At 71.8% G+C, this 40,946-nt stretch carries 42 protein-coding genes, 4 tRNA genes and 1 pseudogene; 19 read left to right on the top strand and 28 right to left on the bottom strand.

Features of this window, described 5'->3' with window-relative positions; translation table 11 throughout:
- Positions 1 to 105 precede the first annotated feature (105 nt).
- Complete coding sequence (locus ACTWQA_RS51410; protein WP_443166121.1) at positions 106 to 306, top strand: ferredoxin; 201 nt, start codon at positions 106 to 108, stop codon at positions 304 to 306.
- 20 nt (positions 307 to 326) lie between these two features.
- Here ACTWQA_RS51410 and nfi read toward each other — a convergent pair whose 3' ends face one another.
- Positions 327 to 989: a deoxyribonuclease V gene (gene nfi / locus ACTWQA_RS51405; protein WP_443166120.1), complete on the bottom strand. Its 663-nt coding sequence runs from the start codon at positions 987 to 989 to the stop codon at positions 327 to 329.
- Positions 990 to 1,048: 59 nt separating this feature from the next.
- On the opposite strand from nfi, the gene ACTWQA_RS51400 reads away from it, so the two are divergent.
- Both ACTWQA_RS51400 and ACTWQA_RS51395 read left to right on the top strand, forming a co-directional pair.
- Entirely contained in the window at positions 1,049 to 1,675 is a 627-nt protein-coding gene (locus tag ACTWQA_RS51400) for a sulfite exporter TauE/SafE family protein (protein ID WP_443166119.1), read from the top strand.
- A complete protein-coding gene (locus ACTWQA_RS51395; RefSeq protein ID WP_443166118.1) occupies positions 1,672 to 1,821 on the top strand; it encodes a hypothetical protein in 150 nt (49 codons plus the stop codon). Before ACTWQA_RS51400 ends, ACTWQA_RS51395 begins: the two co-directional genes overlap by 4 nt.
- On the opposite strand, the gene ACTWQA_RS51390 is transcribed toward ACTWQA_RS51395, so the two are convergent.
- From ACTWQA_RS51390 to ACTWQA_RS51370, 5 genes are read right to left on the bottom strand one after another with little or no spacing between them, the layout of a single operon-like run.
- Entirely contained in the window at positions 1,790 to 2,545 is a 756-nt protein-coding gene (locus tag ACTWQA_RS51390) for a type 1 glutamine amidotransferase (RefSeq protein ID WP_443166117.1), read from the bottom strand. The two genes, ACTWQA_RS51395 and ACTWQA_RS51390, sit on opposite strands and share 32 nt — an antisense overlap.
- 42 nt (positions 2,546 to 2,587) lie before the next feature.
- Positions 2,588 to 3,415 carry a bifunctional 5,10-methylenetetrahydrofolate dehydrogenase/5,10-methenyltetrahydrofolate cyclohydrolase gene (locus tag ACTWQA_RS51385; RefSeq protein WP_443166116.1) on the bottom strand — a complete coding sequence of 276 codons (828 nt, stop codon included), beginning with the start codon at positions 3,413 to 3,415 and terminating at the stop codon, positions 2,588 to 2,590.
- A complete protein-coding gene (locus tag ACTWQA_RS51380; protein ID WP_443166115.1) occupies positions 3,412 to 4,017 on the bottom strand; it encodes a cyclodeaminase/cyclohydrolase family protein in 606 nt (201 codons plus the stop codon). The genes ACTWQA_RS51385 and ACTWQA_RS51380 overlap by 4 nt, the downstream gene beginning before the upstream one ends.
- 28 nt (positions 4,018 to 4,045) lie before the next feature.
- On the bottom strand, positions 4,046 to 4,558 hold the full coding sequence (locus ACTWQA_RS51375; RefSeq protein WP_443166114.1) for a hypothetical protein: 513 nt from the start codon (positions 4,556 to 4,558) through the stop codon (positions 4,046 to 4,048).
- 49 nt (positions 4,559 to 4,607) lie between these two features.
- Positions 4,608 to 6,053 carry a M1 family metallopeptidase gene (locus ACTWQA_RS51370; RefSeq protein WP_443166113.1) on the bottom strand — a complete coding sequence of 482 codons (1,446 nt, stop codon included), beginning with the start codon at positions 6,051 to 6,053 and terminating at the stop codon, positions 4,608 to 4,610.
- A gap of 129 nt (positions 6,054 to 6,182) precedes the next feature.
- Between ACTWQA_RS51370 and ACTWQA_RS51365 the strand changes: the two genes are divergently transcribed.
- Entirely contained in the window at positions 6,183 to 7,094 is a 912-nt protein-coding gene (locus ACTWQA_RS51365; protein ID WP_443166112.1) for an SMP-30/gluconolactonase/LRE family protein, read from the top strand.
- Between the two features lie 65 nt (positions 7,095 to 7,159).
- On the opposite strand, the gene ACTWQA_RS51360 is transcribed toward ACTWQA_RS51365, so the two are convergent.
- The 11 genes from ACTWQA_RS51360 to ACTWQA_RS51310 all read right to left on the bottom strand — a co-directional run bounded on the left by ACTWQA_RS51360 (position 7,160) and on the right by ACTWQA_RS51310 (position 18,883).
- Positions 7,160 to 7,840 carry an FMN reductase gene (locus ACTWQA_RS51360; RefSeq protein ID WP_443166111.1) on the bottom strand — a complete coding sequence of 227 codons (681 nt, stop codon included), beginning with the start codon at positions 7,838 to 7,840 and terminating at the stop codon, positions 7,160 to 7,162.
- Between the two features lie 13 nt (positions 7,841 to 7,853).
- On the bottom strand, positions 7,854 to 8,969 hold the full coding sequence (locus ACTWQA_RS51355; RefSeq protein WP_443166110.1) for an LLM class flavin-dependent oxidoreductase: 1,116 nt from the start codon (positions 8,967 to 8,969) through the stop codon (positions 7,854 to 7,856).
- Between the two features lie 97 nt (positions 8,970 to 9,066).
- Complete coding sequence (locus ACTWQA_RS51350) at positions 9,067 to 9,717, bottom strand: NAD(P)H-binding protein (RefSeq protein ID WP_443166109.1); 651 nt, start codon at positions 9,715 to 9,717, stop codon at positions 9,067 to 9,069.
- A gap of 51 nt (positions 9,718 to 9,768) precedes the next feature.
- The gene (gene rodA, locus ACTWQA_RS51345; RefSeq protein WP_443166108.1) at positions 9,769 to 10,908 is read right to left on the bottom strand and encodes a rod shape-determining protein RodA; all 1,140 of its coding nucleotides are present in this window, start codon (positions 10,906 to 10,908) and stop codon (positions 9,769 to 9,771) included.
- Entirely contained in the window at positions 10,905 to 12,758 is a 1,854-nt protein-coding gene (gene mrdA, locus ACTWQA_RS51340) for a penicillin-binding protein 2 (RefSeq protein ID WP_443166107.1), read from the bottom strand. The genes rodA and mrdA overlap by 4 nt, the downstream gene beginning before the upstream one ends.
- Complete coding sequence (locus ACTWQA_RS51335) at positions 12,751 to 13,257, bottom strand: rod shape-determining protein MreD (protein ID WP_443166106.1); 507 nt, start codon at positions 13,255 to 13,257, stop codon at positions 12,751 to 12,753. Before ACTWQA_RS51335 ends, mrdA begins: the two co-directional genes overlap by 8 nt.
- Before the next feature lie 47 nt (positions 13,258 to 13,304).
- On the bottom strand, positions 13,305 to 14,042 hold the full coding sequence (mreC, locus tag ACTWQA_RS51330) for a rod shape-determining protein MreC (protein ID WP_443166105.1): 738 nt from the start codon (positions 14,040 to 14,042) through the stop codon (positions 13,305 to 13,307).
- A complete protein-coding gene (locus ACTWQA_RS51325; RefSeq protein WP_443166104.1) occupies positions 14,039 to 15,262 on the bottom strand; it encodes a rod shape-determining protein in 1,224 nt (407 codons plus the stop codon). Before ACTWQA_RS51325 ends, mreC begins: the two co-directional genes overlap by 4 nt.
- A 132-nt stretch (positions 15,263 to 15,394) precedes the next feature.
- Complete coding sequence (locus ACTWQA_RS51320) at positions 15,395 to 15,826, bottom strand: nuclear transport factor 2 family protein (protein WP_443166103.1); 432 nt, start codon at positions 15,824 to 15,826, stop codon at positions 15,395 to 15,397.
- A 15-nt stretch (positions 15,827 to 15,841) separates the two neighbouring features.
- Positions 15,842 to 18,382, bottom strand: coding sequence for a hypothetical protein (locus ACTWQA_RS51315; protein WP_443166102.1), 2,541 nt, complete (start codon positions 18,380 to 18,382; stop codon positions 15,842 to 15,844).
- A gap of 60 nt (positions 18,383 to 18,442) precedes the next feature.
- Positions 18,443 to 18,883 carry a hypothetical protein gene (locus ACTWQA_RS51310; RefSeq protein ID WP_443166101.1) on the bottom strand — a complete coding sequence of 147 codons (441 nt, stop codon included), beginning with the start codon at positions 18,881 to 18,883 and terminating at the stop codon, positions 18,443 to 18,445.
- Positions 18,884 to 19,016: 133 nt separating this feature from the next.
- Between ACTWQA_RS51310 and ACTWQA_RS51305 the strand changes: the two genes are divergently transcribed.
- Both ACTWQA_RS51305 and ACTWQA_RS51300 read left to right on the top strand, forming a co-directional pair.
- Positions 19,017 to 21,011, top strand: coding sequence for a sensor histidine kinase (locus ACTWQA_RS51305; protein ID WP_443166100.1), 1,995 nt, complete (start codon positions 19,017 to 19,019; stop codon positions 21,009 to 21,011).
- Positions 21,011 to 21,703, top strand: a complete 693-nt coding sequence (locus ACTWQA_RS51300) for a response regulator (RefSeq protein WP_443166099.1) — start codon at positions 21,011 to 21,013, stop codon at positions 21,701 to 21,703. Before ACTWQA_RS51305 ends, ACTWQA_RS51300 begins: the two co-directional genes overlap by 1 nt.
- Positions 21,704 to 21,735: 32 nt before the next feature.
- Here ACTWQA_RS51300 and ACTWQA_RS51295 read toward each other — a convergent pair.
- The 5 genes from ACTWQA_RS51295 to ACTWQA_RS51275 all read right to left on the bottom strand — a co-directional run bounded on the left by ACTWQA_RS51295 (position 21,736) and on the right by ACTWQA_RS51275 (position 23,988).
- A tRNA-Val gene (locus tag ACTWQA_RS51295) sits at positions 21,736 to 21,807 on the bottom strand.
- 5 nt (positions 21,808 to 21,812) lie between these two features.
- A tRNA-Cys gene (locus ACTWQA_RS51290) sits at positions 21,813 to 21,883 on the bottom strand.
- 15 nt (positions 21,884 to 21,898) lie between these two features.
- Positions 21,899 to 21,970 (bottom strand) — tRNA-Gly (locus tag ACTWQA_RS51285).
- Between the two features lie 77 nt (positions 21,971 to 22,047).
- A complete protein-coding gene (locus ACTWQA_RS51280) occupies positions 22,048 to 22,773 on the bottom strand; it encodes an SDR family NAD(P)-dependent oxidoreductase (RefSeq protein WP_443166098.1) in 726 nt (241 codons plus the stop codon).
- 15 nt (positions 22,774 to 22,788) lie between these two features.
- Positions 22,789 to 23,988 (bottom strand): hypothetical protein, encoded by a 1,200-nt coding sequence (locus ACTWQA_RS51275; protein ID WP_443166097.1) that lies wholly within the window; start codon positions 23,986 to 23,988, stop codon positions 22,789 to 22,791.
- 102 nt (positions 23,989 to 24,090) lie between these two features.
- Between ACTWQA_RS51275 and ACTWQA_RS51270 the strand changes: the two genes are divergently transcribed.
- The 3 genes from ACTWQA_RS51270 to hutH are packed head-to-tail and all read left to right on the top strand — an operon-like array spanning position 24,091 to position 26,969.
- Entirely contained in the window at positions 24,091 to 24,642 is a 552-nt protein-coding gene (locus ACTWQA_RS51270) for a hemerythrin domain-containing protein (RefSeq protein WP_305921608.1), read from the top strand.
- A gap of 49 nt (positions 24,643 to 24,691) precedes the next feature.
- Positions 24,692 to 25,399, top strand: coding sequence for an ArsR/SmtB family transcription factor (locus ACTWQA_RS51265; protein ID WP_443166096.1), 708 nt, complete (start codon positions 24,692 to 24,694; stop codon positions 25,397 to 25,399).
- Positions 25,400 to 25,418: 19 nt separating this feature from the next.
- Positions 25,419 to 26,969: a histidine ammonia-lyase gene (gene hutH / locus ACTWQA_RS51260; protein ID WP_443166095.1), complete on the top strand. Its 1,551-nt coding sequence runs from the start codon at positions 25,419 to 25,421 to the stop codon at positions 26,967 to 26,969.
- Here hutH and ACTWQA_RS51255 read toward each other — a convergent pair.
- A complete protein-coding gene (locus tag ACTWQA_RS51255; RefSeq protein ID WP_443166094.1) occupies positions 26,950 to 28,134 on the bottom strand; it encodes a Rid family hydrolase in 1,185 nt (394 codons plus the stop codon). The two genes, hutH and ACTWQA_RS51255, sit on opposite strands and share 20 nt — an antisense overlap.
- Positions 28,135 to 28,191: 57 nt before the next feature.
- On the opposite strand from ACTWQA_RS51255, the gene ACTWQA_RS51250 reads away from it, so the two are divergent.
- From ACTWQA_RS51250 to ACTWQA_RS51235, 4 genes are all read left to right on the top strand, one after another.
- On the top strand, positions 28,192 to 29,142 hold the full coding sequence (locus ACTWQA_RS51250) for a LysR family transcriptional regulator (protein ID WP_443166093.1): 951 nt from the start codon (positions 28,192 to 28,194) through the stop codon (positions 29,140 to 29,142).
- On the top strand, positions 29,076 to 30,095 hold the full coding sequence (locus ACTWQA_RS51245; RefSeq protein WP_443166092.1) for a chorismate-binding protein: 1,020 nt from the start codon (positions 29,076 to 29,078) through the stop codon (positions 30,093 to 30,095). The genes ACTWQA_RS51250 and ACTWQA_RS51245 overlap by 67 nt, the downstream gene beginning before the upstream one ends.
- The gene (locus tag ACTWQA_RS51240; protein WP_443166091.1) at positions 30,092 to 30,922 is read left to right on the top strand and encodes an aminotransferase class IV; all 831 of its coding nucleotides are present in this window, start codon (positions 30,092 to 30,094) and stop codon (positions 30,920 to 30,922) included. The genes ACTWQA_RS51245 and ACTWQA_RS51240 overlap by 4 nt, the downstream gene beginning before the upstream one ends.
- Positions 30,923 to 31,065: 143 nt before the next feature.
- Entirely contained in the window at positions 31,066 to 31,578 is a 513-nt protein-coding gene (locus ACTWQA_RS51235) for a hypothetical protein (RefSeq protein WP_327580641.1), read from the top strand.
- Positions 31,579 to 31,583: 5 nt separating this feature from the next.
- On the opposite strand, the gene ACTWQA_RS51230 is transcribed toward ACTWQA_RS51235, so the two are convergent.
- Positions 31,584 to 32,933 (bottom strand): LVIVD repeat-containing protein, encoded by a 1,350-nt coding sequence (locus ACTWQA_RS51230; RefSeq protein WP_443166123.1) that lies wholly within the window; start codon positions 32,931 to 32,933, stop codon positions 31,584 to 31,586.
- A 125-nt stretch (positions 32,934 to 33,058) separates the two neighbouring features.
- Here ACTWQA_RS51230 and ACTWQA_RS51225 point away from each other — a divergent pair, with 125 nt between their 5' ends.
- Entirely contained in the window at positions 33,059 to 33,673 is a 615-nt protein-coding gene (locus tag ACTWQA_RS51225; protein ID WP_443166090.1) for a DUF305 domain-containing protein, read from the top strand.
- A 133-nt stretch (positions 33,674 to 33,806) separates the two neighbouring features.
- On the opposite strand, the gene ACTWQA_RS51220 is transcribed toward ACTWQA_RS51225, so the two are convergent.
- A complete protein-coding gene (locus ACTWQA_RS51220; protein WP_020547189.1) occupies positions 33,807 to 34,223 on the bottom strand; it encodes an SsgA family sporulation/cell division regulator in 417 nt (138 codons plus the stop codon).
- Between the two features lie 473 nt (positions 34,224 to 34,696).
- Between ACTWQA_RS51220 and ACTWQA_RS51215 the strand changes: the two genes are divergently transcribed.
- Positions 34,697 to 34,768 (top strand) — tRNA-Val (locus ACTWQA_RS51215).
- Positions 34,769 to 35,067: 299 nt separating this feature from the next.
- Here ACTWQA_RS51215 and ACTWQA_RS51210 read toward each other — a convergent pair.
- Positions 35,068 to 35,565, bottom strand: coding sequence for a DinB family protein (locus tag ACTWQA_RS51210; RefSeq protein WP_443166089.1), 498 nt, complete (start codon positions 35,563 to 35,565; stop codon positions 35,068 to 35,070).
- Positions 35,477 to 35,968, bottom strand: a complete 492-nt coding sequence (locus tag ACTWQA_RS51205; protein WP_443166122.1) for a class I SAM-dependent methyltransferase — start codon at positions 35,966 to 35,968, stop codon at positions 35,477 to 35,479. The genes ACTWQA_RS51210 and ACTWQA_RS51205 overlap by 89 nt, the downstream gene beginning before the upstream one ends.
- Positions 35,969 to 36,131: 163 nt before the next feature.
- On the opposite strand from ACTWQA_RS51205, the pseudogene ACTWQA_RS51200 reads away from it, so the two are divergent.
- Positions 36,132 to 36,377 (top strand): annotated as a pseudogene (locus tag ACTWQA_RS51200) (helix-turn-helix domain-containing protein); the annotation flags it as partial.
- A gap of 289 nt (positions 36,378 to 36,666) precedes the next feature.
- On the top strand, positions 36,667 to 36,939 hold the full coding sequence (locus ACTWQA_RS51195; RefSeq protein WP_443166124.1) for a hypothetical protein: 273 nt from the start codon (positions 36,667 to 36,669) through the stop codon (positions 36,937 to 36,939).
- 7 nt (positions 36,940 to 36,946) lie between these two features.
- On the opposite strand, the gene ACTWQA_RS51190 is transcribed toward ACTWQA_RS51195, so the two are convergent.
- Positions 36,947 to 37,636, bottom strand: coding sequence for a sulfotransferase family protein (locus tag ACTWQA_RS51190; RefSeq protein WP_443166088.1), 690 nt, complete (start codon positions 37,634 to 37,636; stop codon positions 36,947 to 36,949).
- A gap of 104 nt (positions 37,637 to 37,740) precedes the next feature.
- Between ACTWQA_RS51190 and ACTWQA_RS51185 the strand changes: the two genes are divergently transcribed.
- Together ACTWQA_RS51185 and ACTWQA_RS51180 are read left to right on the top strand one after the other, a co-directional pair.
- A complete protein-coding gene (locus ACTWQA_RS51185) occupies positions 37,741 to 39,237 on the top strand; it encodes a class I adenylate-forming enzyme family protein (protein WP_443166087.1) in 1,497 nt (498 codons plus the stop codon).
- Positions 39,238 to 39,308: 71 nt separating this feature from the next.
- A complete protein-coding gene (locus tag ACTWQA_RS51180; RefSeq protein ID WP_443166086.1) occupies positions 39,309 to 40,889 on the top strand; it encodes an NAD(P)-binding domain-containing protein in 1,581 nt (526 codons plus the stop codon).
- The last annotated feature ends 57 nt before the right edge of the window (positions 40,890 to 40,946 follow it).

The raw sequence follows: 40,946 nt of genomic DNA, 5'->3' as shown, positions 1-40,946 counted from the left end.
GTGCCCGTGGAGGACCTGGAACGCGTCGAGGGGCTGGCCGTCGGCGGCCTGCGCACCGTGCCGGTCCGTTGGTGACCGCCTGATCGACACCCGGAGGGAATCATCATGAAAGTCATCGTCGACGAGGTCAAATGCTGCGGCGCCGGCCAGTGCGTGCTGATCGCGCCGGAGGTGTTCGACCAGCGCGAGGACGACGGCATCGTCATCCTGCTCGAGGCCGAGCCCGGCGCTGACCAGCACCCCTTGGTCCGCGAGGCCGCCGCCGTCTGCCCCGCCGCCGCCATCGAGCTCAGCGAAGAAGCGTGAGCCGAGGGCCGATCCAGGCGTCAGCCCGGGTGCCTGGCCAGGTGGTCGGCGCGCCGGATCGGCTCGGGGAGCCGGTAGCGCGGGGCGAGGCGGAGGACCTGGTCCGTGGCCGTGTCCAGGGCGATGCGGTGTCCTTGGGAGACGTACACCGGCTTGACGCCGCGTTGCGTGCGCAGCGCCCGCCCCACCGTGGCTCCCTCGTGCACGATCGGCGTCCACGCCCCGCGCTGCGGCCCCGGTGGCTCGTGCGTGCCGACGAACGGCGTCTTGCCCACACCCAGCGCCGGTAGCCCCGTCAGCACGCCGACGTGGCAGGCCAGGCCGAACCCGCGCGGGTGCGCCAGCCCGTATCCGTCGCAGACCAGCAGGTCCGGCGTCACCGTGAGCTGCTCGAGCGCCTCGACCAGCGCGGGCAGCTCGCGGAAGGCGAACAGGCCGGGCACGTACGGGAACGCCGCCTTCCCGTGGACGACCACCTGCTCCACCACGGCCAGGTCGGCGGCGTCCAGGACGACCACCGCGGCCGTCAGGCTGTCGCCCGGGCCGTGGTAGTGCACGTCCAGGCCCGCCACCAGGGTGAAGGTGTCCGGCCCGGTGAGCTCGACGTGCCCGCGGAGCCGGTCCTGAAGGGCCTGCGCCTCGGCGACCGTGGAGGGCCATGGGTGAAGCTGCTCAACCTGCACCCGACCCACCGTAGTGCCCCGCCCGCAGGGACAAATCGGACAACACATAGCATGTCCCCGTGATCTTCGGCGAAGCTCTCGGCCTGCTCGCGGTCGGCGTCGTGGCCGGTGTGGTGAGCACGGTCGTGAGCCTCGCCTCGATCATCTCCTACCCGGCCCTCCTGGCCTTCGGCCTGCCCCCGCTGGCCGCGAACGTCACCAACACCGTCGCCCTCGTCTTCACTGGCGTCGGCGCGGCCGCCGGATCGCGTCCCGAGCTGGCCGGCGAGGGCGGCCGCGTGCTGAGGCTCGGCCCGGTGGCCGCGCTCGGCGGGGCGTCGGGCGCCCTTTTGCTGCTGGTGACCCCCGCCAGGACGTTCGAGCTGATCGCGCCCTGGCTGATCGCGATGGCGTCCTTGTTGCTGGCCCGGCCACCGTCCGGGCGGGTGCGCGGCGAGCACGGGATTCTGGGCCGGGTGGGGCTGTTCACCGTGACGATCTATGTGGGGTACTTCGGCGCTGCCGGGGGCATCCTGGTGTTCGCCGTGCTGGCCGCCATGCTCGACCACCCCGCGGCCAAGGTGAACGCGATGAAGAACGTCATGACGGGGCTGGCGAACGCGGTGGCGGCGCTCGGGTTCGCGATCTTCGGGCCGGTCGACTGGGGCGCAGCGCTGCCAGACGCGTACGGACGGCAACCGTTGTGACGAAGTCCCCGCGATACGCGACCAGCGGTGGCTGGGTCGGGCCCAAGATCGCGCGTCGGATGCCGGGCCACAGCCTGCGTTACCTGGCGGCCCTGTGCGGGCTGGCGGTGGCGCTCAAGCTGGGCTGGGACTCGTACGCGCGCTGACGGCACGCTCTGGGCCGGGTCTCGTACGCGCGCCCGCGGCACGTTCGGCGACGAGCGCGGCGAAGCGCATCGTCACCTCGCGCCAGATCGGCGTGGACACCGGCTCGTCGGCCGCCGCCCTGGCATAGACCTCGCCGGGATCGAAGCCGTCCGCGCGCCACTCCCGGATGCGCGCAGGCAGCACCTCGGGGTGAAACTGCACGCCCCAGGCCCGCTCGCCCACCCGGAACGCCTGGTAGGGGCACGCCTGCGTCTCCGCCAGCCAGACGGCGCCCGCGGGCAGCGCGGTGATCGCGTCCTTGTGGTGCTCCACGGCGGGCACCACCGGGGGAAGCCCGTGGAAGAGCGGGTCGTCGGCGGCCTCTTGCCTGATCGTGAGCGGGACGCTGCCGTTCTCCGGCGTGCCCGCGTCGCCCATGACCTCACCCCCCGCGACCTGGGCGATCATCTGACCGCCCAGGCAGATGCCGAGCAGCGGCACCCCCTCCGCCAGCGCCTGCCCCACCAGCCGCCGGGCGTCCGCCAGCCATGGGGCCCGGTCGTCGTCGCCGGGCAGGTAGCCGCCACCCAGCATGATCATGGCATCGTGGCCGAGCCGATCGGGCAGGGGAGCGCCGTCGTGGGCGAGCACGACGTCCAGCTCATGCCCGGCCTCGGCCAGCCAGTCGCCCAGCCGGGCCGGGCCGCCGCTCCGGCTGTTCTGCACGACCAGCACGTCACCCATCACATGCCTCCGCCATCCACTCGTTGATCAGCCGGTCGTCGCTCACGGGAGGTTCGCCGCCCTGGCGGTGTGGCGCAGCAGCAGCGCGGTCGTCACCGGGCCGACGCCGCCGGGCACCGGGGTCAGCGCCCCGGCCACGCCCGCGACCGCGTCGAAGTCGACGTCGCCGGTCAGCCCGCCGTCGTCGGTCGGGTTGGTGCCGACGTCGATCACGACCGCATCCGGCGCGACGTGCCCCGCGCCGATCAGCCCCGCCCGGCCGGCGGCCGCGACCAGCACCTCGGCCGTGGAGGTGACGGAGGCCAGATCACGGGTGCGCGAGTGGCAGACGGTGACCGTGGCGTGCCGGTCGAGCAGCAGGTGGGCGAGCGGCTTGCCGACCACGGTCGAGCGGCCGACCACGACGGCCCGGCGCCCCTCCAGCTCCACCTCGTAGTGGTCGAGCAAGGCCATGACGGCCGCGGCGGTGGCGGGCGGGAACGCCGGTCGCCCGGCCGCCAGCCGGCCGAGCGAGAGCGGGTTGGCGCCGTCGACGTCCTTGCGCGGGTCGATCGACGCGGCCAGCTCCTGCGCCGAGGAGCCGGAGGGCAAGGGCGTCTGCAGCAGCACGCCGTGAACGCCGGAGTCGCCGCTGAGCCTGGTCAGCATCTCGCCGATCTGCTCAGGGCGGGCACCGGGCCCCAGGTCGACCACGTCGCAGGCGATGTCGACGCCGGTCGCGGCCTTGGCGAGCGACCGGACATACCACAGGCTCGCCTCGTCGTCCGTGGCCACCACCACGGCCAGCCGCGGCTGAGGGCCCGCCGCGGCCTCGGCCTGCGTCTGGGCGCGGATGGCGGCGGCCAGTTCCTTGCCGGTCAGCGTCTTCACCGGTTGATCTCCTCGCGCACCTCGGCGGTCACCCAGTCTGCCCTGGCGACGGCCGGGTCCACGGCGGACAGGCGGATGTTCAGCTTCTCGCGTACTCGTTCGTCCTTGACCCCGCCGAGGTTGACCTCGACGTTCACCCTCGCGGTGGTGAGCGCGGCGCGTGCGGCCTCCGCCGCGGCGGCCACGTCGGTGACGACGTTGCGGTTGCCGATCGGCAGCAGCAGCTCACACAGCTCGATCATCCGCGTGGCCTCCTCGATCACGCGGGCCGGCGGCTCGGCGGCCCCGGCCAGCGCGGCGGCGATCGCGGCGCTGCGCTGCTCGCCCTTGGGCAGCCGGTAGGCGTCGGTGACCGCGGTGAACGCCGCCGCGTCCTCCTCGGCCAGTTTCAACGCCCGCGCCCGCAGCATGTCGGTCTCGGCGATCACGGCGACGACGGTCTCGGCGTGATCGGCGTACTTCTCGCCGGTGCTGTAGCGGGCGACCATGCCGAGCAGGGCGGCGGCCTGGGCGGCGTGCAGGGCCGCCGTCGCGCCGCCGCCCGGAGCCGGCCGCCGGTCGGCCAGTTCGGCCAGGAAGTCGACGATCTTCAAGTCGCGCATGGCGGCATTCTGCCAGCCCATGCGGTGCTCAATCGCGGTACATCGGCCGTGTGGCGTCCTCGGCGCCGCTCTGCGGCGGCAGGTACGGCGACGGCGCCTCACTGTAGGCAGGCGAGTAGACCGTCGGCTCGGCCATGGAGCGCCAGCGCGACGGGAAGAGCGAGACCACCAGCAGCAACACGCCGAGCACCAGATGGAGCCCCGTGTAGGCGAGGGTGAGGTAGCCGGGCTCCAGGGAGTTGGGCAGCAGGTAGTCCGGCGGCTGCTGCACGCCCAGCGCCGCCAGCAGGGGCAGGACGCCCAGGCCGGTGAACGCCAGGCCGCCGAGGAGGGAGGCGACGGGTGACAGGCGCGAACCGGCCAGGAACGCCAGTCCGATGCCGGTGGCGACCAGGACGCCCACCGCAGGCCAAGAGATCTGGAACGCCCTTGCGGCCTCCAGACGGAGCTCGCCGACGCCGAACCACAGCCCGGCGGCGACCAGGGGAGGAAGGAGCAGCCCGGCGACCACTCCGAGGACATGACGGGCACCATTTGACATGACAAACCCCGTTTGTGTGGTTACGCCCCAACCTACCGTGCGCGCTCCCTCAGCGTGGGGTGGTCGTCGAGTCCAGCCAGGTGTCGATGAGCTCGGTGAAGTCCTCGCCTGTGTGCTCGTTGATCCACTTGATGAACGACGCCCGGTCCTGGGTCGTGTTGCGGTGCTCCTGCGGCCACGCCTTCGTCATCGCGAAGAACCTCTTGTCGCCGAGCCGCTCCCTGATCTCGTGCAGCATGATCGCCGGCCCGTAGTAGACGTTGCTCTGCGCGAACGAGTCCCGCCGGTACCGGCCCGGGGGACCGTTCTCCTTGCGCAGCTTGGCGTCCAGGCGGCGGATGCTCGCGATGTAGGGGTCGATCGAGTGACCCTGGTCGTCGGCGTACCACTGCAATTCGAAGTACATGGCGAAACCCTCGTTCAGCCACAGGTCGCGCCAGGTGCGCGGGGTGACGGTGTTGCCGAACCAGTGGTGCGCCAGCTCGTGCGCCACCACCGACGGCTCCATGAACCGCGGGCCGAGCGCGATCATCTGCTGCGTCTCCATGCCGGAGTCGCTCGTGGTCACCAGGCCGGCGCTCCGGAACGGGTACGGGCCCAGCTTCTTCTCCAGCCACTTCATGATCGCCGGCGTCCGGCGGGCCACGGGGAGGGACTTGGCCGCGTCCTGGGGGCGGATCCAGTAGGTGATCGGGATGCCGCGGGGACCCTTGTCCTTGTACATGCGGAACTTGTCGGCCGCGAACACCGTCAGGTAACTGGCCACGGGGTCGGTCGACTTCCAGCGGAACGTGCTCGACCCGCCCTTCGTGCTCTTGCCCTTGTACGTGCCGTGCGCGACGCCCGACCAGCCCTTGGGCACCGTGATCGCCACGTCGTACAGCGCCTCGTCCGACGGATGGTCGTTGACCGGGAACCAGGTGAACGCACCGAACGGCTCCTGCAGAGCCCACGCCCTGCCGCCGTCGCCGGTGTGGAAGCCGAGCATGCTGATGTCCTTGCGCCGCTGATTGGCGTCCACCGGCCGGGGCCGGCCGTGGTAGCGCACGGTCACGACGGCGCCCTCACCGGCCTTCAACGGCTTGGCCAGGGGGACGGACAGGTCGTTCCCGGTATGCCGGGGCCTGGCGCTCGTGCCGTTCACCGTGACCTGATCGACCTTCAGCGCGCGCCCGAAGTCGACGGTGAGGCGGGTGACGGGCTTGACGGCGCGCAGCGTCAGCTTCGCCGTGCCGGTGAGCGTGCGGCTCGACGGCTTCCAGCCCAGCGTCAGATCGTAGTGGAGCACGTCGATCGCCGGGTTGCCGTAGGCGGGGAACACCGGATCCTTGACGGGCTGCGACCTGCCCTTCTCGTACGCGCTCAGGTCCACCTCGGGACGCGGCGCGAGGGCCACCGGCTGGGCGAACTGCGCCTGGCTCGTGGCGGGCGGCGGTGCGCCACAGCCCGATACGGCCGGCAAAAGGGTCAGAAGTAATAAAGGGGGCCTCCGCATTCGGGCAAAGGTAACGAACCGCCTCGGTACCCACAAGAGCTTTCGATCAATCAGATCGTTTCTGCAAACTCCCTGTGAAGCGCGCAGCACCTCTTCACCTCGGGCAGGGGCACGGGCATCGTGGGCCGCATGAGATCCGCGATCCTGAAGACCGCAGCAAGCGCCTTAATCGTGCTCCTGCTGGGCACCGTGCCCGCGCAGGCCACGTCGAAGCCGGACCAGTTCGCGCTGCCCAACGGGTTCCAGCCGGAGGGGATCGCGATCGGGGGCGGGCCCTACGCCTACTTCGGCTCCCGTGCGACCGGTGACATCTACCGGGCCGATCTGCGCACCGGTAAGGGGTCGGTCATCAGCAAGGGCCCGGGCACCCCGTCGCTCGGGCTCAAGACCGACGGGCGCGGCCGGCTGTTCGTGGCCGGGGGGACGGGTGGCGACGCCCGCGTGATCGACCTGCGTACCGGGGAGGTCGTCAAATCGTACAAGCTGACCACCGACCCGGCGTTCGTCAACGACGTCATCCTCACCGGGGGTGCGGCCTACTTCACCGACTCCCGCAACCCCGTCCTGTACAAGCTCGCGCTCGGCCGCGGCGGCGCTCTCCCCGACGAGGCCGTCAAGATTCCGCTCAGTGGGGCCATCCAGTACACGACCGGTAACAACGCCAACGGCATCGCGATCAGCCCCGACCGCAAGTCACTGCTGATCGTCCAGTCGAACACCGGCAAGCTGTTCGAGGCAGACCCGGCCACCGGCGTCACCACAGAGGTGGACCTGGGCGGCGAGCTGCTCACCAACGGCGACGGCCTGCTGCTGTCCGGCAGCACCCTGTACGCCGTGCTCAACCGCGCCAACACCGTCGCCGTCATCGGCCTGGCCGCCGACGGCTCGTCCGGGAAGATCGTCAAGCGACTGACCGATCCGCGCTTCGACGTCCCGACCACGGTCGCCAAGTACGGCCACCGCCTCTACCTGCCCAACGCCCGCTTCACCACCACGCCGACGCCTGACACGGCGTACAACGTGGTAGCGATCAAGCCCTGATCGGCGTCGGGCGGGCGAGGCGCTCCGGCGTTCGCCGCGCAGGGCGACCCGGCGGGGTGAACGTCCTAGTGCGGCGGGCGCAGTGCGGCGAGCTGCTCCTCGAAGGGCACGACGCTCTCCTCCTGCTCCGCCCGCGCGCTGGGCGCGCGGTGCCGGAGCAGGTCGGCCAGCTCGCCGGCGGCGCGCTCGATGCGCTCGCCCAGGCCGTCGGTGAAGGCGTCGCCCGCGCCGCCCCAGTCCTCCGCGGCCGCGTACACGGCGGTCGGGACGACGACGGCCCGCAGGTAGGCGAACAGCGGCCGCAGCGCGTGCTCCAGCGACAGCGAGTGGCGGGCCGTCCCGCCGGTGGCGGCGATCAGCACGGGCTTGCCCGCCAGCGCGGTGTTGTCGACCACGTCGAAGAACGACTTGAACAACCCGCTGTAGGAGCCACTGAAGATCGGCGTGACCGCGATGATCCCGTCGGCCTCCGTGACCGCCTCGATCGCCGCGCGCAGCCGGGCGCCGGGGAACCCGGTCACGAACGCGTGCGCGACGTCCACGGCCAGCTCACGCAACTCGATCACCCGCGGCTCGACGGCCGCGAGCTCGGCCGGGCCCGCCGGCGGCGGCACGCGCCCGGCCGCGGGCTCCTCCGGCGCCTCCTGCTCCGCCAGTCGTCGGGTCACGGCCTCGGCGAGGCGGTCGGCGAGCAGGCGGGTCGAGGAGGGCTGGGTCAGCCCCGCCGTGACGACGACCAGCTTCATGATGTCCCCTTCCTCAGGCTTCGACGGTGGCGGCGGAGGCGGTGGTGACGGCGGCGGCCGTCTTGGCCGCGAGCAGGGAGGCGTGCGTGGGCGCGTCCGGCACCTCGGCCGGCCTGCCCTTGGCGAACTCCGCACGCAGCACCGGCACGACCTCCTCGCCGAGGATGTCGAGCTGCTCCAGCACGGTCTTCAGCGGCAGCCCCGCGTGGTCCATCAGGAACAGCTGGCGCTGGTAGTCGCCGAAGAACTCCCTGAACTGCAGCGTCCGGTCGATGACCTGCTGCGGGCTGCCCACGGTGAGCGGCGTCTCGGCCATGAACTCCTCCAGCGACGGCCCGTGGCCGTACACGGGGGCGACGTCGAAGTACGGGCGGAACTCGCGTACCGCGTCCTGGGAGTTCTTGCGCATGAACACCTGGCCGCCGAGCCCCACGATGGCCTGCTCGGGCGTGCCGTGCCCATAGTGGGCGTACCGCTGCCGGTAGAGGTGGATCAGCCGCATGAAGTGCTCCTTCGGCCAGAAGATGTTGTTGGCGAAGAAGCCGTCACCGTAGTAGGCGGCCTGCTCGGCGATCTCCGGGCTGCGGATCGAGCCGTGCCACACGAACGGCGGCACCTCGTCCAGCGGCCGCGGCGTCGAGGTGAAGCCCTGCAGCGGCGTGCGGAAGCGGCCCTCCCAGTCCACCACGTCCTCGCGCCACAGCCGGTGCAGCAGCGCGTAGTTCTCGATGGCGAGCGGGATGCCCTGCCTGATGTCCTGGCCGAACCACGGGTAGACGGGCCCGGTGTTGCCCCGGCCCATCATCACGTCCACCCGCCCGTTCGCCAGGTGCTGCAGCATGGCGAAGTCCTCGGCGATCTTCACCGGGTCGTTGGTGGTGATCAGCGTGGTGGCGGTGGAGAGGACGAGGCGCTCGGTCTTGGCCGCGATGTAGCCGAGCATCGTCGTGGGGGAGGACGGCACGAACGGCGGGTTGTGGTGCTCGCCCGTCGCGAACACGTCAAGCCCGACCTCCTCGGCCTTGAGCGCGATCGTCACCATCGCCTTGATCCGCTCGTGCTCCGTCGGCGTCCTGCCGGTCGTGGGGTCCATGGTCACGTCGCCCACGCTGAAGATTCCGAACTGCACTTTAGTCACCATCCATGACTGTTGAATCTTTGACGGCTACGGTAGCGCAAGGGCCTTCCGCGTTATTCCATCATCGGGCATGGTGGTCTGTGCGTGGTCAGAGTGCGTTGATGTCCGCCGGGCCGAGGATCCGCTTGGGTGCGCCCCGCTCGGCGACTGTGATCATGGCCTGCCCGATCCGCTCCGTCGTGGTCACCGCGGACGGGAAGAGCAGCCGGAACAGCGGGTACAACGGCCGACTCGCGACGTAGGCCAGCCGGTAGAGCCGGGTGCGCGAGGTGATGCCGTGCAGCGGCTGAATGAAGCCGGGCCGGAACATGTACGCCTGGAGCGGCAGCGCCAGCAGCGCGTTCTCGGTCTCCCCCTTCACCCTGGCCCACATTGCCCGCCCGTGGGCGTTCGTCCCGGCGCCCGACACGTACACGAATGTCGAGCCGGGATTGAGCCGCGCCAGGGTGTTCGCCACGGACAGCGTGTAGTCGTAGGTGATGTGCCGGTAGTCCCCCTCGCTCATCCCGGCCGACGAGACGCCCAGGCAGAAGAAGCACGCGTCGAAACCCGTCAGGCGCTCCTCGATGGAGGCCAGGTCGAGCAGGTTGCCATGGAGGATGTGCCGCAGCTTGGGGTGGTCGAGGCCTGTCGGGGAGCGGCCGACCGCGAGCACGGCCGACACCCGCTCGTCGAGCAGGCATTCCCGCAGCACGCCGCGGCCGACCATGCCGGTCGCGCCAAAGATGATCACGTTCACGCCGGACTCGCTCCGATCGTCTCGCCGATGCCCTCAGGGAGAGGATATGGACTACGGCTGCATGGCCTTGGTCCGGTGCACGGCCTGGAGCAGCCCGATCGCCAGCAGCCCGGCGACCGTGGCCGAGCCGCCGTACGACACGAACGGCAGCGGCACGCCCACGATCGGCATGAGCCCCACCGTCATGCCCACGTTCACGAACGTCTGGAACGCCAGCCACGACACCACGGCCCCGGCCAGCACGGCCCCGTAGGGCGAGGCGCTGTGCCGCGCGATCGACAACCCCCGCCACAGCAGCACGCCGATGGTCAGCACGATGGCCGCGGCCCCCGCGAAGCCGAACTCCTCACCCGCCACGGTGAAGATGAAGTCGGTGTGCTGCTCGGGCACGAAGTGCCCGGCGGTCTGCTCGCCGTTGAACAGCCCCTTGCCGGACAGACCGCCGGAGCCGATCGCGATGCGTGCCTGCGCGGCGTTGTACCCCACACCCCCCGGGTCGGCGCCCGGGTTGGCCAGCACGAGCAGCCGCTCCAGCTGGTACGGCCGCACCAGCCCCAGCTTCCACGCCGCCGCCCCCGCGCCCACGGCGCCCGCGACGAGCACCAGCAGCCACCGCTTGGGCGCCCCCGACACCAGCAGCGCCCCGCTCACCATGGCCGCGAACACCAGCATCGTCCCAAGGTCCGGCTGCAACGCGATCAACCCGATCGGCACCGCGGCCAGCACCAACGCCAGCAGAACCCCGCCGAACCCGGGCCTGCTCTGTCCGTCGCGCAGCTCCGCCAGCGGCACCGCGAACGCCAGCGCCAGCGCTACCTTGGCGAACTCCGACGGCTGGAACTGCACCCCGGGCGCCAGCACGATCCACGAGTGCGCCCCGTTCACCCGAACCCCGAGCGGCGTCAGCACACCCGCCAGCGACACCAGCGCCAGCACGTACGCCAGCGGCACGTACGCCCGCAGCACCCGCAGGTCGCATCGCGACACGAACCACATGAGGACGAGCCCGAGCCCGACGCTCACCGCCTGCCTGATCAGCAGCCCGTAGTCGCCCTCCATCCGCGTGGCCGACCACACCAGCAGCAGCCCGACCACGGACAGGGCCAGGGCCAGCAGCGTCAGCGTCCAGTCGGGCGCCGCCAGCGTGGGCGCCCACACGACCCGCCGCTTCCCGGTCGTCACCGCGATCATCGCCGCCCCCTCAAACCGATGATGCCCTCCCAGATGTCCCTGGCCGCCGGCGCCGCGCCCTCCGCGCCACGGCCGCCCTCCGACAGCACGACGACGACGGTGTAGGCGGGATCCGGGGCAAACGAGGCGAACCAGGAGGTGTCCCGGTGCCCGAACGACTCGGCCGTCCCCGTCTTCCCGGCCACCGCGACCTTGCCGAACGGGAACCCCTTGAACGCGCCCTCCGCCGTGCCCTTCTTCGGCACCTGGCTCAGCGCGTTCCTGATGAACCGCAGCGTCTCCGCCGAGGCCGGCAGCCGCCCGGCCACCGGCGGTGTGATGGTCTCGACCGTGGTCCCGTCGGGCCGGACGACCTTCATCCCGACGCGCGGGCTGTGCAGCGTCCCGCCGTTGGCGACGGCCGCGTACGCGCGGGCCAGCTGCAGCGGCGTGACCAGCACGCCGCCCTGCCCGATGGAGAAGTTGGCCGCGTCGCCGCCCCGCCACTCGCCGCCGCCGCGGCAGTTCTCCTTGGCGATCGCGGTCAGGTACGCCGCCCGCCCGCGGTCGGCCATCTCCGGGTACCCCTTGGCGGCCCGGCGGCAGCTCTCCTCGCGGGTGGCCCGCCACAGCGCCTTCTTCGCGGCCCGATCGGGCACCGCGCCGGCCGCCTCACCGGGCAGGTCCACTCCTGTCGGTTTGCCGAAGCCGAACCCACGCGCGGTCTTCTCCAAGGCCTCGGACCCCCGCTCCCACAGCTGGTCGGCCAGCCGGTAGAAGATCGTGTCGCAGGACTGGACCAGCGCCCCGTGCATGGTCATCAGGCCGAGGTCGGCGCTGGCGAAGTTCCTGAACACCCGGTTGCCCACCGTGTAGCCGCTGGGGCAGTCGTAGAACGCGCCGAGCCCGTACCCGGCGTTCGCGGCCGCCGCGACCGAGGCGACCTTCCATGTTGAGCCGGGCGCCCACTCGCCCTGCACGGCCTGCGACAGCAGCGGCAGCCGCTTGTACTCGCGGGCGCTCACGCCGTCGGTCCACACGGCCGGGTCGTAGGCGGGCAGCCCCGCCAGCGCGACCAGGCGGCCGGTCTGCGACTCCATCACCACGGCCGCGCCCGACTTCGCGCCGCTCGTGGTCAGCGCCCGGGCGACCGCCTGCTCGGCGATGGTCTGGATGCGGGAGTCGAGGCTGGTCACGAGCGTGTTGCCGGGCACGGGCGGGTCCTGGCGGAGCGTCCTGGTGACCTGCCCGGTGTTGTCCACGGCCACGTCGCGCCGCCCGGCGCGACCGGCCAGCTCCCGGTCGTACACGCCTTCGAGCCCGTCACGGCCCTTGGCGCCCTGCACGTACCCGAGGGTGTGGGCCGCGGCCGCGCCGAACGGGTAGACCCGCACCGGCCGCAGCTCCGTGCGCACGCCGGGGAAGTCCTGCTGCCGCTCGCTGATCTGCAGCGCGGTCTGCGCCGTGACGTCCTCGGCGACGGGGATCGGCTCGTACGGCGAGCCCTGCCAGCACGGCTGCGCCACCTCAGGCCCGCACAACCGGACCTTCTCCGCGATCTGCCGGTACGGCTGCCGCAGCACCTCGCCGAGGCGCTCCAGCACCGCCCGCCCGCCGTCGGGCTGGTGGGCCAGCGCCACCGCGTCCACCGTGACCACCGGCCTGGTCCGGTTCGTCACCAGCGGACGCCCGGCCACGTCCACGATCTGCCCGCGCACCGGCGGCACCGGCACGGTCCTGATCCGCACGTCCGCCGCGGCCCGCACGTACTCGGCCCCGCTGACCACCTGCAGGAACCACAGCCGCCCCACCAGCGTGGCCACCATCGCCACCACGACCAGCCGCAACACGAACAATCTGGCCTTAGACACGCCGCATCGCCACCCTCGGCTCGGCCTCCACGGAGTGCCGGCGGCGCAGCAACACGGGGCTCACCAGCGCCCCGAGCGCCACCGTCCACGCGAGCGTCCACGGCAGCGCCGCGAGCGCGGCCCGCCACGGCTCGTCGCCGAGCGCGACCGCCGCGCCGGCCTGCAGCAGCGTGCCGGCGGCGGCGCCGGCCGCACCTGCCAGCAGAGGATTGCGCTCCCGTGTCCGCCCTTCCGGCAGGGCAGCGCCCTCGCGCCAGTGGCCGGCCAGCAGGCCCGTCACCGCCAGCACCAGCGCCGTGCGCCCCACCGTGCCGTCGGCCGGTGGCGTCACGTCGGCGGCGAGCCCGGCGGCGAGCCCGGCCACGCAGCCCCAGACCGGCCCCCTGGACAGCGCCAGCCACACCACGGCGAGCACCACCAGGTCGGGACCGCCCCACGGCGACCTGTTGATCAGCAGCACCTGCAGCAGCGGCGCCAGGATGAGGAACAGCACCAGCACGGCTCACCTCCCTGCGCCGCCGACGGCGAAAGCACCAGCCGCATGGCTCACCTCCCGGTGTCGGGCACGACCACCGCGACCAGGTCGAGCGCGGACAGCCGGGCGGCGGGCCGCACCAGTGCCGTGCGCGTGGCCGCGCCGGGCGCCCGCTCGATCCGCGCGACCGTGCCGATGGGCAGCCCGGCCACATACGGCCGGCCGCCGGCCGACCCGAGCGTCACCACCTGGTCGCCGACCTCGAGCGGCGCGTTGGGGTCGAACAGGCTCAGCCGCAGCAGGCCGTCGCCCGGCACTCCCGTCACGACACCCAGCTCGCCGGAGGCCGCCATCCGCGCGCCCACCGACGACCCCCGATCGGTGATCAGCGACACGGACGCGGTGGCCGGGCCCGCCCAGCTGACCTTGCCCACGAGGCCATCGGCGTTCAGCACCGTCACGTCGCGCGTCACGCCCGCCGCCGACCCCGCGTCGATGGTGACGTTCCTGCCCTGCCCGAAGCCGACCACGTGCGCGGAGACGCCACGATAGGGCGCCGGCACCGCCGCCGGCGTGCCCTTGGCCCCGCCGGCGGCCAGCTCGGCCCGCAGGCGGGCGTTCTCCTGCTCCAGCGCCCGCAGGCGCCCCTCGCCGCCCACCGATCGGGTGACCGTGCCGATCGCGCTCTCGACCGTTCCGTACACGGTCGAGCCGGCCGCCCGCAGCGGCTCCAGCGGCATCAGCGTCCGGTCCACCACGACGAGCAGGACCCCGGCGAGTAACACGAGCAGGATGAGCGCCCGCTTCACCGCCGCGACCAATCGGGCAGCAGCACGTCCCGCATCGCCTGGAACCGCTCGACGCAGCGGCCCGCGCCCAGCGCCACCGAGTACAGCGGCTTGTCCACGACCCGGATCGGCATGCCGGTGGCCTGGCCCATCCGCTCGGCCAGGCCGCGCAGCAGGGCCCCGCCGCCGGTCAGCACGATGCCGTTGTCCAGCAGGTCACCGGCCAGCTCGGCCGGGCACTGGTCGAGCGTCGTCTGCACGGCGTCGATGATGGTCTGCACCTGGTCCTCGATGGCCTCGCCGATCTCCTCCGAGGTCATCGTCGCCGTCTTCGGCAGCCCGCTGACCAGGTCGCGGCCGCGTACGGGGGCGCTGGCGTCCGGGGAGATGGCCCGCGGCGCGGCGGCCGGGAGGACGGCCTCCTGCCTGGGCCTGGACCGGAACGGATTCCACCGGCGCGGGGCGGCCGTCGGCTCGGGCTCCTCGTCGTCCACCACGATCGGCGGCACGGAGTCCGCACCGGCGGCCCCCACCCGGTGCCGCCCCCGGGGCGTGATCTCGGCGTCCCGGGAGGGCGCGGGCCGCACCATGCCCAGATCGATCTTCAGCCGCTCAGCCGTACGGTCGCCGAGCAGCAGCGCGTGCTCTTTCTTGGCGTAGGTGATGACGGCCTCGTCCAGCTCGTCGCCGCCGACCCGTAGCGACTTGGCGACCACGACGCCGCTCATGGACACGATGGCGACCTCTGTGGTGCCGCCGCCGATGTCGACCACCATGTTGCCGGTGGCCTCGCCGACCTTCAGCCCGGCGCCGATCGCCGCGGCCATCGGCTCCTCGATGATGTGCACCCGCCGCGCGCCCGCCTCGTAGGCGGCTTCCTTGACCGCCCGCTGCTCGATGGAGGTGGTGCCGCTCGGCACCGCCACCACGATCCGGGGTTTGGCGAGGAACCTGCTGGGGTGCGCCTTCTGGATGAACATGCGTAACATGCGCTCCGCCGCGTCCAGATCCGCGATCACGCCGTCCTTGAGCGGCCTGATCGTGGCGATGTGCGGGGGAGTACGCCCCACCATACGTTTGGCCGCCTTGCCGACGGCCACGACGGTGTTCTTGTGAAGGTTGATCGCGATGACGGAGGGCTCGTTGAGCACGATGCCCTTCCTGCGGACGTAGACGAGAGTGTTGGCGGTGCCTAAGTCGACCGCTATGTCATGACCGAGAAGACCCAATGCGAATGCCATGTGCCGCACAGCCCTTTCGACCCGGTGGGGGCAGGGGGGATACTGCCCGCACTCGCGCTGCCCTCAGGGGTTTCACCACAAACGCAATATCTTTGTAGCGGCCCCATGACCGCAGGTCAGTCCCGGTCCTGCTCAGCGGGCGGTGCGCCAGCTCTGCTCCTCGACGAGCTCCGTGCTGCGCCATCCGGCGGGCGTGCGGCGCATGCGGTGGTGATACCAGCCGCCGCCGTGCAGGAAACCCTCGGTGCCGGCCGCGACCATCTCGCGCGTCGGGGCGAGCGTGTCGGTGAAGGGCGCGCTCACCCGCGCCTGCCCGTCGTGGAAGTCGATCGTGGGGGCGCCGATCAGGTGCAGGCGGCCCGGCCAGTGGGAGAGCACCTCAGCCAGCCAGGCCTTGACCTCCTCCCGTGTGCCCTTGATGCCGCCCGCCGAGGTGTAGTCGATCAGCGCGTCGTCGCTGAACACCTCGTCGAGCAGCTCCCATCGGCCGGAGTCGATGGCGCGGGTGTAGCGGGCCAGCAGGTCCGCGATCTCTAAACGGTCGGCGAACTCCTGAGCGTCCATGGTGTGATCGTCGCGCTAGAAGCGCTCGGTGACCAGCCCGGACAGCCGCTCCCGCGAGGCCCGTACGGTGAACGGCTCGCAGCCCGTGCAGAAGTAGCCGCGGCCGAAGGTGAACTCCACCGTGCCCTTGCCCAGGTTGACCAGCAGACGCTCGTTGTCCACGGTCACGGTCCGCGGAATCTGGCGGGCCGGCATGAGGGGCCGCAGCGCGGCGGCCAGCCGCCTCCTGCCCTCCGGGGTGAAGGCGACCGGGGCGAAGATCTCCCGCACGGTGATCGTCCGCCCAGCGGCCACGTCGTAGGTGACCGCCCGCCACTGCTCGCCCGCCAGCAGGTAGCGCACCGAGATCACCTGAGCGTCGCCGCGTACCACGACATGGGTCCCGGTCACGCTCCCGTGGGCGGCCGGGTTCGCGCGGAGGTCGCGCAGTGTGTCCTCGAGGAGGTCCCTGACCGGCGCGAACAACGCCGCGTTGACCCGCCGCGCGTCCCCGCCCGAGGCCCGCGGGTAGGAGATGTCGATCGTGAGCCGCGGCCGCTGCTCCCGCCAGGCGGCCGAGGTGACCACGAACGCGGGCGGCGCCCCTCGCGCGAGGGGCGCCGCCGCCACGGCGACGAGCACGGCGGCCCCGGCCAGCAGGATCTTTCTCGGCGGCCGCGGCGCCGCCACCCCCGCCACGACGAACGGCCCCGCCACGAACCCCGCCTGCAGGCCCGCCACGGGGTCCAGCGGCAGGCTCGCCAGCCCTCCCGCCACCACCGACGACCCCCACACGGCCGTCCACGACCGGAGCCCTTTCGTGTTCGATCGCCCCAGGACGAGGTAGGTCAGCCCGGCGAGCAGGAGGACGTAGAGCGCACCGGCGAGGTTCTCCAGCGGCGCTTGCGCGACGGACACGGCCGGGGCCGTCACGAAGACCCCGCTGTCGTGGACCTCGGCGAGCGGTTCGACGCCGAACCCGCGGACCGCCCCCGCCACCACCACCACTGCCAGCGCCGCCCCGGCCGCTCGCACGGCGGCCGCCAGGCGTTCCCGCCGGGCCGGCACGTGCTCGCGGACCTGCTTCTTCCAGGCCCGGTACCGCTCGGCCAGCGTCCCCCAGGTCTCCTCGTCTTCCAGCTCGACGATCCGTACGAATCTGGTCAAGCCCACCTGTGAGTGCACGATGAATAACAGCGCCGCCAACCCCGGCACGACGACTCCCGTGAAGAGCGCCGCCTCCCCGGCCGGGGAGATGCCCAGCAGCCGTTCGCCGGTCACCCCGTACGCGATCACGCTGCCCGCGTTCCAGCCCACCGCCGCCGCCAGCGCCAGCACGCCCACCAGCACCACGTAGTCGGAGGCGGGGAAGAGCCGGACGAGCCGCCCCCGTACCGCGAGATGGACGAGGACCGCCGCCGACGCCGCGAACACCGCCGTCACCGTCCACAACCACACCACGGCCGTCCTGCCCAGCACGGGGTCCGGCGGCGCGAGGAAGGCGAGCGCCCGCACCATCACCGGCGTCCCGTCGTCGTACGTGCGCCGCGTCAGCACGGGGTAGCGCGAGGTCACGGCTATGCAGAAGTACGTCAGCGCGAGCGCCGCCCCCGCCACGAGCAGGCTCCACCGCCGATCGGGCCGCACCGGATCCGGGGACGCGGGCTCGCGATCATTCCCCGGGAGCAGGATCTGCAGCCCGGTGCCGGCCAGCGCGAGCAGCAGCGGCGGCACTGCGATCTGCGCGGGCTCGGCGACCAGCGCCCCCCCGATGTCGCGGGCGTACTCCACGGCCCAGGCCGGGTTCAGGGGGTCGGCGAGGAGCGGTTCCCGCATGCCGCGGTCGATCGCGACCACCGCCGCGTACACGATCGGGGCCGCGCACAGCGCGATCCACGCCAGGACGAACGCCCGCCCCGGCCGGCCCTCCACCGGTAATCGCCGCCGCAGCGACCCCTCCAGGTAGCTCGCCACGATGGCCGCCAGCACCACGGCCACCTGGTCGAAGTAGCCGGGCGAGAGCGGCAGCCAGGCCAGCAGCGGCTCCTGGTCCCTGATGAGAACGCTCCACACCAGCGCCCAGCCGAGCACCAGGCAGGGCAGCACCCACCGGCGCGGCCAGAACACCCGCTTGGCCGGCGGCGGGGGAGAGGCCGGCAGGGTGCGCGTCACGGCCAGCGCCGCGAGCGCCGCCACCAGCGCCGTCGCCATGCCCCAGGAGGCGGCGTACGGCGCGGGCTCGGCGAACGCCGACCCGCGCGCCCCCGTCCACGCCAGCACCGCGATCACGCCGGCGGGCCCGCCCGCCAGGCACCAGCAGGCCACCAGCCCCACCCTCGACGGTCCGAAGCCGGACCAGCGGAACGCCGCATACGCTCCGGCCGTGAGCGTCACCGAGAAACCCGCCAGCGTGACCAACGCGATCATCATCGGCCCCTGGCCCAGTCCGGGGAACACCAGCGCCCCCGCGAACGGCCGGCCGAGCAGGAACCCGCCCACGGGCGGCAGGGCGGCCAGGCCCGAGACGGCGAACGCGGAACCCGCGGCCGTGAGCAGGAGCATGCCAGTCGACTTCACCACGCCCCGGTAACTGCCCGCCCAGCGCCGACCCGTGCGCGGACCGGACAGCCGCCCACGTCAGAGGCGCTTCGCCCGCTGCCGGAGCAGTCGCGCCAGCCGGAAGGACGCCAGCACGCTCACGCCCAGATGCCCCGACACGAGGGCGATCTGGTAGACGCGTTGGCCCGCTGTCAGATCGGCCGCGTACCCGCCGTCGAAGAAGCCCGACACGAAGGCCAGCACCCCGGCGACCAGCAGCAGGGCCGCGGCCGGGACGGCGACCGCACGGCGGCGGCGGGTCGCGCCGGCGACCAGGACGGTCATCGCGATCATCATGGTGATCGGGGCGGACAGCCGCGCCTGCGGGCCGAGGGCGTCCAGAAACGTCGGGTTCAGCCCGGCGGAAACCGACAGGAACGCGCCGGCGACGTCCATGGCGAGCAACAACCCCACTCCGGCGAACAGCGCCGTGTTGAGCGCCCGGCCGCCGTCGGGGGCGGTGGTGATGGAATCGGACATGTCATCTCCTCTCAGCGGAATCTCGCTCGAGGATGGGCGGGCCAGGGGTCAGGCGTCATGAGCCTGCGGTCCTGGTGAAGACGGGACTTGTCGTCCCGTGACGGCGGGACAACCGGATGGCACGATTCACCTCATGATGGACAGATCGTCCTGGCGGGCCGCCGTGGCAGGAGGTGCGCTGCTCCTTCTGGTCGTGGCCGCGGTGGTGGTCGAGCCCCGGCTGCGGGCGCTGGGCGTGACCGGGATCGTGGAACGGTTCGACGCCTTCCGCGCCGTCGCGGCGCTCTCGTTCGGGGTGCCCGGCCTGTTCGTCGTGTCGCAGCGGCCGGGGTCGCGGGTGGGCTGGTCGATGGTGTTCGTCGGGGCGGCTCAGGCGCTGGGGGTCGCCCTGGGGGCGTACGGGCTGCTGGGGATCAACCACGGCGTGCAGGGCGGGCGGCTGCCGGGCGACGACTGGGCGATGTGGGTGTCCAACTGGTTGTGGGTGCCCGCCTACCTCGTCGTGCCGACGGTCTTCCTGCTGATCTTCCCCGACGGCCGGTTGCCCTCGCGCCGCTGGCGGCCGGCGCTGGCGGCGGCGGTCGCCGGGATCGTGGTGAACACCCTCGACTGGGCGCTGCGGCCGGTGACCCACGTGGACGTCGCCGGTCTCTACCCGGCCGGGTACACGGGGGTGCTGGCCGGTCTCCACGGCCTTCCTGGCGCCCTGAGCGCGATCGGCGTCGCTTTGACGATCGGCGCGGTGGCGGCCGCTGTCGTCTCGCTCGCCGTCCGGTACCGCACCTCCGACGCCGAGGCGCGGCGGCGGTTCCAGTGGGTTCTCGCCGCGGCGCTGCTGACCGTGGGCTTGGCGGGGGTGGCGCTGGCCGTGCCGTGGGGGCCGGTCATTATCGCGTCAGCCGCCGTCCCGCTACCGGTCGCGGTGTCTGTCGCGATCGTGGCGCACCGTCTGTGGGATCTCGATCTGCTGCTGTCGCGGGCGCTGGCGTTCGGGGCCGTCAGCGTGGTGTTGCTGGCGGCGTATGCGCTGGTCGCCTTCACCCTTGGCGGCGTCGTCGGCGCGGGCGCCTCCGCGGTGATCGTGGCGCTCGTGGTGCATCCCCTGTACAGGCGGGTCCTGGCCGCGGCGAACCGGCTCGTGTACGGCGACCGGGAGGATCCGGCGCGGGCGCTGCGACGCCTCGGTGCGCGCCTGTCCGACGCCGGGGCCCCCGGCGACCTCCTGGACCGGATGGCCGCCGAGGTCGGGCGCGTGCTCCGCGTCCACTATGTGGCCGTGAAGGAATCGGGCACGGTCGTCGCGTCCTGGGGCAGGCCCGGCCCGGCGGGAGAAACGGCGGGGGAGACGGTGGCGGAGAGCGTGCCGCTGCTGCACCGGGGGGAGCCGGTCGGCGCTTTGCTGCTGGGCGAGTGGCTGCGCCCCAAGGACCGGCCGCTGGTGGCGGAGCTGGCGCCGCACGTGGCGGTGGCCGTGCACGCCCATCGGCTCGGTGCCGACCTGGAGCGCTCCCACGGGCGGATGCTGGCGGCCAGACAGGAGGAGCGGGACCGCCTGCTGTACGAGCTCCACGACGGTCTCGGACCGACCCTGGCCGCTCTCGCGCTCCAGCTGGACCGTGGTCGCCGGCTGGTGGATGGCGATCCCGAGGAGGCCAAGCAGGTGATGGAGGAGCTGTCGCGGCGCATCCGCGGCACGGTCGAGGACGTCCGCTCGATCGTCAACGACCTGCGCCCGCCGCCCCTGGACGACCTGGGACTGGCCGGGGCACTGGCCGAGCTGGGCCGCGGTTTCGCCGGCGACCTCACCGTCGAGGTGCGGATCCCGCCCGACCTGCCCGCGCTCCCGCCGCCGGTCGAACTGGCCGCGTACCGGATCGCCGCAGAGGCGCTGACGAACGCCGTACGACACGCCATGGCCTCCCGCTGCACGGTCACGCTGCGTGCCGCGGACGCCTTGGAGTTGCGGGTGGAGGACGACGGCGTGGGCGTGGGCGCGCCCGCCCGCCACGGGTTCGGGCTGGCCTCGATGCGCCGCCGCTCGGAGGAGCTGAACGGCACGTTCGAGCTGCTCACCGGCGCGGGGCCAGGCACTCATCTGGTCGTCAGGCTGCCGCTGGCGGCGGCGTGATGATCAAGGTGCTGGTGGTGGAGGACCACCCGGTGTTCGCGGAGGGCCTGGTCGCGCTCTTCCACGACCTGCCGGAGGTGGAGGTCGTGGGCGTCGCCGCCACCGGCGAGGCCGCCGTGGACCTGGTCGAGCAGGCGGCCCCGCAGGTGGTGCTGATGGACCTGCACCTGCCCGGCATCAGCGGGGTCGAGGCCACGTCCCGGATCACCGGGCGCCACCCCGAGGTGGCCGTGCTGGCGCTGACCATGCTCTCGGACGACGAGACGGTCCTGGCCGCCATCCGCGCCGGCGCCCGCGGCTACCTGCTGAAGGAGGCGACCGGGGCGGACATCGTGCGGTCGCTGGAGGCGGTGGCGGCCGGGCAGGTGGTGTTCGGCGCCTCGACGGGTGAGCGCGTGCTGGCCGCGCTCTCCACCCAGCCCGGCCGTCCCCGCCCGCTCCCGGAGCTGACGGATCGCGAGCTGGAGGTGCTCGATCTGGTCGCCGTCGGCCTCAACAACCAGGCCATCGCGCGGCGGCTGGTGTTGAGCGAGAAGACGGTGCGCAACCACGTGTCCAACATCTTCGCGAAGCTGCACGTCTCGGACCGCTCGACCGCCGTGGCCCGCGCCCGAGACGCCGGCCTCGGCACCCGGGGGGACCACACGGCTCCCGGACCCTTCCGGCCACAAAGCGAGAAGCCAGGTTCGTGATCGGCGAACCTGGCTTCTCGATGCAAAACGCGTGGACGATACTGGGATTGAACCAGTGACCTCTTCCGTGTCAGGGAAGCGCTCTCCCGCTGAGCTAATCGTCCTTACGAGGTGGCGACGGGATTTGAACCCGTGTGGACGGCTTTGCAGGCCGCTGCCTCGCCTCTCGGCCACGCCACCGAGCCGGAAGCTCCGAGCGGAAGACGGGATTCGAACCCGCGACCCTCACCTTGGCAAGGTGATGCTCTACCACTGAGCCACTTCCGCCTCCGCCCCGCCCGGGGCGACGAGAGAACTCTAGCGAATCCTGGCCGAGTCCCCAAACTGGAATATGCCCGCGCAGGTCAGCTGTGGCCGCCGTTGACCGTGACCCGCTGCCCGGTGATGAACGCGCCGCCGTCCGAGGCCAGGAACGACACCGCCGCCGCCACGTCTTCCGGCGTGCCCATCCGGCGCAGCGGCACCTCCTCCAGGTAGCCGCTCTGGTCGAGCCCTGCGTGCCGCTCCACGGGGATCCAGCCGGGCGCGACCACATTGACCGTGACGCCGTACGGGCCCAGCTCGCGTGCCCACGCCTCGGTCAGCGCGTGCTGGGCGCCCTTGGCCGCGATGTACGCCGACATGCCGGGCAGGTTGCGATCGACGACGTCGGAGCCGATCTGGATGACTCGGCCGCCGCCGCGCTCCCGCATGCCGGGCAGCACCGCCTGCACCAGCAGGGTGGGGCTCTTGACGAAGAAGCGGAGCTGGTCGAGGTGGGCCTCCCAGGTGAGGTCCTCCATCGGGATCAGAGGCTGCGGCCCGGTGGCGTTCGCCACCAGCACATCCACCGGGCCGAGGCGCCCGGCGATCCGCTCGACCAGGCCCGCCACGCCGCTCTCGTCGGTGATATCGGCGAGGAAGCCCTCCGCGACGCCGCCGGCGGCGCGGATGGTGTCCACGACCTGCTGGACGCCGTCGGCGTCCTTGCCGGCGTTGACGGCGACGGCCAGGCCGTCCGCGGCGAGCCTGCGCGCGATCACGGCCCCCAGGCCGCGGGAGGCGCCGGTGACAAGGGCTACTAAGGTCATGAAGGAGACCTTAGGTCAGCGGGCAGGCTGCAGATCCGCCGGGTGCGGCCCCTCGGTCTCCAGGCGATATTCCTGGCCGGAGACGGCGCGGTTGTCGTCGATGACCCGCTCCGACGGCGGCTGCTCCCCGCCCATGATGGCCTCCTGCATCTTCGAGAACCGCTCGTGGGCCTCCCGCACGTAGCCCGTCCCCAGCGTGGTCTGGTCGATCTGGGTGGCGATCAGGTCCCGGACGTAGGCCTTGTTCGGCTCGAACGTCACCGGCGGCGGCAGGGCCGGCGCCAGCACCTGGCCGGGCTCGCGGCCGTCGAACCGCTTGAACATCTCGGCCGCCAGCCGCAGGTGCTCCAGCTCCATGCTCAGATGCAGCTCCCAGATGTGCTTCACCTTCGGGTCGGACTCGGTCTCCATGAACGAGTAGTACAGGTAGCACTCGTTGTACTCGTGGGTGAGCAGCATCTCCCACCAGCTCTCGCCGGGGTCCACGAGCGACTCGTAGTGGGTGACGTGCTCTTCCTCGATGAGCGCGATCTCCTGATACAGCTGGCGGGCGATCGGCTCCATGTACATCGGGCCGACGTTCATGTAGAAGTTCATGGTCTGCTGCTCGGCCGCCATGATCGTCAGCGCGTGCAGGCGGGACAGCGGCTCGGTCGTGGCGCGGTCGTAGGGCTCCCGCACGTTGTCCACGGGGTCGCGGTGGTGCAGATGGGTGGGCCGTCCCGGCATCACCTCGGTGAGGTTGTCGACGATCTTCCCGGCCTTGCGGTGCTCGATCATCTCGTACAGGTTGGCGTACCGGTAGAGGTGGTCGAAGTCCTCCAGCACGCCGAACTGGTAGGCCTGCCGCAGGTACGCGTCCGGCTCCATGCGCGCCACCCACGAGGTCAGGTCCACGGCGACCTGTTCGTAGGCGATGGTGGTCTCCAGCACCGAGGCGACGCCGGGCAGCAGCCAGTTGACCACCTTCTGCTGCTGGGCCTCGAGGTAGCGCACCCGGGCCAGCTGCCGCTTGGCCTCGAGGTCCGGGCAGTGGCGGGCCAGCTGGTGACTGAAGAGGATCCCCTCCGTCTCGATGCCGTTCATGGTGATGATCCGGCAGCGGGTGTACGGGTCGGCGTGGTCGGGATCGATGGGCGTGACATGGAGCTCACGCCAGTCGCGCAGTTGCTCGTCCAGCGGGATGCCCCGCTCCTGCAACGGGTCGAAGGCCATGTCGCCGCCCGTACCCGGCGCATTCTCCGCGTTAAGTCCTCCAACGGCCCACGTTCGGTAAGGAAACGCGTGCCGTCCGCGGGCCCCGGGTAGGGCGCTGACGTGGCTGAACATGATGTGATCGACCTGCTGACGGCCCAGCACGCGCAGATCAGGGACCTGTTCGACGAGGTCGAGCAGGCGCCGCCGGACAAGGTGGAGGCGGCCTTCGGCCGGTTGACGCGGATGTTGTGCGTGCACGAGACCGCCGAGGAGGAGATCGTCCACCCGTACGCGCGCAGGAAGCTCGACAATGGCCAGGGCGTGGTCGCCGACCGGCTGCACGAGGAGAACCGCGCCAAGCAGCTCCTCCTCGACCTGCACAACGACGGCGTGGACCATCCCCGGTTCTGGGAGCGCCTCGCCGAGCTGCGCACCGCCGTCACGGCGCACGCGCGGGGCGAGGAGCGGTACGAGTTCGCGAAGCTGCGCGAGCGCACCTCCACGGCCGAGCGGCGGGCCATGGCGGCGGCGGTGCGGGCGGCCGAGAGCCTCGCCCCGGTGCGCCCGCACCCCGGCACGGAGTCCGCCACCAAGAACCTGCTGCTGGGAACGCCTCTGGCGGTGATGGACCGGGCCCGCGAGCTGATCCGCAAGGCCCTCGGAAAGGGATGACGGCATCCTTCGACGCCGGGCGAAATATCGGCGTATTACCGTCGGGGGCATGGAGCACATCGCCCGAGACGCCGACATCGCGCCCGTCGCCGCGCTCATCGCGGATCCGACCCGGGCGGCCATCCTGACAGCCCTGCTCGACGGGCGGGCGCTGGCGGCCGGCGAGCTGGCCAGGGTGGCGGGCGTGAGCGCGGCCACCGCCAGCTCGCACCTGGCCCGGCTGCTCGACGGCCGGCTGGTGGACGTCGTGCGCCAGGGCCGCCACCGCTACTACCGGCTGGCCGGGCACGAGGTGGCCGAGGTGCTGGAGGTGCTGGCCAGGATCAGCGCCCGCCCGCCCGTGCGCTCCCTGCGCCAGTCCCGGCAGGCCAGGATGCTGGAGGAGGCCCGCACCTGCTACGACCACCTCGCGGGCCGCGCCGGGGTGGGGCTGCTCGACGGGCTCAGGGAGGGCGGTTATTACGCGGCGCACGACCTGACCGGCGCGGGCGAGCGGCTGCTCGCCGGGCTCGGCGTGGACGTGGCGGGCGCGCGGGGCTCGCGCCGGAGGTTCGCGCCCGAGTGCCTGGACTGGACCGAGCGCAGGTCTCACCTGGGCGGGGCACTGGGGGCGGCGGTCACCGAGGCGCTGTTCGACCGCGGCTGGTTCCGGCGCGGCAGCGTGCCCAGGGCAGTGATCGTCACCGATGAGGGCAGGGAGGGGTTGTCGGCATTGTTCCCAAGTAAGGAGCTAACATCGCATACGCCGGTTACCTAGCAAGTGAGAGAGACCCACCATGCGCGACAACGGAGTCGTGAACGTCGGCCCGGAGCCCCTGACTTTCCATGACGTGATCGAGGTGGCCCGGCACGGGGCCGCCGTCCGGCTCACCGACGACGCGGTGGCCGCCATGTCGGCCGCCCGCCAGCGGGTGGACGAGCTGGCCGAGAGCCCGGTGCCCGCGTACGGCATCTCGACCGGGTTCGGGGCGCTCGCCACCCGCCACATCGACCCGGCGCTGCGCACCCAGCTCCAGCGCTCCCTCGTCCGCTCCCACGCGGCCGGCAGCGGCCCCGAGGTGGAGACCGAGGTCGTGCGCGCGCTCATGCTGCTGCGCCTGCGCACGCTCGCCTCCGGCCACACCGGCATCAGGCCCACCACCGCCAAGACCCTGGCCGCGCTGCTCAGCGCCGGGATCACGCCGATCGTGCACGAGTACGGCAGCCTCGGCTGCTCGGGCGACCTGGCGCCGCTGGCGCACGTGGCGCTCACGTTGATGGGCGAGGGCGTCGTACGGGACAAAGCCGGAAATATGCTGCCCGCCGCCGAGGCGCTCAAGCAGGCCCACATCGAGCCCGTCGAGCTGGCCGCCAAGGAGGGCCTGGCGCTCATCAACGGCACGGACGGCATGCTCGGCATGCTCGTCCTCGCCATCGAGGACCTCACCAGGCTCGTCAGGACCGCCGACGTGAGCGCCGCGATGAGCGTGGAGGCGCTGCTGGGCACCGACCGGGTGTTCATGCCGGAGCTGCAGGCGCTGCGCCCGCACCCGGGGCAGGCGCGCGCCGCCGCCAACATGATGAAGATCCTCAAGGACTCCGGCGTCATGGCCAGCCACCGCGACCCGGAGGCGTGCACCCGCGTCCAGGACGCCTACTCGCTGCGCTGCGCCCCCCAGGTCGCCGGGGCCGCCCGCGACACGATCGCGCACGCGGCGACCGTGGCCAGGTGGGAGCTGGCCAGCGCCGTCGACAACCCGGCCGTGCTGGCCGACGGCCGCGTGGAGTCCAACGGCAACTTCCACGGCGCGCCGGTCGCCTACGTCCTCGACTTCCTGGCCGTCGTGGCCGCCGACCTGGCCTCGATGTCGGAGCGCCGCACCGACCGGTTCCTGGACGTGGCGCGCAACCACGGACTGCCCGCGTTCCTGGCCCACGACCCGGGCGTGGACTCCGGGCACATGATCGCCCAGTACACCCAGGCCGCGATCGTCTCCGAGCTGAAGCGGCTGGCGGTGCCCGCCAGCGTGGACTCCATCCCCAGCTCGGCCATGCAGGAGGACCACGTGTCCATGGGCTGGTCGGCCGCGCGCAAGCTGCGCAAGTCGATCGACGGCCTGACCCGGGTGCTGGCCGTCGAGGTCCTCACCGCCGCCCGCGCGCTCGACCTGCGGGCCCCGCTGGAGCCCGCGCCGGCCACGGCGGCCGTGGTCAAGGCGCTGCGCGAGACCGTGCCCGCCCCGGGGCCCGACCGCTTCCTGGCGCCGGAGATCGACTGCGCGGTGCGCCTGGTGGCCGACGGGGGAGTGGTGGCCGCCGCCGAGTCGGTCACCGGCCCTCTGGAGTGAGCGCCACGATCAGGTCCACCTCCAGCAGCAACCCCGGCATGAACAGCTTCGACACCTCCACGGTGGTGCTGGCCGGGGGAGTGCCGGTGATGTACCTGCGGCGCACCGCCCCGTACTCGGCTCGGGCGTCCATGTCCGTCAGGTAGGTCCTGATGAACGCGATGTCCTCGAACGCGGCGCCCTGATCGGCGAGGATGCGCGCGATGACCTCGAAGACGTGCTCGGCCTGGGCCGCCATCGAGCCCTCGCCGACCACCTTCCCGCTCTCGTCGAAGGCCGCCACGCCGGAGACGTAGAGCGTGTCGCCGGCGCGGACGGCGTGCGAGTACATGCCGTTCGTCGCCGGGATCGCCGGCACGGTGACCGGCACGGCACGCGGGGCGCGCCCGCCTCCCACGTGCTCCACGATGGCGGTCAGGTCCCGGTCACCGAACCCGGCCGCCCTCGCCTCCTGCAGCCGCTTGCGTGCCGCCGAGGCCAGCGACCCGCCCTCCCAGGCCGCCAGCTCCAGGTCCTTGGCCGCGTGCGCCAGCGAGTAGCGGGTCTGCTCGGCCGGCACGCGCAGCCGCTCGGCCAGCACGCCCAGCGGGGTGCCCGACAACACCTCGATCAGCGCCTCGCGGTCCACGCCGTGCGCCTGGCCGTAGGCGTACGTCTCGGCCAGCAGCACCTGCGCGGGCACGATCGCGCTCATCACGGCGATCTTCATGGCCGCGCCCGCCCCCATCGGCCCCAGCTCCCGCACGGTCCCGAGCGCCGACAACACCTCCCGGCAGCCCGACAGGTCGCCACCGGCGAGCACGGTCAGCGTGCCGTCGGCGGCGGGGCCGACGCTGCCCAGCACCGGCGCGTCCACCAGATTGATCGAGGAGGGCAGCAACGCCCGCAACGCGCGCACCGCCTCCGGGCCGATCGTGGACATCTCGACCACCGTCGCGCCGGGTCGCAGCCCCGGCAGCGCCGCCGCCAGCACCTCGCGTACCGCGGCCGGGTCGCTGAGCATGGTGATGACCAGGTCCGCGTCCTCCACGGCCGCCGCCGCCGAGATGCCGGTCCCGCGGCGCCACGTCGTCACCTTGTGCCCGGCCGCCAGGAGCCGCCGGGCCATCGGGACGCCCATGCGTCCCTGTCCGAGAAAAGCAATCTGTCCGAGAAAAGTCGCCATGCGGAAAGTACACCTGGATGCGAGACATTCCACCACCGACTAGATTGCATACCAGTCATGCCTGATGAGAATGCCTTCGACACCGCGGCGCTCCGCCTCCTCGACGAGGTGGCGCGGAGTGGGTCGTTCACCGCCGCCGCCGAGCTGCTCGGATACACCCAGTCGGCGGTCTCCCGCCGGGTCGCCGCGCTCGAACGCGCCGCCGGCGGGCCGCTCTTCGAGCGCCTGGCCCGCGGGGTACGCCTGACGCCCGCCGGCGCCGCCCTGCACCGCCACGCCGTCGCCGTGCTGGACCGCCTCGACCGGGCCGGCGAGGAGCTGGCCGCCATCCACGGCGGGCGGGGCGGGACACTGCGCGTCGGCGCGTTCGCCACCGCCAACGTGGATCTCGTCCCCCAGACCTTGAAACGCTTCGCCGCGCGGCGTCCAGGCGTAGAGCTGCGCCTGGTCGAAGAGCTCACCGGCCGGCTGATGGAGCGGCTGCGCGCGGGGGCGCTCGACGTGGCCGTGATCAGCGACTACCCGGCGGGGCTGCCCGCCGACGCGCCCCGTACCGTGTTGCTGCGCGAGGACCGGCTGTTCGTCGCGCTGCCCGCCGGGCACCGGCTGGCCGGCGACGCCGACGTGGACCTGCGTGACCTGGCGGATGAGACATGGATCGAGGCGGCTCCGCGCGGCCAGCCCACCCTGCTGGTCACCGCGTGCGCCGCCGCCGGGTTCACGCCGCGCAGCGGGTTGCGGGTGGCCGGATGGGCGGGCAAGTTCGGATGTCTCGCCGCCGGACTCGGGGTGACGCTCGTGCCGGAACTCGCCGCTCGGGCCGTGCCGCCCGATCTGGTGCTGCGGCCGCTGCGCGGAATGGCGCCGGTGCGGAAGGTGTACGCGGCCCTGCCAGACGAGCCACTGCCCGCGGCGCTGGAGCTCGTCGAATTGCTGGGACAATGGGGGGCGTGTACGACGGCTTTGCCTACCTCGGTCACACCCTCGCCACCGGTCTGCGGGACGTGACCTCCGATCTTGCCGCGCTCGACGGCGAGGGCTGGTGGGCGGTTGTCGTCGACTACGAGGGCAAGGTGACGTGTGCCCGGTTCGACCAGGTGCGCCAGGCGCCCCTGCCCCGGCCGGCCGCCCCTTGGCACGGGCCGCACCCCGGCGAGTGGCGCAGCTCGCTCGACCGGACCGCGTACGAGCGTGGTGTGCGGGCCATCCGCGACTACATCGAGCAGGGCGAGGTCTACCAGGCCAACCTGTGCCGGGTCCTGACCGCGCCCGTCCCGCCCGACGCCGACCCGCTCGCCCTGGCCGCCAGGCTCGCCACCGGAAACCCGGCACCCTACGGCGGCGTGATCCAGGTGCCCGGGCTCAGCGTGGTGTCGGCCTCGCCCGAGCTCTACCTGTCGCGCGACGGCGACGTCGTGGAGTCCCGGCCGATCAAGGGCACCGGCGCGACCGCCGGCGACCTGCTCGACAAGGACTACGCGGAAAACGTCATGATCGTCGACCTCGTCCGCAACGACCTGGGCAGGGTCGCGGCCGTCGGCTCCGTCGAGGTGCCGTCGCTGTGCGCGGTCGAGGCGCACCCCGGCCTGGTCCACCTCGTCTCCACCGTGCGCGCCCGGCTGGCGCCGGGGATGGGATGGCCGGAGCTGTTCGCGGCGACGTTCCCGCCCGGGTCCGTCACCGGCGCGCCCAAGTCATCGGCGCTGCGGATCATCAATGAGCTCGAACCAGCCCCCCGCGGGCCTTACTGTGGGGCTCTGGGCTGGGTCGACGCCGACCAGGGCAAGGCGGCGCTGGCCGTCGGCATCAGAACCTTCTGGATCTCGGACGGTCAAGGGGAGATCCGGTTCGGCACGGGAGCGGGCATAACCTGGGGCAGCGACCCCACACGCGAATGGCTCGAGACCGAGCTCAAAGCAGCCAGGCTCATCGCACTGGCGTCCACAGGAGGAAATGTATGAACATCCCTGTCTGGGTCAACGGGGAGCTGATCGACCCCGCACGTGCCACCGTCTCGGTGTTCGACCACGGGCTGATGGTCGGCGACGGCGTCTTCGAGACCATCAAGATCGTGAACGGGAAGTCGTTCGCCCTCACCAGGCACCTCGACCGGCTCAAGCTCTCGGCCCAGCGCATGGACCTGCCCGAGCCCGACGTCGAGGCCATCGCCGACGGCGTCGCCAAGTGCCTGGCGGTCGCGCCCGCCTGGGAGCTGGGCCGCATCCGCGTCACCTACACCAGCGGCCCCGGCCCGCTCGGCTCCGACCGCGGCGACCAGGGCACCACCGCCATCGTCATCGTGGACGAGCAGAAGCCGTTCCCGGCCACCGCCAATGTCGCCGTCGTGCCCTGGCCGCGCAACGAGCGCGGCGCCCTGTCCGGGGTCAAGAGCACCTCCTACGGCGACAACGCCAAGGCGCTGCTGCACGCCAAGAAGCGCGGCGGCGGCGAGGCGATCTTCGGCAACCTCGCGGGCAACCTGTGCGAGGGCACCGGCTCCAACATCTTCATCGTCCGCGACGGCCGCCTGCTCACCCCGACCCTCGAGTCCGGCTGTCTGGCCGGTGTCACCCGGGCGCTGGTGCTCGAGTGGTGCGGCGGCGAGGAGGCCGACGTGCCGCTGTCGGCTCTCTACGAGGCCGAGGAGGCCTTCCTCACCTCCACCACCCGCGACGTCCAGCCGATCAAGCTGGTGGACGACACCGAGCTGCCGCTCGCCCCCGGCCCGATCACCACCAAGGCGATGCGGGTCTTCGCCGAGCGGTCCGCCGCCGATCTCGACCCCTGATCCTGTCATCCGCGACGCGGCGGCCCGCCCCGGGACCGCCGCGTCGCTACATTTGATCTACATTTCCGCCGCCGGCCTCTGCGAAATCAACCGGCGGCGTTACGATTTCCGCAGAATCGCCTTCCGATCAACGGTGAGTGCACATGAGCGGGGAGGCCGGCGCGCCGCTGCCGCCCATTTCTGAAATGGGCGCGATCCTCACGGTCGAACGCGTGCTCGCCCGCACTCCGGCCCTCGCCGTCCGGCTGCCCATGATCCAGGCGTACGCCACCGGCTGCCTGCTCAACCTCGACGTCGTGGCCCGCAACGCCACCGCGCCCCGCACCCTGGCGTTGCAGCTCGACTCGGCGTTCTCCGGCGAGGAGAGCACGTCGCTGCACGTCATGCTGCGTTATCCGGACGGCGTCGAAGTGGACTCCGGCAAGGACCACGACTGCGCGCCGCCGAGCCTTTCCTGGTTCCCCGGAGGGGTGCGCGGCGACGCGTCGTTCACTCTTTACCAGATGCCCCTGTGGCTGTTTCCCCTGCCGCCGCCCCAGGATTTCCTGTTGACCGTGGAATGGCCGTGGGCCGGCATCGCGCCCGAGTACGTCTGGCTCGACGGCGCCGCCATCGCGGGGGCGGCGGCGCGGTCGACGCATGCGTGGCCCCTATAGGTGTGTCAGTAGCTCTTCTGGGTCTGGACGTTGAAGTCGTCCATCGTGACCTTCTCGGCCGGGTCGGTGAGCGGGTCGTCGATCTTCAGGACGTCCAGGCCCTGCGTGATGTCGCTGGAGTAGATGTAGCCGTTGTAGTAGTAAGCCGACCAGGAGCCGGCGATGACGCTGCCCTTGACCGGGCCGCGCTCGAAGTAGCCGATCTCCTTGGGGTTCGCCGAGTCGGTGAAGTCCCAGATCGACACGCCGCCCTGATACCACGCCTGCACCATGATGTCCTTGCCGGGCACCGGGATCAGCGAGCCGTTGTGCGCCACGCAGTTCTCCTCCCGCTGCTGCTCCCTCGGGATCTTGAAGTAGCCCCGCTTCTGCAGCTGGCCGTCCACCAGGTCGTAGACGGCGTTGGCGCCCTTCGTGTCCGGCGTGTTGCGGTCGCACGTGGCCTGGCCGCCGCCGCCCAGCTCGTCGCTGAACACCACCTTCGTGCCGTCGTTGTTGAACGTCGCCGAGTGCCAGATCTGGAAGTTCTCGGTGTCGGTGAGCTGCTGCAGCACCTTCGGCTTGATCGGGTCGGAGATGTCGAGCAGCACGCCGTCGCCGAAGCAGGCGGCCGCGGCCAGCTTCTTCTCCGGGTAGGCGGTGATGTCGTGGCAGCCGGAGGCGAACTCGGAGTGCTGCCGCTCAGGGAAGATATTCGGCTTCGCCACGATTTTTGCGGATTGAGGTGAGGCTAGCGGGACTTCTACGACCTGGATGAGTTCGTGCGGTGCGGGGCAGGTCTCCGAATCGGGCTCAGGGCCGGGGGAGGAGACGTACACGTACAGGCTGTCCTGGCCGGGCACCATCGTGTGGGTGTGCGAGCCGCACTCGGTCTGGACGGCGCCCACGTACTTCGGGCTCTTCTTGTCGCTGACGTCGAAGATCCGCAGGCCCTCCCAGGACGGGTCGCCCTGGCTCGCGTCGCACTCCGGGCCGCCGACCGGCTCGTCGATGGACAAGATCAGCAGATTGTCGTGAATCGTGACATCGTTCTGCTGGGCCGGGCAGGCCACCTGGCTCACGACCTGCGGCTTCGTGGGGTCGGTGATGTCGTAGATGGAGAAACCGCCGAAGTTCCCCACGTACGCGTAGTCGCCCTGGAAGGCCAGGTCGGTGTTGATGTCGTCGGCCCCGGTGAAGGGGGCGGTCTTCGGCACGTGGGCGACGTGCTCGACGTTGTCACTCATCATGACACCGCCCCCGGCCGTGCCGGAGACGGTGGCGGCTGGAGCGCTGGTCTCCTGCAGTGCGGTCGCGGATGGCGCGGGCGGCTCCTGCGACGCCAGCGGGCCGGCCGCGCACGCGGAGGCCAGCATTAACGCCGTACCCACCACCGCTCCGCGGAACTTTGCAGAGATCAACGCATATCCCCTTTGTCTCGTAGTTCAGTATGGAAGCTATGTCAGCAGGTTCATGGCCGCGCACGGTGTTCGTCATAGTTATGGCGACTTTCGCCGTGGCTGCCTGCTCTCAGCAGCCCGTCCAGCACGTCGCGCCGGTCGGCACGGAGGCGCCTGTCCTGGTGCCGGGCAGCCCCGGGGCCCCGGCCCGTACGGCGACGCCGGGGGAGCGGATCGGGCAGCCGCCGAAGGCGGCCGTGGCCTCGGACGTGCGCTTCGCGGAGGCCATGATCCCCCACCACCGCCAGGCCCTGGAGATGACCTCCTTAGTGGACGACCGCACCGCCACGCCGGCGATCCGCGCGTTCGCCCGCTCCATCACGACCGCCCAGACCCCGGAGATCAAGGCCATGACCGGCTGGCTCGCCGAGCTGGGCCGCCAGGCGCCGGCCGGGCACGCGCACGAGCAGGCGGCGGGCTACGGGATGGCGACGACGCAGGAGCTCAACGCGCTGCGGGCCGCCCGAGGGGCCACGTTCGACCGCCTGTTCCTCCAGCTGATGACCCGGCACCACGAGGGAGCGGTGAAGATGGCCGGCGAGGAGCTGGCCGACGGGCGTGACCAGCGCATGCGGCTGCTGGCCAAGGACGTGTACTCGGGGCAGAGCATCGAGATCGCCCGGATGAAGGAGGTCCTGAATTCACTGCCGGCTTAGACCCTCCGACAGGGAGACGGTCGCTCCGACAGGGGAGACGGTCGCTCCGACGGGAGGACGGGCGCCTCAACAGGGAAACGGCCCCGCCCGTCATGCGGGCGAGGCCGTCGGAGTGCTTAAGATATCGGGGCGCTCAAGAAGGCCACAGCATGTTCGTCAGCTCGGCGTCCAGATCCATGAAGTCGGTCTCGCGCCCCGCCGGCACCTTCTCGTAGGTCCGGTGCAGGAACTCGGTCAGCGGCGCCAGGGGCACTTCGAAGAGCGCCTGACCGAACGGCGACGTGAGACTGATGTGGAGCGTGCGCTCGCCGTCGGCGCGGGCCGGCCACACCTGCACGTCGCCGTCGCCGACACGCCGCACGATGCCCACGGTCAGCAACTCGCGGGCGAAGATCCACTCGACCGGCTCGTCGTTCCCTACGTGGAAGGCCATGCGGATGGCGTACGGATCGTCGGCTGTGTAACTCAGTCCGGCGAGCAGGGGGACGGTAGTACGGTCGGGGACCACAAGCCGAAGGCCAAGCTCGGCGGAGACGGTGGTGCTGTTCATCGTCAGCCAAACCTTTTCGTCGTAGGTCCCCTCTTCGGGGCTTTCACTGCTCTGACGGACTTCGTCCTGAGCTATGACGCGGAACGAAGAAACCTGTAGGAAAGATTCCGCTTCAGGGGCCTTCTGTAACGCACATCACAGCTGGACATTTAGGCATCTACCAGGCTAAACGGCATCAATCGGGTCGTATTTGCAAGGGTTTTGCGTGCTGTGGAGCCTGCCCCGGAGTGGCCGACCATGAACGTTTCTCGCGAAAAGATCGCGATCGGCTCCTTCCGGAACACGACGATGGTATGCCACCGACCCCTGCCGCCGGTGGGCAACCGCCGCCTTTCACCTGAATCCCTCCCATGGCCCTCCCATCGCCCTCCCTGCCTGCTTCTGTCATGCCCCCGCCGACCGCTTTCACTTCGCCAGCACGTGCCAGAGTGCGGTATGGTTTTCCCCGTCGGCACCGCAAGGGACCGGCAGGCGGGCGATTAGCTCAGCGGGAGAGCGCTTCGTTCACACCGAAGAGGTCACTGGTTCGATCCCAGTATCGCCCACACAGGTCAAGGGCCACACCCCACACGCGGGAGTGGCCCTTTTGATCTTCTAGGTGACTGTGCAGCCCCGTCGCCCGTCACGCGCGAAGCTCGATCCATGACGGTCACGCCGTCCTGCATGACGGGTCTGATCTGATGACGGTAGATCTTCTCGCTGACGCCTGAGCCTCCGGGTGCGGCTGATCAGCCGGGCGATGTTCTCGACAGGGAGTCCGTCTGCTGACAGCAGCGAGACGAAACCGTGCCGCATCTCCCGACGAGGCGTCCACTCAGCGGCGACCGGGCCTTAGCCGACTGGGTCAGCGGCCGGTCGAGCCGTCGATCAGTTCGCGGAGAATGTCGGCGTGTCCGGCGTGGCGGCCGGTCTCCTCGATCATGTGGGCCAGCGTCCAGCGCATCGAGGGTGGATGGCCGGCGGGGGAGGGGCGGGCCACCGGCGCCGTCAGGTCGGTGCAGGCGTCGATGACCGCGTTCGCCCGGTCGACGGCGTCGCGGTAGTCGGCCAGGACAGAGGTGACGGTCTCCTCGGGTCGCGGCTGGAACGTGCCCGGCCAGTCGGTCACCTCTTCGCCGAGGAAGTAATACCGCTCGACGTGCGCGAGATGGCGGACCAGTCCCAGCAGCGACGTGCCTGAGGGGACACCAGGGGTACGGACCTGCGGTTCCGGGACGTCCTGGGCCTTGGCGGCCACCGCGGCGCGCAGGTGGTCAAGGAAGCCGCGCAGTACGTCCTTCTCGCCGGGGCCGGTGCGAGGGGGTGGGGTGTCTCGTCGGCGGCGGGTGCGTGGGGATGTCATGGTGGTCCTTTGATGGGTGGTCGGGGGTCAGCCGGTCCGGCGGATCAGCAGGACGTGATCGAAGACCTCGGCGGTGCGCCCACCGGGTCCGGTGGTCACCCGGCGGGGCGCGTCCGCACGCTCGACGCTCCAGCCCCGGGGGTCGAGGCCGAGGCCCGCCGGGAGACAGCGCGTGTGCGGCGGTCCGCAGGACGTGCTCGCGCGGCAGGTCGAGGGGAGCGTGCAGGTAGTGCGCGGACACGACGTCGAACCGGCCGGCGGGAAAGCTCTGCGCCATGTCGTGTCGCTCTGCGGTGATGTGCCCGTCGAGCCCGAGGGCGCGTGCGCGGTCGGGCAGCCGGGCGATCGCGACGGCGGAGATGTCGATGGCCATGACCCGCCACCCGCGGCGGGCGAGCCACAGGGCGTCACCGCCGGCACCGCAGCCCAGGTCGAGAGCCTCGCCCGGGGGCAGGTCGACGGTGGGTGGTGGACATGGATTCGGGTGCTCCTCGTGATGTGCTGGGTAGGGCCAGCGTTACCCCAATCGCGCGACCTGGCATCATTTCTTGCGGTTCCGGCAAGAGAGCACGCTGTCCCGCCTGGAGAGCGGGCAGCGGTGGGCCGGCCTGGAGTTGCTGCTGCCGCTGGCCCGCGCATACGACGTCCCGCTGGAAGATCTCGTCGGCGCTCCCCGCACCGGCGATCCGCGGATGGTGCTCCAGCCAGGCGAGGCGGCTGAATTCGACACCACGCTCCTGTACTGGCTCGGCAGCGCCGACGGCCGCGCCGTCGAACTGCTCATCCTGTTCGGGCAGCAGGGACAGCGTGCCGTGCCGGTGCCGGGCGAGGTGGTCACGGCGGCCGAGCTCGGTGTCGTGACGGCCGGGCTCCGTCAGGTGGGGCACCCGGCCTCAGGGCCGGTGGTCCCATGGTTCGCCGAGCCGGTCGGCCGGGCCGGATGGGAGGAGCTGGCGGCGGCCGGGGGCGAGTGGGCGCCGGCGCTGGAGCGGGCGCCTCCCGATCTCGTCGCGCTGGACGCCCTGGTGGCCCCTCCCGGCTCCCTCATCACCACCTGCCCGCCCGGCGTGGGAGCTGGCGGGCATCCTGGTCGATCTGCCTGTGCAGGACGCGGTCGCGGCCTACCGGGCCTACCGGGACGCGGGCGGGCCCGCGACGGTCGCCGAGCCTGCCGACTTCTCGATGGCGATCGCGGTGCAGGGGCATCTGCTGGAGTTCTACGCCAACCGTGCCTTGTCCCCGGAGGAGCCGGAGGAGTCGGAGGAATCGGAGAAGTCGGAGGAGAACCGCGACAGGGCCCGCGCCCGGCTGCGAGCGATGCTCGGCCGGCCGCTGACGCCGGCGAGGATCGACGACCTCCTGACGGCGCTCTGACCTCGCTCTAGCGGCCGCGCAGGATGAGGCTCAGCTGCCTGCGCGGGCGTTTGGCGGCCCACGCCGCCCGCTCGTTCACCTGCGGGAACGGCTCGGCCGGCATGGGCACGCCGAGGAACGCGCACAGCGGCTCCCACCCGTCCCGCACATCGAACACCAGCAGCCGCCCGGCCGGCAGCGCCGCCTTGACCTCGGCGGTGTGCCGTTCGTACACGCCGAGCACGTGGTCGCGGTCGTCGACGCGGCCGTCGAAGATCCGGTCGATGACGGTGGCCCTGGCCATGCGCGGGTAGAGCGCGAAGTCCGGCGCCCGCCAGGCGATCAGCCGGCGCACCACCCGGCGGCGCAGGGGCAGCCGCTGCCGCTCGGCCAGGGCGCTGCGGAAGATGGTCTCGCTGACGCTGTCGTACCAGCGGCCGGGGTCGCGCACGGTCAGGACGACCTTGGCGTCCGGGTAGTGCGCGGCCAGCTCGCGCCAGTATGCCGAGGCCGGCCAGTCGACCGCCGACTGGAAGCCGCGGAACACCTCGTCCCAGTCCTGTGAGCGCCCGTCGCCGACGTCGAGCCACTGCCGCACCCGGTACGGCTCGGCGATGACCGACGCCATGTGATAGCAGGGACCGTACCCCAGCAGTTCGAGCGCCGCCTTCAGCGACCGCGTGCCCGTCCGGCCGAAACCCGCGCCGATCACCTTCACGGAGTCCTCCCGCGCCTCGCATCTCTGATGCGCCTCTGATCCGCGCCCTCTACCGTGAGTTCAGTTCTACGACGACCCGCCCCGGATGCCCAGAGGAGCCGGCCATGCTCTTCCCGCACCCCCTGTTCGACGCGCTGCGCGCAGCGCCCGGCACCCCCGCCTTCGAGCACGCCGGCCGCACCGTCTCGCGAGGCGAGCTGCTGGACCTCATCCGGCGGCTGGCGGGCGCGCTGGCCGACGCGGGGCTGGGTCCCGGCCGGGCGGTGGCCGTGCGCACCTCCGTCACGCCCGAGGCCTTCGCCGCCCACATGGCCGCGCACGCGCTCGGCTGCCGCGTCGTGGGCATCCGCCCCGGATACGCCCCCGGCCAGCTCGCCCACGTGCTCGGCATGGACGTGGACATGGTGCTCGTGGATCCGGCCACCGCGGCGCCCGAGCTGTTCACCAAGCCCGCCCTGTCGCTGGGCCCGTGCGCGGAGGCCGCCGACCTGCTGGCGCACCCCGACGACCGTCGCCCGCTCACGGTGCAGGCCCGGCCGGACGACGTGGCCGCGCTGGTGTTCACCAGCGGCAGCACCGGGCGGCCCAAGGGCTGCTCGATCACCTACCGGGCGCTGAGCGAGCACTGGGCGTGGCAGCCGCGTGCCTGGGGGCCGGTCGCGGCCGCGCTCGCCCGGGACTTCGAGCGTTATCTGCTGTTCGGCACGCTCGCCAGCATGGTCGTGCTCGAGTTCGTCGCGCCCTGCCTGCTGGGCGGGGGCACGGCCGTGATCCCGGAGGAGAACGGGCGGCCGCTGTTCCCGTACGCGATCGAGCGTCACCGCATCACCGGGTCCATCATCACCGTGCCGAGGTTGTTCCAGATGGTGCGCCTGCTGGAGGAGCAGCCGGCGGACGTGGGCAGCCTGCGGGCGCTCATGGTGTCCGGCTCGCCGATCAGCGCCAAGCGGCTGGCCGCGGCGGCCGAACGGCTCGGCCCCGTCGTTTACCAGGGCTACGGGCAGACCGAGGCAGGCAACGTCGCCATGCTCACGCCGGAGCACATCGCCGCGGGCCGCGGGCTGGACTCGGTGGGCCGGCCGCATCCCGGGGTCGAGATCAGCGTGCGTGACGAGGACGGCTGGGAGCTGCCGCCGGGCAAGACGGGCGAGATCCACGTACGCAGCCCGTACGTGATGTCCGGCTACTGGGGCGAGGAGGCGGAGACCCGAGACACGCTGCGGGACGGCTGGCTCAACACCCGCGACCTCGGTCACGTGGACGACGGCGGCTTCCTGCACCTGGCCGGGCGGACCCGCGACGCGATCATGGTCAACGCGATGGTCGTGTACGCGGGACCGATCGAGCGCGCCCTGGCCGCCCACCCCGACGTGGACGAGGCGTACGTGGCCGGCGCTCCCGACGAGGACACCGGTGAGGCCGTGCACGCGTTCGTCGTCCCGCCGCCCGGCCGCGTCCCGGACCCCGCCGTCCTGTCCGCGCTGGTCAGGGCCGAGCTCGGCGACGACGGCGTGCCCAAGACGATCACGATGGTGCCGGGCGTGCCCGTCGCCGCCAGCGGCAAGCCCGACAAGCGCGCCCTGCTGGCCCGGTTTCTCTGAGCAATCTCTGAGAATTGCCCGCCCACACTGATGTTGTCCTTTCAACCACCTTGCCGTGAGTGGAGGCGTCAGTGCCGGACAACGCCCTGGACTACCTGGTGATCGGCGCCGGCCCGGCGGGCCTGCAGCTGGGGTACTTCCTGCACCGGGCAGGTCACTCGTACCGGATCCTCGAGGCGGGGCCGGCGCCGAGCCAGTTCTTCCGGATCTTCCCCCGCCATCGCACGCTCATCTCGATCAACAAGAAGCACACCGGCTGGGACGACCCCGAGCTCAACCTCCGGATGGACTGGAACTCGCTGCTGTCGGACGACCCGGGCCTGCTGTTCACCCGCTACAGCGACCGGTACTTCCCGCACGCCGACGACATGGTCCGCTACCTCGCCGACTTCGCCGAGCGCACCGGGCTGCGGATCTCGTACGACGCCCGCGTGGTCCGCGTCGAGCGGCCCCATGATCAGCGCGGGGCGTTCGTGGTGACCGACGAGCAGGGCCGCAGGTACGAGGCGCGACGGGTGATCGTCGCGACCGGCGTCACCCGCCCCAACCTCCCGCCCATCCCGGGCATCGAGACCGCCGACCGGTACGGCACCGCCTCCACCGACCCGGCGGACTACGTGAACCAGCGGGTGCTCATCATCGGCAAGGGCAACTCCGCGTTCGAGACGGCCGACAACCTCCTCGAGACCGCCGCGGTCATCCACGTCGCCGGCCCTCGTTCCGTCCGCATGGCCTGGCGCACCCACTACGTCGGCCACCTGCGCGCGGTCAACAACGGCCTGCTCGACACCTACCAGCTCAAGTCCCAGAACGCGCTGCTCGACGGCGACGTCAGGAACATCACGCGCAAGCCCGACGGCACGTATCTGGTCACGGTGGCCTTCGCCCGCGTCAACGAGGTCACCAAGGACATCCCGTACGACCGGGTGATCGTCTGCACCGGCTTCCGCTTCGACGCCTCGATCTTCGCCGACGACTGCCGGCCCGAGCTGGTGATCAACAACAGGTTCCCCGCGCTCACCCCCGCCTACGAGTCCGTCAACGTGCCCGGCCTGTACTTCGCCGGCACGATCACCCAGTCCCGCGACTTCAAACGCGGCACCAGCGGCTTCATCCACGGCTTCCGGTACGGCGCCCGCGCCCTGCACCGCATCCTGGAATCCCGCTACCACGGCGTCCTGTGGCCCGCCAGGATCCTCCCGGCCGAGCCAGGGCCGCTCGCGGCCGCCGTCATCGACCGGGTCAACCGCACCTCGGCCCTGTGGCAGCAGTTCGGGCTGCTGGCGGACGTGATCGTCATCGACGGAGCTCGCGGTGACGGCACCGCCCGTTACCTGGAGGAGCTGCCGTACGACCTGCAGGGCCCGCCGATCGGCGAGCGCGGCCACTTCACCATCACCCTGGAGTACGGTCCCGACCACGACAAGGTGGACCCGTTCGACATCGAGGTGGCCCGCATCAGCCAGAGCGACGCGGCCCGCGCCCACGAGGGCCACTACCTGCACCCCGTGGTACGGCACCACCGGCCGGGCCAGCCGCCGCTCGCCCACCACATCACGGAGAACCTGGAGAACGAGTGGACGTCCGAGGAGGTCCACGTCGAGCCGCTCCGGGCCTTCTTCGCCCGCCAGACCGCCTCCGTACCGGTCTGATCATGGACCAGCGGACCCTGCGCGGGTTTGGGGACGAGGAACGGGCACAGATCTAAA

This window comes from Nonomuraea sp. 10N515B (assembly GCF_052245915.1).
Lineage (GTDB): Bacteria > Actinomycetota > Actinomycetes > Streptosporangiales > Streptosporangiaceae > Nonomuraea.
This window is presented reverse-complemented; position numbering and strand designations above follow the sequence as displayed.

What these genes read in the sequence shown, in the direction of transcription:
- ACTWQA_RS51410 (WP_443166121.1), top strand. Translation starts at nt 106, where the DNA reads ATGAAAGTCATCGTCGACGAGGTCAAATGCTGCGGCGCCGGCCAGTGC.
- ACTWQA_RS51390 (WP_443166117.1), bottom strand. Translation starts at nt 2,545, where the DNA reads ATGGGTGACGTGCTGGTCGTGCAGAACAGCCGGAGCGGCGGCCCGGCC.
- ACTWQA_RS51380 (WP_443166115.1), bottom strand. Translation starts at nt 4,017, where the DNA reads ATGCGCGACTTGAAGATCGTCGACTTCCTGGCCGAACTGGCCGACCGG.
- ACTWQA_RS51375 (WP_443166114.1), bottom strand. Translation starts at nt 4,558, where the DNA reads ATGTCAAATGGTGCCCGTCATGTCCTCGGAGTGGTCGCCGGGCTGCTC.
- ACTWQA_RS51370 (WP_443166113.1), bottom strand. Translation starts at nt 6,053, where the DNA reads ATGCGGAGGCCCCCTTTATTACTTCTGACCCTTTTGCCGGCCGTATCG.
- ACTWQA_RS51365 (WP_443166112.1), top strand. Translation starts at nt 6,183, where the DNA reads ATGAGATCCGCGATCCTGAAGACCGCAGCAAGCGCCTTAATCGTGCTC.
- ACTWQA_RS51360 (WP_443166111.1), bottom strand. Translation starts at nt 7,840, where the DNA reads ATGAAGCTGGTCGTCGTCACGGCGGGGCTGACCCAGCCCTCCTCGACC.
- rodA (WP_443166108.1), bottom strand. Translation starts at nt 10,908, where the DNA reads ATGATCGCGGTGACGACCGGGAAGCGGCGGGTCGTGTGGGCGCCCACG.
- ACTWQA_RS51325 (WP_443166104.1), bottom strand. Translation starts at nt 15,262, where the DNA reads ATGGCATTCGCATTGGGTCTTCTCGGTCATGACATAGCGGTCGACTTA.
- ACTWQA_RS51320 (WP_443166103.1), bottom strand. Translation starts at nt 15,826, where the DNA reads ATGGACGCTCAGGAGTTCGCCGACCGTTTAGAGATCGCGGACCTGCTG.
- ACTWQA_RS51310 (WP_443166101.1), bottom strand. Translation starts at nt 18,883, where the DNA reads ATGTCCGATTCCATCACCACCGCCCCCGACGGCGGCCGGGCGCTCAAC.
- ACTWQA_RS51305 (WP_443166100.1), top strand. Translation starts at nt 19,017, where the DNA reads ATGATGGACAGATCGTCCTGGCGGGCCGCCGTGGCAGGAGGTGCGCTG.
- ACTWQA_RS51300 (WP_443166099.1), top strand. Translation starts at nt 21,011, where the DNA reads ATGATCAAGGTGCTGGTGGTGGAGGACCACCCGGTGTTCGCGGAGGGC.
- ACTWQA_RS51280 (WP_443166098.1), bottom strand. Translation starts at nt 22,773, where the DNA reads ATGACCTTAGTAGCCCTTGTCACCGGCGCCTCCCGCGGCCTGGGGGCC.
- ACTWQA_RS51275 (WP_443166097.1), bottom strand. Translation starts at nt 23,988, where the DNA reads ATGGCCTTCGACCCGTTGCAGGAGCGGGGCATCCCGCTGGACGAGCAA.
- ACTWQA_RS51265 (WP_443166096.1), top strand. Translation starts at nt 24,692, where the DNA reads ATGGAGCACATCGCCCGAGACGCCGACATCGCGCCCGTCGCCGCGCTC.
- hutH (WP_443166095.1), top strand. Translation starts at nt 25,419, where the DNA reads ATGCGCGACAACGGAGTCGTGAACGTCGGCCCGGAGCCCCTGACTTTC.
- ACTWQA_RS51255 (WP_443166094.1), bottom strand. Translation starts at nt 28,134, where the DNA reads ATGGCGACTTTTCTCGGACAGATTGCTTTTCTCGGACAGGGACGCATG.
- ACTWQA_RS51250 (WP_443166093.1), top strand. Translation starts at nt 28,192, where the DNA reads ATGCCTGATGAGAATGCCTTCGACACCGCGGCGCTCCGCCTCCTCGAC.
- ACTWQA_RS51245 (WP_443166092.1), top strand. Translation starts at nt 29,076, where the DNA reads ATGGGGGGCGTGTACGACGGCTTTGCCTACCTCGGTCACACCCTCGCC.
- ACTWQA_RS51240 (WP_443166091.1), top strand. Translation starts at nt 30,092, where the DNA reads ATGAACATCCCTGTCTGGGTCAACGGGGAGCTGATCGACCCCGCACGT.
- ACTWQA_RS51235 (WP_327580641.1), top strand. Translation starts at nt 31,066, where the DNA reads ATGAGCGGGGAGGCCGGCGCGCCGCTGCCGCCCATTTCTGAAATGGGC.
- ACTWQA_RS51230 (WP_443166123.1), bottom strand. Translation starts at nt 32,933, where the DNA reads ATGCTGGCCTCCGCGTGCGCGGCCGGCCCGCTGGCGTCGCAGGAGCCG.
- ACTWQA_RS51225 (WP_443166090.1), top strand. Translation starts at nt 33,059, where the DNA reads ATGGCGACTTTCGCCGTGGCTGCCTGCTCTCAGCAGCCCGTCCAGCAC.
- ACTWQA_RS51220 (WP_020547189.1), bottom strand. Translation starts at nt 34,223, where the DNA reads ATGAACAGCACCACCGTCTCCGCCGAGCTTGGCCTTCGGCTTGTGGTC.
- ACTWQA_RS51210 (WP_443166089.1), bottom strand. Translation starts at nt 35,565, where the DNA reads ATGACATCCCCACGCACCCGCCGCCGACGAGACACCCCACCCCCTCGC.
- ACTWQA_RS51185 (WP_443166087.1), top strand. Translation starts at nt 37,741, where the DNA reads ATGCTCTTCCCGCACCCCCTGTTCGACGCGCTGCGCGCAGCGCCCGGC.